At 70.2% G+C, this 55683-nt stretch carries 57 protein-coding genes and 2 tRNA genes (2 of these 59 only partly in view); 17 read left to right on the top strand and 42 right to left on the bottom strand.

Annotated features, from left to right (window positions below):
- The 7 genes in view from BLS25_RS14690 to paaA are tightly spaced (at most 37 nt apart) and all read right to left on the bottom strand, a layout consistent with a single transcriptional unit that may run on beyond the window.
- On the bottom strand, positions 1 to 690 hold the 5' portion of the coding sequence (locus tag BLS25_RS14690) for a hypothetical protein (protein WP_074696682.1). Its footprint begins 57 nt before the window's first position; only the first 690 of its 747 coding nucleotides appear in the window; it begins with the start codon at positions 688 to 690; its stop codon lies off the left edge, out of view.
- A gap of 37 nt (positions 691 to 727) precedes the next feature.
- Positions 728 to 1498 (bottom strand): enoyl-CoA hydratase/isomerase family protein, encoded by a 771-nt coding sequence (locus BLS25_RS14685; RefSeq protein ID WP_074696834.1) that lies wholly within the window; start codon positions 1496 to 1498, stop codon positions 728 to 730.
- A 5-nt stretch (positions 1499 to 1503) separates the two neighbouring features.
- On the bottom strand, positions 1504 to 2640 hold the full coding sequence (gene paaE, locus BLS25_RS14680) for a 1,2-phenylacetyl-CoA epoxidase subunit PaaE (RefSeq protein ID WP_074696680.1): 1137 nt from the start codon (positions 2638 to 2640) through the stop codon (positions 1504 to 1506).
- The gene (gene paaD, locus BLS25_RS14675) at positions 2640 to 3125 is read right to left on the bottom strand and encodes a 1,2-phenylacetyl-CoA epoxidase subunit PaaD (RefSeq protein WP_056229107.1); all 486 of its coding nucleotides are present in this window, start codon (positions 3123 to 3125) and stop codon (positions 2640 to 2642) included. Before paaD ends, paaE begins: the two co-directional genes overlap by 1 nt.
- Positions 3119 to 4006 (bottom strand): 1,2-phenylacetyl-CoA epoxidase subunit PaaC, encoded by an 888-nt coding sequence (paaC, locus tag BLS25_RS14670; RefSeq protein ID WP_056229110.1) that lies wholly within the window; start codon positions 4004 to 4006, stop codon positions 3119 to 3121. Before paaC ends, paaD begins: the two co-directional genes overlap by 7 nt.
- Complete coding sequence (gene paaB, locus BLS25_RS14665) at positions 4003 to 4308, bottom strand: 1,2-phenylacetyl-CoA epoxidase subunit PaaB (protein ID WP_055838158.1); 306 nt, start codon at positions 4306 to 4308, stop codon at positions 4003 to 4005. Before paaB ends, paaC begins: the two co-directional genes overlap by 4 nt.
- Positions 4308 to 5279, bottom strand: a complete 972-nt coding sequence (paaA, locus tag BLS25_RS14660) for a 1,2-phenylacetyl-CoA epoxidase subunit PaaA (protein WP_074696678.1) — start codon at positions 5277 to 5279, stop codon at positions 4308 to 4310. The genes paaB and paaA overlap by 1 nt, the downstream gene beginning before the upstream one ends.
- A gap of 105 nt (positions 5280 to 5384) precedes the next feature.
- Between paaA and BLS25_RS14655 the strand changes: the two genes are divergently transcribed.
- Positions 5385 to 6047, top strand: a complete 663-nt coding sequence (locus BLS25_RS14655; RefSeq protein ID WP_074696677.1) for an HAD family hydrolase — start codon at positions 5385 to 5387, stop codon at positions 6045 to 6047.
- Positions 6048 to 6189: 142 nt separating this feature from the next.
- Here BLS25_RS14655 and BLS25_RS14650 read toward each other — a convergent pair whose 3' ends face one another.
- The 8 genes from BLS25_RS14650 to BLS25_RS14615 form a co-directional block, all read right to left on the bottom strand.
- Positions 6190 to 7500, bottom strand: a complete 1311-nt coding sequence (locus BLS25_RS14650; RefSeq protein ID WP_074696675.1) for an AMP-binding protein — start codon at positions 7498 to 7500, stop codon at positions 6190 to 6192.
- Positions 7497 to 7985, bottom strand: coding sequence for a hydroxyphenylacetyl-CoA thioesterase PaaI (gene paaI / locus BLS25_RS14645; protein ID WP_081349885.1), 489 nt, complete (start codon positions 7983 to 7985; stop codon positions 7497 to 7499). The genes BLS25_RS14650 and paaI overlap by 4 nt, the downstream gene beginning before the upstream one ends.
- A complete protein-coding gene (gene paaZ, locus BLS25_RS14640; RefSeq protein ID WP_176786386.1) occupies positions 7982 to 10039 on the bottom strand; it encodes a phenylacetic acid degradation bifunctional protein PaaZ in 2058 nt (685 codons plus the stop codon). Before paaZ ends, paaI begins: the two co-directional genes overlap by 4 nt.
- Complete coding sequence (locus BLS25_RS14635; RefSeq protein ID WP_081349876.1) at positions 10036 to 10962, bottom strand: 3-hydroxyacyl-CoA dehydrogenase family protein; 927 nt, start codon at positions 10960 to 10962, stop codon at positions 10036 to 10038. Before BLS25_RS14635 ends, paaZ begins: the two co-directional genes overlap by 4 nt.
- Positions 10959 to 11696, bottom strand: a complete 738-nt coding sequence (locus tag BLS25_RS14630) for an enoyl-CoA hydratase/isomerase family protein (RefSeq protein WP_074696671.1) — start codon at positions 11694 to 11696, stop codon at positions 10959 to 10961. The genes BLS25_RS14635 and BLS25_RS14630 overlap by 4 nt, the downstream gene beginning before the upstream one ends.
- Positions 11689 to 12879, bottom strand: a complete 1191-nt coding sequence (locus BLS25_RS14625; RefSeq protein ID WP_074696670.1) for a thiolase family protein — start codon at positions 12877 to 12879, stop codon at positions 11689 to 11691. Before BLS25_RS14625 ends, BLS25_RS14630 begins: the two co-directional genes overlap by 8 nt.
- Positions 12880 to 13101: 222 nt before the next feature.
- Positions 13102 to 13174: transfer RNA gene (locus tag BLS25_RS14620), tRNA-Arg, on the bottom strand.
- A 14-nt stretch (positions 13175 to 13188) separates the two neighbouring features.
- Entirely contained in the window at positions 13189 to 13953 is a 765-nt protein-coding gene (locus BLS25_RS14615; protein WP_081349875.1) for an NRDE family protein, read from the bottom strand.
- Positions 13954 to 14146: 193 nt separating this feature from the next.
- On the opposite strand from BLS25_RS14615, the gene coaBC reads away from it, so the two are divergent.
- Positions 14147 to 15358 carry a bifunctional phosphopantothenoylcysteine decarboxylase/phosphopantothenate--cysteine ligase CoaBC gene (coaBC, locus tag BLS25_RS14610; protein WP_074696668.1) on the top strand — a complete coding sequence of 404 codons (1212 nt, stop codon included), beginning with the start codon at positions 14147 to 14149 and terminating at the stop codon, positions 15356 to 15358.
- 101 nt (positions 15359 to 15459) lie between these two features.
- Here the strand turns inward: coaBC and BLS25_RS14605 are convergent, their stop codons facing one another.
- The 8 genes from BLS25_RS14605 to BLS25_RS14570 form a co-directional block, all read right to left on the bottom strand.
- The gene (locus BLS25_RS14605) at positions 15460 to 16824 is read right to left on the bottom strand and encodes a DUF2510 domain-containing protein (RefSeq protein ID WP_074696666.1); all 1365 of its coding nucleotides are present in this window, start codon (positions 16822 to 16824) and stop codon (positions 15460 to 15462) included.
- Positions 16825 to 16888: 64 nt separating this feature from the next.
- Positions 16889 to 20398 carry an error-prone DNA polymerase gene (locus BLS25_RS14600; RefSeq protein ID WP_056229134.1) on the bottom strand — a complete coding sequence of 1170 codons (3510 nt, stop codon included), beginning with the start codon at positions 20396 to 20398 and terminating at the stop codon, positions 16889 to 16891.
- A 39-nt stretch (positions 20399 to 20437) separates the two neighbouring features.
- A complete protein-coding gene (locus BLS25_RS14595) occupies positions 20438 to 21982 on the bottom strand; it encodes a DNA polymerase Y family protein (protein ID WP_074696664.1) in 1545 nt (514 codons plus the stop codon).
- The gene (locus BLS25_RS14590; RefSeq protein WP_371129343.1) at positions 21982 to 22710 is read right to left on the bottom strand and encodes a hypothetical protein; all 729 of its coding nucleotides are present in this window, start codon (positions 22708 to 22710) and stop codon (positions 21982 to 21984) included. Before BLS25_RS14590 ends, BLS25_RS14595 begins: the two co-directional genes overlap by 1 nt.
- Before the next feature lie 144 nt (positions 22711 to 22854).
- The gene (locus BLS25_RS14585) at positions 22855 to 23412 is read right to left on the bottom strand and encodes a cysteine hydrolase family protein (RefSeq protein ID WP_074696663.1); all 558 of its coding nucleotides are present in this window, start codon (positions 23410 to 23412) and stop codon (positions 22855 to 22857) included.
- 67 nt (positions 23413 to 23479) lie between these two features.
- A complete protein-coding gene (locus BLS25_RS14580) occupies positions 23480 to 23977 on the bottom strand; it encodes an HNH endonuclease (RefSeq protein ID WP_056229154.1) in 498 nt (165 codons plus the stop codon).
- A gap of 338 nt (positions 23978 to 24315) precedes the next feature.
- The gene (locus BLS25_RS14575) at positions 24316 to 25236 is read right to left on the bottom strand and encodes a M23 family metallopeptidase (protein ID WP_074696661.1); all 921 of its coding nucleotides are present in this window, start codon (positions 25234 to 25236) and stop codon (positions 24316 to 24318) included.
- A 239-nt stretch (positions 25237 to 25475) separates the two neighbouring features.
- The gene (locus BLS25_RS14570) at positions 25476 to 26174 is read right to left on the bottom strand and encodes an iron-dependent transcriptional repressor DtxR (protein ID WP_074696659.1); all 699 of its coding nucleotides are present in this window, start codon (positions 26172 to 26174) and stop codon (positions 25476 to 25478) included.
- A 99-nt stretch (positions 26175 to 26273) separates the two neighbouring features.
- On the opposite strand from BLS25_RS14570, the gene serC reads away from it, so the two are divergent.
- Positions 26274 to 27395, top strand: coding sequence for a phosphoserine transaminase (serC, locus tag BLS25_RS14565; RefSeq protein WP_074696657.1), 1122 nt, complete (start codon positions 26274 to 26276; stop codon positions 27393 to 27395).
- A 59-nt stretch (positions 27396 to 27454) separates the two neighbouring features.
- Here the strand turns inward: serC and BLS25_RS14560 are convergent, their stop codons facing one another.
- Positions 27455 to 28045 carry a DUF3027 domain-containing protein gene (locus BLS25_RS14560; protein ID WP_074696655.1) on the bottom strand — a complete coding sequence of 197 codons (591 nt, stop codon included), beginning with the start codon at positions 28043 to 28045 and terminating at the stop codon, positions 27455 to 27457.
- Positions 28029 to 28412 (bottom strand): cold-shock protein, encoded by a 384-nt coding sequence (locus BLS25_RS14555; RefSeq protein WP_056229171.1) that lies wholly within the window; start codon positions 28410 to 28412, stop codon positions 28029 to 28031. The genes BLS25_RS14560 and BLS25_RS14555 overlap by 17 nt, the downstream gene beginning before the upstream one ends.
- Before the next feature lie 106 nt (positions 28413 to 28518).
- On the opposite strand from BLS25_RS14555, the gene BLS25_RS14550 reads away from it, so the two are divergent.
- The 5 genes from BLS25_RS14550 (at position 28519) to BLS25_RS14530 (ending at position 34796) form a co-directional block, all read left to right on the top strand.
- Positions 28519 to 28797 (top strand): hypothetical protein, encoded by a 279-nt coding sequence (locus tag BLS25_RS14550; protein ID WP_056229175.1) that lies wholly within the window; start codon positions 28519 to 28521, stop codon positions 28795 to 28797.
- Positions 28798 to 28801: 4 nt separating this feature from the next.
- Positions 28802 to 30523: a helicase-associated domain-containing protein gene (locus tag BLS25_RS14545; protein WP_074696653.1), complete on the top strand. Its 1722-nt coding sequence runs from the start codon at positions 28802 to 28804 to the stop codon at positions 30521 to 30523.
- Between the two features lie 47 nt (positions 30524 to 30570).
- On the top strand, positions 30571 to 32220 hold the full coding sequence (locus BLS25_RS14540; protein WP_074696651.1) for a DNA repair helicase XPB: 1650 nt from the start codon (positions 30571 to 30573) through the stop codon (positions 32218 to 32220).
- A 69-nt stretch (positions 32221 to 32289) separates the two neighbouring features.
- Positions 32290 to 32982: a response regulator transcription factor gene (locus BLS25_RS14535; protein WP_055838218.1), complete on the top strand. Its 693-nt coding sequence runs from the start codon at positions 32290 to 32292 to the stop codon at positions 32980 to 32982.
- Between the two features lie 134 nt (positions 32983 to 33116).
- Positions 33117 to 34796, top strand: coding sequence for a sensor histidine kinase (locus BLS25_RS14530; RefSeq protein WP_056229852.1), 1680 nt, complete (start codon positions 33117 to 33119; stop codon positions 34794 to 34796).
- Between the two features lie 149 nt (positions 34797 to 34945).
- Here the strand turns inward: BLS25_RS14530 and BLS25_RS14525 are convergent, their stop codons facing one another.
- The 6 genes from BLS25_RS14525 to BLS25_RS14500 form a co-directional block, all read right to left on the bottom strand.
- On the bottom strand, positions 34946 to 35254 hold the full coding sequence (locus tag BLS25_RS14525; RefSeq protein WP_074696649.1) for a hypothetical protein: 309 nt from the start codon (positions 35252 to 35254) through the stop codon (positions 34946 to 34948).
- A gap of 237 nt (positions 35255 to 35491) precedes the next feature.
- The gene (gene groL / locus BLS25_RS14520; protein WP_074696647.1) at positions 35492 to 37111 is read right to left on the bottom strand and encodes a chaperonin GroEL; all 1620 of its coding nucleotides are present in this window, start codon (positions 37109 to 37111) and stop codon (positions 35492 to 35494) included.
- A 170-nt stretch (positions 37112 to 37281) separates the two neighbouring features.
- Positions 37282 to 37482, bottom strand: a complete 201-nt coding sequence (locus tag BLS25_RS14515) for a cold-shock protein (RefSeq protein WP_056229192.1) — start codon at positions 37480 to 37482, stop codon at positions 37282 to 37284.
- A gap of 131 nt (positions 37483 to 37613) precedes the next feature.
- A complete protein-coding gene (locus BLS25_RS14510) occupies positions 37614 to 38216 on the bottom strand; it encodes a LytR C-terminal domain-containing protein (RefSeq protein ID WP_056229195.1) in 603 nt (200 codons plus the stop codon).
- 35 nt (positions 38217 to 38251) lie between these two features.
- Positions 38252 to 38506 carry a DUF3263 domain-containing protein gene (locus tag BLS25_RS14505; protein WP_056229201.1) on the bottom strand — a complete coding sequence of 85 codons (255 nt, stop codon included), beginning with the start codon at positions 38504 to 38506 and terminating at the stop codon, positions 38252 to 38254.
- 9 nt (positions 38507 to 38515) lie between these two features.
- Entirely contained in the window at positions 38516 to 39505 is a 990-nt protein-coding gene (locus BLS25_RS14500) for a DUF2332 family protein (protein ID WP_056229204.1), read from the bottom strand.
- Positions 39506 to 39577: 72 nt separating this feature from the next.
- Here BLS25_RS14500 and msrB point away from each other — a divergent pair, with 72 nt between their 5' ends.
- Positions 39578 to 39997, top strand: coding sequence for a peptide-methionine (R)-S-oxide reductase MsrB (gene msrB / locus BLS25_RS14495; protein WP_056229208.1), 420 nt, complete (start codon positions 39578 to 39580; stop codon positions 39995 to 39997).
- A complete protein-coding gene (locus BLS25_RS14490; protein ID WP_256335601.1) occupies positions 39994 to 40563 on the top strand; it encodes a nitroreductase family protein in 570 nt (189 codons plus the stop codon). The genes msrB and BLS25_RS14490 overlap by 4 nt, the downstream gene beginning before the upstream one ends.
- A 60-nt stretch (positions 40564 to 40623) precedes the next feature.
- On the opposite strand, the gene BLS25_RS14485 is transcribed toward BLS25_RS14490, so the two are convergent.
- A complete protein-coding gene (locus BLS25_RS14485; RefSeq protein ID WP_176786385.1) occupies positions 40624 to 41565 on the bottom strand; it encodes a DMT family transporter in 942 nt (313 codons plus the stop codon).
- Between the two features lie 138 nt (positions 41566 to 41703).
- Here BLS25_RS14485 and BLS25_RS14480 point away from each other — a divergent pair, with 138 nt between their 5' ends.
- Together BLS25_RS14480 and BLS25_RS14475 are read left to right on the top strand one after the other, a co-directional pair.
- The gene (locus BLS25_RS14480) at positions 41704 to 43590 is read left to right on the top strand and encodes an amylosucrase (RefSeq protein WP_081349874.1); all 1887 of its coding nucleotides are present in this window, start codon (positions 41704 to 41706) and stop codon (positions 43588 to 43590) included.
- Positions 43591 to 43593: 3 nt separating this feature from the next.
- Entirely contained in the window at positions 43594 to 43875 is a 282-nt protein-coding gene (locus BLS25_RS14475; RefSeq protein WP_074696645.1) for a hypothetical protein, read from the top strand.
- Positions 43876 to 44161: 286 nt separating this feature from the next.
- On the opposite strand, the gene BLS25_RS14470 is transcribed toward BLS25_RS14475, so the two are convergent.
- Positions 44162 to 44572, bottom strand: a complete 411-nt coding sequence (locus BLS25_RS14470) for a hypothetical protein (protein ID WP_074696643.1) — start codon at positions 44570 to 44572, stop codon at positions 44162 to 44164.
- 133 nt (positions 44573 to 44705) lie between these two features.
- Between BLS25_RS14470 and BLS25_RS14465 the strand changes: the two genes are divergently transcribed.
- The gene (locus BLS25_RS14465; RefSeq protein WP_056229218.1) at positions 44706 to 45011 is read left to right on the top strand and encodes a hypothetical protein; all 306 of its coding nucleotides are present in this window, start codon (positions 44706 to 44708) and stop codon (positions 45009 to 45011) included.
- A gap of 27 nt (positions 45012 to 45038) precedes the next feature.
- On the opposite strand, the gene BLS25_RS14460 is transcribed toward BLS25_RS14465, so the two are convergent.
- The 3 genes from BLS25_RS14460 to BLS25_RS14450 all read right to left on the bottom strand — a co-directional run bounded on the left by BLS25_RS14460 (position 45039) and on the right by BLS25_RS14450 (position 46549).
- Positions 45039 to 45111, bottom strand: a tRNA-Thr gene (locus BLS25_RS14460).
- Between the two features lie 61 nt (positions 45112 to 45172).
- Positions 45173 to 45550 (bottom strand): hypothetical protein, encoded by a 378-nt coding sequence (locus BLS25_RS14455; protein WP_056229222.1) that lies wholly within the window; start codon positions 45548 to 45550, stop codon positions 45173 to 45175.
- A gap of 42 nt (positions 45551 to 45592) precedes the next feature.
- Positions 45593 to 46549, bottom strand: a complete 957-nt coding sequence (locus tag BLS25_RS14450) for a DsbA family protein (protein ID WP_326493368.1) — start codon at positions 46547 to 46549, stop codon at positions 45593 to 45595.
- Positions 46550 to 46785: 236 nt separating this feature from the next.
- Here BLS25_RS14450 and BLS25_RS14445 point away from each other — a divergent pair, with 236 nt between their 5' ends.
- Together BLS25_RS14445 and BLS25_RS14440 are read left to right on the top strand one after the other, a co-directional pair.
- Entirely contained in the window at positions 46786 to 47889 is a 1104-nt protein-coding gene (locus BLS25_RS14445; protein ID WP_056229229.1) for an ABC transporter ATP-binding protein, read from the top strand.
- 80 nt (positions 47890 to 47969) lie between these two features.
- Complete coding sequence (locus BLS25_RS14440; RefSeq protein ID WP_074696639.1) at positions 47970 to 49292, top strand: DUF4032 domain-containing protein; 1323 nt, start codon at positions 47970 to 47972, stop codon at positions 49290 to 49292.
- 94 nt (positions 49293 to 49386) lie between these two features.
- Here the strand turns inward: BLS25_RS14440 and BLS25_RS14435 are convergent, their stop codons facing one another.
- The 3 genes from BLS25_RS14435 to cysS all read right to left on the bottom strand — a co-directional run bounded on the left by BLS25_RS14435 (position 49387) and on the right by cysS (position 52541).
- The gene (locus BLS25_RS14435) at positions 49387 to 50028 is read right to left on the bottom strand and encodes an NAD(P)-dependent oxidoreductase (protein WP_056229236.1); all 642 of its coding nucleotides are present in this window, start codon (positions 50026 to 50028) and stop codon (positions 49387 to 49389) included.
- 121 nt (positions 50029 to 50149) lie between these two features.
- Positions 50150 to 51148, bottom strand: coding sequence for a 23S rRNA (guanosine(2251)-2'-O)-methyltransferase RlmB (gene rlmB, locus BLS25_RS14430; protein WP_056229240.1), 999 nt, complete (start codon positions 51146 to 51148; stop codon positions 50150 to 50152).
- Positions 51141 to 52541: a cysteine--tRNA ligase gene (gene cysS, locus BLS25_RS14425; protein ID WP_074696637.1), complete on the bottom strand. Its 1401-nt coding sequence runs from the start codon at positions 52539 to 52541 to the stop codon at positions 51141 to 51143. The genes rlmB and cysS overlap by 8 nt, the downstream gene beginning before the upstream one ends.
- 77 nt (positions 52542 to 52618) lie before the next feature.
- Here cysS and BLS25_RS14420 point away from each other — a divergent pair, with 77 nt between their 5' ends.
- Positions 52619 to 53071 (top strand): GNAT family N-acetyltransferase, encoded by a 453-nt coding sequence (locus BLS25_RS14420; RefSeq protein ID WP_056229869.1) that lies wholly within the window; start codon positions 52619 to 52621, stop codon positions 53069 to 53071.
- Here BLS25_RS14420 and BLS25_RS14415 read toward each other — a convergent pair.
- Together BLS25_RS14415 and BLS25_RS14410 are read right to left on the bottom strand one after the other, a co-directional pair.
- The gene (locus BLS25_RS14415; protein ID WP_056229246.1) at positions 53068 to 54270 is read right to left on the bottom strand and encodes a bifunctional 2-C-methyl-D-erythritol 4-phosphate cytidylyltransferase/2-C-methyl-D-erythritol 2,4-cyclodiphosphate synthase; all 1203 of its coding nucleotides are present in this window, start codon (positions 54268 to 54270) and stop codon (positions 53068 to 53070) included. The two genes, BLS25_RS14420 and BLS25_RS14415, sit on opposite strands and share 4 nt — an antisense overlap.
- 115 nt (positions 54271 to 54385) lie before the next feature.
- Positions 54386 to 54868 carry a CarD family transcriptional regulator gene (locus BLS25_RS14410; RefSeq protein WP_056229249.1) on the bottom strand — a complete coding sequence of 161 codons (483 nt, stop codon included), beginning with the start codon at positions 54866 to 54868 and terminating at the stop codon, positions 54386 to 54388.
- Positions 54869 to 55028: 160 nt separating this feature from the next.
- On the opposite strand from BLS25_RS14410, the gene BLS25_RS14405 reads away from it, so the two are divergent.
- Positions 55029 to 55589 carry a DNA modification methylase gene (locus BLS25_RS14405; RefSeq protein WP_074696635.1) on the top strand — a complete coding sequence of 187 codons (561 nt, stop codon included), beginning with the start codon at positions 55029 to 55031 and terminating at the stop codon, positions 55587 to 55589.
- Positions 55590 to 55645: 56 nt separating this feature from the next.
- On the opposite strand, the gene BLS25_RS14400 is transcribed toward BLS25_RS14405, so the two are convergent.
- On the bottom strand, positions 55646 to 55683 hold the 3' portion of the coding sequence (locus BLS25_RS14400) for a response regulator transcription factor (protein WP_056229258.1). It continues 646 nt past the right edge of the window; the window shows 38 of its 684 coding nt (coding positions 647–684); its start codon lies off the right edge, out of view; it ends in the stop codon at positions 55646 to 55648.

Genomic DNA, 55683 nt, shown 5'->3' with positions numbered 1-55683 from the left:
GGTGCCGGCGGGCAGGTCGCCGTTGCGCAATTCGGGGGTGCCGTCGCTCAGGAGCATCGTCGCGGTGGGCGGGAACAGCCCGGCCCCACAGGAGGGCATGAGGTACTGGCCGTCATAGGACGTGCCGTCACCCAGCTCCTGCAGCAGCGCGGGTTGCCAGACGGTCATGCACTTCGACCCTCCTTCCCCGGCGTCGAACGAGGCGTACACGGCGACGCGGAAGCCCTCGAACTCCGCGTACGACGTGACGCCGCTCGACACTCCCCGCGTGAACGAGCTCGGCGGGCGGAAGCCCGGATCCGGCGCGAGTCGGGCGACCTGGGTCGCGCCCACCTGCAGAGGGTCGGTCTGCACGCGCTGCACGAGGACGAGCGCGGTCCCCGCGCAGACGACGACCAGGGCCGCCGCGGTCAGCAGGATCGTCGTGGAACGCCGCAGGCGCGGCATCCGGAACCTCCGTCGCGGCGGGTCGGGTACCGGGTCCGGCCCCTCATCCGCGCTGTCCTCGATCGGCGCCCCCTCCACATCCGGCGGCGCCGACCCGGAAGCGGAGGTCGAGGAGGAGCCGTCGCGGCTCTCGAGCTCGATCAAGCGCCCGAGGGCCTCGGGATCGTCGGCGATGTCGCCGCCCGGCGCGTACGCCCGGCGGCGGAGGGCGGACAATTCGTCATCATCGTCGATGCGCGGCATCTCCCGATTCAAGCAGGGTCTGCCCCGCGGCCGCGGTTCACCGCCCCGTGAACTCCGGACGGCGCTTGGCCTGGAAGGCGGCGAACCCCTCGCGGTAGTCGTCCGTGGCGGCCAGGGCCGCCTGGGCGCGGTTCTCGAGCGCCATCGCGTCCCACAGGCCCAGGCGCTCGTCGCGGATCGCGCTCACGATGCGCTTGCTCACGCCGAAGGCCTGCGTCGGACCGGCCGCGGCCGAGAGGGCCGCCGAGGACGCGGCATCCGGAAGCTCATCCGCCGGGAAAGCGCGCGAGAAGAGTCCGGCACGAACGGCCTCGGCACCCGACATCAGCCGCCCCGTGTAGATGAGGTCGAGCGTGGCGTGAGCGCCGAGGCGCTCGACGAACAGCGCGTGACCGCCGGAATCGAGGGTCGCTCCGAGGGCGCCGAAGGGTGAGCCGATCTTCGCGGTGTCGGCGACGTAGACGACGTCGGTGGCGATCAGCAGACCGAGTCCCACGCCGAGGCAGGCGCCGTGCGCGACGCCGAACGTGGGTGCGGGGAACATCGCCATGCGGCGCAGCAGCGGGGTCAGCATGTCATCGAGGTAGCCGCCGACGTCGTCGGTCGCGGGATCGACGCCCGAGATGTCGCGGCCGGCGCAGAACGAGGGCCCCTCTCCGCGCAGCAGCACGGCGCGGGCGCCGTCGGCCTCGGCGCGGTCGTACGCGGCGGCGAGCTCGTGCAGGTCGTTGAGGCCGAGGGCGTTGCGGCGGGAGGGCGCGTTCAGCACGATCTCGGCGACGCTCTCGTCGAAGCGGTAGTCGATCATCGCGCTCACCCGTCGTAGTCGACGCGGACGGCGTCGGTGCTCGGGTGCGACTGACAGGTGAGGACGTATCCGCGCTCGATCTCGTCGGGCTCGAGGGCGTAGTTCTCGGTCATCGTCACGGCGCCCTCGATCACGCGGGCGCGGCAGGTTCCGCACACCCCACCCGCGCACGCGAACGGCACATCGGGGCGCACGCGGAGCGCGGCCGCGAGAATCGTCTCGTTCGCCGCGACCGGGCTGTCGACCGACGCCGACTGTCCGTCGAGGGTGAAGTCGATGCGGCGCACGGGTTCGTCCTGGCGCAGGCGCACCGGGCGCGCTCCCCCGGCCTGCGCGGGGGCGTCGCCGTCTCCCGCGGTGAACAGCTCGAACCGCACGCGCTCGCGCGGTACGCCGACCTCGGCGAGCACCTCGCGGCACAGCTCGACGAGGGCGAACGGACCGCACAGGAACCACTCGTCGACGGATGCCGGATCGATGAGCCGCGAGAGGATCAGCCGCAGCCGCTCGTCGTCGATGCGCCCCGAGAACACGGGCGCAGCGCGCTGCTCGCGCGACAGCACGTGATGGAGCGTCAGGCGCGACGGATACCGGTCCTTCAGGTCGGCGAGCTCGTCGACGAACATCACGTCGGTCGACGACCGGTTGGCGTACACGATGGTCATCCGGCTGTCGACGGAGCGCTCGAGCACGTCGGCGGCGAGCGCCATGATCGGGGTGATGCCCGAGCCCGCGGCGATCGCGACGACATGGCCCGTGGCCGTCGAGGCCTTCGAGACGAAGGTTCCCTGGGGGCTCATCACGTCGACCTCGTCGCCGGGACGCAGGCCCTCGTGCGCCCAGGTCGAGAAGCGCCCGTCGGGGTCGCGCTTGATGCCGACGCTGACCGAGCCGGGCGCCGGCGGCCGGCAGATCGAGTACGAGCGGCGCAGCTCCTCGCCGTCGATACGGGCGCGCAGCGCGACGTACTGCCCGGGCGCGTAGTCGAACGCGTCCGCGAGGTCGTCGGGGACCGCGAAGGTCACCTCGATCGCGGTCGGGGTGAGCGGGCGCACGTCGGCGACGCGGAGGGTGTGGAAGCGGGCGCGGGCGCGCGGGGTTCCCGGTGTGGCGACCGGGTTCACGGCATCCGTCATCGTCATCAGAGGGCCTTGAAGTGGTCGAAGGGTTCGAGGCACGCGCGGCACTCCCAGTGCGACTTGCACGAGGTGGAGCCGAAGCGCGAGACCTCGCGGGTGTCGAGGGATCCGCAGCGGGGGCACGCGACGCTGAGCTTCACGCGGATGGGTCCCGCGGGCGCGCGGCCGGTCGGCGGGGCGATGCCGTACTCGGTGAGCTTGCGCTTGCCGTCGTCGCTCATCCAGTCGGTCGTCCACGCGGGGGTCAGCGTCGTCTTGACCACCGCGTTGTCGAAGCCGGCCGAGGTCAGCGCGAGCACGATGTCGTCGCGGATCGCGTCGACCGCGGGGCAGCCCGAGTAGGTCGGGGTGATCGTGACGGTCACGGTGTCGCCGTCGAGGCGCACGTCGCGGAGCACCCCGAGGTCGTCGATCGTGAGCACGGGCACCTCGGGGTCGACGACGGCCGCGACGACCTCGCGCGCGTGCGCGAGTGTCGCGGTCACCATGTCGCCCCCGGATGCCGGCGGGCCAGCACCTGCATCTCGGCGAGCAACGGCCCGAACGAGGGATGGTGGGCACCCCGGCGACCCCCCGCGGAGGAGCCGGGGATCGAGGGCACGGGAACGTCCTCTTCGGCCAGAACGGCGGCGAGCACGTCGTCGACGCGACCGCGCAGCGACGATGGGCGCACGGCGATTCCGTCGAGCCGCTCGTGCAGCGGCTCGTCGCGGAACAGTTCGTCGAGGTAGGGCCATACGTCGTCGAGGGCGACGAGGAAGCGTCGGCGCGACTCGTCGGTGCCGCCGGCGAGACGCAGCGTCCACTGCACGGCGTGGTCGCGGTGGTAGTCGACCTCTTTCTCGGCCTTCGCCGCGACCGCCGAGATCACCGGGTCGGCGGATGCCGTGAGGTCGCGGTACAGCTCGAGCAGATATGCGGATGCCAGGAGCTGTCGGGCGATCGTGTGGGCGAAGTCGCCGTTCGGGAGCTCGAACAGCCAGGCGCTGCGGAACTCCGGCTCGTCGCGCCAGTACGCGAGGTCGTCCTCGCTGCGGCCGTCGTACGACCCCGCGTAGCGCAGGAGCGAGCGGGCGTGGCCGAGCAGGTCGAGGGCGATGTTGCCGAGCGCGACGTCTTCTTCGAGCTCGGGGGCACGGGCGATCCAGCCGCAGAGGTTCTGCGACAGGATCAGGGCGTCGTCGCCGAGGCGCAGGGCGTACGCGGCGACGTCGGGGTCGGTCGCGCGGTCCTCTCCCCCGGCGAGCTCGGCCGACAGCTCGCGCGCGTCGAGCGAGACGTCGCCGTGCGGATCGTCGCCGTGCGGGGGATCAGGGGCTTCGACGGGCTCAGCCGCCGGCGCTGCACCGTGGTCGGTCCAGGTGCTCACAGGTGCGGCACCCCCTCGGAGGCGGTGTAGTACACCGCGTGCCGGTAGTTCTTTCCCGCGGGCGACTCGAAGAAGGCGCCCTTGGCTCCCGGGTCGCTCGTCGTCACGGCATCCGAGGGCACGACCCACACCGACACTCCCTCGCCGCGACGGGTGTAGAGGTCGCGGGCGTTGCGCACCGCGAGCTCGGCATCGGGGGCGTGGAGCGAGCCCACGTGCACGTGACTCAGACCGCGGTTCGCGCGCACGAAGACCTCCCACAGCGGCCAGGTCTCGGCGGGGCTGCCGCCGGGGGTGGCCATCAGGCCGCCGCCGTCTCGGTACGGGCGACGCTCTTCTTCGCGGCATAGGCCGCCGCGGCCTCGCGCACCCAGGCGCCCTCTTCGTGCGCGGCGCGACGGTTCTGCAGACGCTGGCGATTGAGCGGCCCTCGACCGGCGAGCACCTCGTGGAACTCGGTCCAGTCGATCTCGCCCATGTCGTACTGGCCGGTCTCGTCGTTGAAACGCAGCTCGGGGTCGGGCAGGGTCACGCCCAACACCGCGGCCTGCGGCACGAGCATCGAGACGAACCGCTGGCGCAGATCGTCGTTGCTGAAACGCTTGATGTTCCACGCCATCGACTGCGCCGAGTTGGGCGAGTCGTCGTCAGGGGGTCCGAACATCATGAGGCTCGGCCAGTACCACCGGTCCACGGCATCCTGAGCCATCTGCCGCTGCTCGTCGGTGCCCTGCATGAGCGTCAGCAGGATCTCGAATCCCTGGCGCTGGTGGAACGACTCCTCCTTGCAGACGCGCACCATCGCGCGTCCGTACGGTCCGTACGAGGCGCGGCACAGGGGCACCTGGTTGCAGATCGCGGCGCCGTCGACGAGCCAGCCGATCGCCCCCATGTCGGCCCACGTCGGGGTCGGGTAGTTGAAGATCGACGAGTACCGCGCCTTGCCGTCGACCAGTTGCTGCGTCATCTCGTCGCGCGTGATGCCGAGGGTCTGCGCGGCGGAGTACAGGTAGAGCCCGTGACCGGCCTCGTCCTGCACCTTGGCGAGCAGGATCGACTTGCGCTTGAGGCTCGGGGCGCGCGTGATCCACGCCCCCTCGGGCTGCATGCCGATGATCTCCGAGTGCGCGTGCTGCGAGATCTGGCGGATGAGCGTGCGTCGGTAGCCGTCGGGCATCCAGTCGCGCGGCTCGATGCGTCCGTCGGCCTCGATGAGGGCGTCGAACATCGCCTCGCCGTCGAGGGCCTCCGTCGTGGGGGCGGTCATCGTCATCGTCGACTCCTTTTACAGACCGATCGTTCAGTAAAACTGTAGCGGAGGGCGCGAGGGACTGCAACGGGCGTGCACCTGCGCCGCCGGACGTGTGTCGTGGAGGACATGGCAGACACCGCGATCTTCGACGTCGACGGCACCCTCGTCGACACCAACTACCAGCACGCCCTCGCGTGGTACCGCTCGTTCCTGCGGCACGACATCGTGCTGCCGATCTGGCGGATCCACCGCGCCATCGGCATGGGCGGGGATCAGCTCGTCGCGTCCCTCACCAGCGACGACGTCGAGCGCAAGCACGGCGAGGCCTTGCGGACGGCGTGGACCGAGGAGTTCGACCCCCTCATCGACGAGGTGAAACCCTTCGAGGGAGCGCACGACCTTCTCGCGGAGGTGAAGAGGCGTGGGTTCCAGATCGTCCTCGCCAGCTCCGGCAAAGGCGATCATGTCGAGCACTTCCTCGACCTCGTCGAAGCTCGCGAACTCGCCGACGCCTGGACCACCTCCGACGACGTCGAGGCGAGCAAGCCCGCGCCCGACCTCGTTCAGACGGCACTCGATCGCGTGCCGGGTTCGCGCGGCATCATGATCGGGGACTCCCCCTGGGACGCGATCGCCGCTCGGAAGGCCGGCATCTCCACGATCGCCGTGCGCACGGGTGGCTTCTCTCCGGAAGAGCTTCGGGACGCCGGAGCCGTTCGCGTGTTCGACAGCCTCCGCGATCTCATCGACGGACTCGACGACACCACGCTCGCCCGCCCGGAGGCCTGAGACGCCCCGCGGCCGCGCCGCGTCGGCGAGACCGCACGCGTTTGTCGAAGACGCACCAGATGGCCACCGAACGAGTGCGTCCTCGACGAAGCGGTGCGTCCTCAGCGCGCGGGCGGGGCGGCCGCTCTCGATCGCCGGGACGTCAGCGCAGGTCGTACACGCGCTTGTACTTGCCCTCGCTGCGCGGCAGCACGCCGGGCTCCTCGACGCGCACGTCGACGGTCGTGCCGATCAGCACCTTGATGCGCTGCTGCAGCACGACGCCCGCGGCCTCGCACACCTCGCGGTCGAGGGCCGGATGCCGCTCGATGCGCACGGTCATGGCATCCATTCGTCCTTCTCGACGCAGCTCGAGCACGAAGTGCGGGGTGAGCTTCTCGATGCCCAGCACAATCTCCTCGATCTGCGTGGGGAAGAGGTTCACCCCGCGCAGGATGATCATGTCGTCGTTGCGGCCGGTGATCTTCTCGATGCGCCGCATCGCCGGGAACGCCGAGCCGGGCTGCAGCCGGGTGAGGTCGCGAGTGCGGTAGCGGATGACCGGGAACGCCTCCTTCGTGAGCGAGGTGAACACCAGCTCGCCGAGCTCGCCGTCGCCGACGGGCTCTCCGCTGTCGCCGTCGATCGTCTCGGGGAGGAAGTGGTCTTCCCAGATGTGCGGACCGTCCTTCGTCAGGGCACTCTCGGATGCCACGCCCGGACCCATCACCTCGCTCAGGCCGTAGATGTCGACCGCGACGAGGTCGAGGCGACGCTCGATCTCGTGGCGCATCTCGTTGGTCCACGGCTCGGCACCGAGCACCGCGACCCTCAGCGAGGTCGACCGCGGGTCGACGCCGGCGGACTCGAGCGCGTCGGCGATCGTCAGGAGGTAGCTGGGCGTGCAGAGAATGGCATCCGGCTCGAAGTCCTGGATGAGCTGCGCCTGCCGCGCGGTCTGCCCACCCGACATGGGGATGACGGTCGCGTCGAGGCGCTCGATCCCCGCGTGGGCTCCGAGACCGCCGGTGAACAGGCCGTAGCCGTAGGCGTTGTGCACGCGATCCCCGGCGCGGATGCCGGCAGCACTCAGCGACCGCGCGACGAGATCGGCCCACCGGTCGAGGTCGCCCGCGGTGTAGCCGACGACGGTGGGGCGCCCGGTCGTACCCGACGACGCGTGGATGCGGCGGACGTCGGCCATCGGCACCGCGAACATGCCGAAGGGGTAGGTCTCGCGCAGATCGGCCTTGGTCGTGAAGGGCAGCAGGCGGATGTCGTCGAGGCTGCGGATGTCGTCGGGGTGAACGCCGGCCTCGTCGAATTTGCGTCGGTAGAGCGCGACGTTGTCGTAGGCGTGGCGGACGGTCCACTGCAGCCGTTCGAGCTGCAGCGCGCGCAGGCTCTCGAGCGGGATCGCGGTCGGATCGACGGATGCCAGGAAGTCGGGGCGCGATGCGGCGGTCAGGGTCATCGGGACACCTCCGTGGTCGTGAGCGCCTCGTCGCGCTCGGGGGCGGGGTCGTGGGGTGCGCGGCGGCTGGCGGCTTCGACGGGCTCAGCCTCCGGCGGCCGCCGGTCGGTCGTGATGCTGCGGCCGCGCACCTCGGCGACGAGGTCGCCCGTCTCATCGGTCACGCGGATGTCGTACAGGCCCATCCGCCCGCTCCGCGCGCGACGGGCGGCCGTCGCGGTGAGCGTCTGCCCCGCCGTCGTCGACTTCAAGAACGTGATGTCGGCGCCCCCGGCGACCGTGACCCGCGCGTCTTCGTTGCACGCGATCGCGAAGGCCGTGTCGGCGAGGGTGAACACGAGCCCGCCGTGGGTGATGGCGAAGCCGTTGAGCATGTCGTCGCGCACGGTCATCGACACGCGGGACTCCCCCGGCGCGTCGTGCTCGACGACCATGCCGAGCATGCGCGAGGCGTTGTCGTTGCGCATCATCGGCCGCAGGCTCATGCGAGCACCCCCTCCGACCGAGGAGCGGGCGCCCACGTCTTGGCCACGAGCGTGAGCACGTCGTACTGCGCGACGATCTCGTCGTTCTGGTTGCGGATCACGGCATCCCACCGCACCTCGCCGTAGGCGTCGGTCTCGCGCGGGGTGATCTGCTTCGCCGTCAGGGCGACGCGGATCCGGTCGCCGGGTGAGACGGGAGTGACGAAGCGCAGGTTCTCGAGCCCCGAGTTCGCCAGCACCGGGCCGGGCGCGGGGTCGACGAAGAGGCCGGCCGCCCACGACACGAGCAGGTATCCGTGCGCGACGCGGCCCGGGAAGAAGGGGTTCGCCGCCGCCGACTCCTCGTCCATGTGCGCGTAGAACCTGTCGCCGGTGAATCTCGCGAACACCTCGATGTCGTCGAGGGTGACCTCGCGTTCGGCCGATTCCACGGCATCCCCGATTCGGAGGTCCAAGAGGGGCTTGCGGAACGGATGCGTCCCGGCGGAGTCGGTCTCGGCTCCCGGATGCCACACCCCGGTCAACGCGGTGAGCATTCGGGGCGAGCCCTGGATCGCGGTGCGCTGCATGGAGTGGAGCACTGAGCGGATGCCGCCGAGCTCCTCACCGCCGCCGGCGCGGCCGGGTCCGCCGTGCACGAGGTGCGGCACGGGGGCACCGTGTCCGGTCGAGGTGCGGGCGTCGTCACGGTCGAGGAAGAGCACGCGGCCGTTCATCGCGCCCATGCGGGTGAGCAGCTCGGTCGCGATGTCGGGGTCGTGGGTGGCGACGCTGGTGACCAGCGATCCCCCGCCGCGGCCCACGATGGTCGCGGCCTCGGCGACGTCGGCGTACTCGACGATGCTCGCGACCGGTCCGAACGCCTCGATGTCGTTGACGGCCGGGGTCGCGGCATCCGCGAAGGCGAGCAGCATCGGCTGCAGGAACGCGCCATCGGTAGGAGCACCCTCGGGCGTCTCCGCGGATCCCACCACGAAGCGCCCACCCGCATCGGTGAGGGCGCGCACCTGGCGTAGCACCTCGTCGCGCTGCTCGAGGGAGACGACCGGCCCCATCGTCACGCCCTCGGCGCGTGGGTCGCCGAGGACCACGCGCTCGGCGATCTTGTCGCGCAGCGCCTGGGCCACGGCATCCGTCATGCCCGTCGGCACGATCGCGCGGCGGATCGCCGTGCACTTCTGACCCGCCTTGGTCGTGAGTTCGACCAGCAGTTGCTTGACGTAGGCGTCGAACTCGGGGGTGCCGGGGGTGGCGTCGGGGCCGAGGATCGAGGCGTTGATCGAGTCGGTCTCGCTCATGAACCGCACGCCGGGCTTCGCCTGGGCGCGCAGGCGCTCGGCGGTCGAGGCACTGCCGGTGAACCCGACGGTGTCGCCGAGGTCGAGCAGGTCGAACAGGCCCGGGACGCTTCCGCTCACCAGCTGCAGCGAGCCCTCGGGCAGCAGGCCGGTCTCGACGACCATGCGCACCCACGCCTCGGCGACATAGGCCGTCGGGGTTGCGGGCTTGACGATCGTGGGGAGCCCGGCGAGGAAGGCCGGAGCGAACTTCTCGAGCGCGCCCCACATCGGGAAGTTGAAGGCGTTGATCTGCACCGCGACGCCCGGCAGGCGCGTGTAGACGTGCCGGCCGAGGAACGAGCCGTCCTTCGACAGGGGCTCGATCGGTCCGTCGAGCACGACCTTTCCGGCGGGCAGCTCGCGCCGCGCCTTCGACGAGAAGGTGAACAACACGCCGATGCCGCCATCGATGTCGCTGAGCGAGTCGCGGCGGGTCGAGCCGGAGCGCGCCGAGAGGGCGTAGAGCTCTTCGCGACGCTCGTTCAGCGCGATCGCGAGGTTCTTCAGCACCATCGCGCGCTGGTGGAAGGTGAGGGCACCGAGGCTCTTCTGGCCGGTGGTGCGCGCGTAGGCGACCGCGCCCGCGAGATCGAGTCCGCGCGTGCTGATGCGAACGATCTCCTCCCCCGTCGAGGCGTCACGCACGATCGCCGCGTCGGAGTCGCTTTCGGGTGCCCACCAGGCGCCGTTCACGTAGCTGGGGAGGAAGGTCATGAGGCGCTCCATTCGTAGAATCCGCGGCCGGTCTTGCGGCCCAGGTGCCCCTCGGCGACGAGGTCGCGCAGCAAAGCGGGCGGGGTGAAACGCGCGCCGAAAGCGCGCTCGAGTTCTTCGGCGATGCCGAGGCGCACGTCGAGCCCGACGATGTCGGTGGTGCGCAGGGGTCCCATCGGATGCCGGTAGCCCAGCTCCATCGCCGTGTCGATGTCGTGCGCGGTGGCGACACCCTCCTCGAGCATGCGGATCGCCTCGAGCCCGAGCGCGACCCCCAGCCGGCTTGACGCGAAGCCCGGCGCATCGCGCACGACGACCGCGGCCTTGCCGATCGCCTCGACCCAGTGCGTCGCCCGCGTGACGACCGCGGCGGCGGTGCGCTCGCCGGTCACCACCTCGACGAGGGCCGAGGCGGGCACGGGGTTGAAGAAGTGCAGCCCGAGAAATCTGTCGGGCCGGGCGAGCGAGGCGGCGAGCGCGTCGATCGAGATGGAGGAGGTGTTGGATGCCACGACCGCGTCGTCCTGCACAGCCCCCTCGATCCGCGCGAGGGCGTCGCGCTTGAGGTCGCGATCCTCGGGCACGGCCTCGATCACGAGGCCCGCCTCGGCGAATGCGTCCGCGTCGACTCCGGTGGTGAGGGTGTCGGCATCCGGAATCTGCGTTCCGCGCTCGGCCGAGCGGGCCAGGGCGGTCTCGACGCGCTCCCGTGCCTGGGCAGCGGCGGCCTCGTCGCGCTCGACGACGTGCACGCGGGAGCCGGCGAGCAGGAACGCGTGCGCGATCCCCGCACCCATGCGGCCTCCGCCGAGCACGCCGACGACGGCGGGGACGGATGCCGTGGCTCCGGCGGGAGCGGCGGCTGTGTCGGTCGCGTCCGTGGCGGCGGCGCGGGTGCGAGACGTGGTCTCGGGAAGGGTCACTTCTTCTTCCTCTCGAGGAACGCGGTCATGCGGGCGCGCTTGTCGGCGCTGTCGAAAAGCTCGGCCTGCAGCTCACCGTCGATCGCGGGGTGCTCGGCGCGAGGCGCGAGCAGCGCGCGCTTGGTGAGGATCGTCGCGCGCGCCGAGTTCGCGGCGATGCGGTCGGCGATCGCGTGCGCGGCGGCGAGCAGGTCGTCGGGCTCGTGCACGCTCGACAGCAGCCCCCAGGCGAGGGCCTCGTCGGCGTCGATCACGCGCGCGGTGAGCAGCAGCTCGCTCGCGCGGGCGTGGCCGACGATCTCGGGCAGACGCCATGACGCACCCGCGGCGGCGATGATGCCCAGGCCCGGCTCGGGATTGCCGAAGCGCACGCGGGGGGTGCCGAGGCGGATGTCGGCCGCGTACGCGAGTTCGGCTCCCCCGCCGAGGGCGAAGCCGTCGACCGCGGCGATCACGGGCATCGGGAGGTGCCGGATGCGATCGAACACCGTCGCGTTGATGCCGCGTCGCGCGTCGTCTCCCGTGCGCTCGCGCAGCTGGGAGATGTCGGCTCCCGCGGCGAAGACACCGCCCGCGCCGGTGAGGATGAGGGTGCGCGGGTTCGCCTCGAGCTCGGCGCACAGGACGTGCAGTTCGTCGACCATGGCCTGATCGATCGCGTTGCGCACCTCGGGGCGGTCGAGGGTGGCGACGACGCGGTCGGCGGTGGCGTCGATGCGGATGGTTTCAGCCATCGACCCGCTCCACGATCATCGCCGTGCCCTGGCCGACGCCGACGCACATCGTCGCGAGGCCGTACCGCGCGCCCTCGCGCTCGAGCCGGCCGAGCAGCGTCACGATGAGCCGCGAGCCGCTCGAGCCCAGCGGATGCCCCAGCGCGATCGCCCCGCCGTCGGCGTTGACGATCTCGGGGTCGAGCCCGAGGCGCCGCACGCACGCGAGCGACTGCGAGGCGAAGGCCTCGTTGAGTTCGACGGCGCCGAGGTCGGATGCCGAGAGCCCGGCCTTCGCGAGGGCTTTCTCGGTTGCGGGCACGGGGCCGAGGCCCATGATCTCGGGGGCGAGAGCCGCGGAGGCGTGCGCCACGATCCTCGCGCGCGGCCGGAGTCCGTAACGCTCGACGGCCTCGGCGCTCGCGACGACGAGGGCCGAGGCCCCGTCGTTGAGCGAGCTGGAGTTGCCCGCGGTGACGACCTCGCCGTCCCTCACGACCGGCTTGAGCTTCGCGAGCACGTCGAGCGAGGTGTCGCGGCGCGGTCCCTCGTCGCTGTCGACGATGCCCCGGCCGGTGTCGACGGCGACGATCTCGCTCGCGAAGCGACCAGCATCCTGGGCCGCGATCGCGCGCTCGTGGCTGCGCAGGGCGAAGGCATCGGCATCCGCCCGCGAGATCCCGTCGAGGCGCGCGACCTCTTCGGCCGTCTCGGGCATCGAGAACGTGGCCTTCTCGCGCGCGGCGAGGCGTGGATTGGTGAAGCGCCAGCCGATCGAGGTGTCGAATGCCGCCCCGGGCTTCGCCCAGGCCTTCTCGGGCTTCGCCTGCACCCAGGGCGCGCGGGTCATCGACTCGACGCCGCCGGCCACGACGAGGTCGGCGTCCCCCGCGCGCACGGCCTGCGCGGCGAGCGCGATCGCGGTCATTCCCGAGGCGCAGAGGCGGTTGACGGTCAGACCGGGGATGCTGTCGGGCAGCCCCGCGAGCAGCACGGCCATGCGGGCGACGTTGCGGTTGTCCTCCCCCGCCTGGTTCGCAGCACCGAGGATCACCTCGTCGATCGCCTCGCCGGGGACGCCCGCGCGGGCCACCGCCTCGGCCACGACGAGGGCCGCGAGATCGTCGGGACGAACGGATGCCAGCGCCCCGCCGTACCGCCCGACCGGGGTGCGCGCACCGCCGATGAGAAACGCGTCCGCCATCGTCTTCCTCTCCCCCGCCGACTCTGGCGGGGCCCGTCCACCTCGCCTGCGAGGTTTTCCGACCGATCGTTCAGTAATCATGCCACGGCGGTACGCGGGGAGGCAACGCCGAGACGGACGTCGTCGGAATCACGGCACGTCGGACGCTGCCGGAGCGACGTCGCGCGCGGGGCGCGTCGCGCCGAGCGCAGAAGGAGGCGCGACGAAGTCATCGCGATGGAGTGCCCCCGACAGGATTCGAACCTGCGACGCCCGCGTTAGGAGTGCGGCGCTCTATCCCCTGAGCTACGGAGGCGGGATCGTCCCAGCCTACTGCGGCGCTTCGACCCGGGCGGTTCGGTCGGCGCCCGTCAGCGGCGTGCGCTCCCGCAGCGCCGCGACCAGACCGTCGTCCCATCGCCCCGGCTCGGCGAGGGTCGCTTCGCGCACGTCCACGCCGTCGGGCCCGATGCTCACCGCACAGACCAGGAGCGACTCGAGGACGAGCCCGTCGTGGGCATCCCGCCGCAGGATCGACGACTCGGGCTCGCGCGTCGCCTTCTCGATCACGCCGAGCCACGGCATCCACCAGTCCGAGCCGGCCGCCGGGCCGGCCGCGCGGAACGCCTCGAGCCACCGCGCGATGCGCGGGGTTCCCGGGTCGTCGACCGCGTGGTGGGCGACCATGTGCGTGCCCGGGGCGAGTGCGGTGCGACGCGAGACCACGCCGTCCCACTCCACGAGGTGCGCACCCGCGGCATCCACCTCGACAAGGTTGAACCCCCGCGTGGAGGGACGATCCGGGATGCCGGCCCCCACCGCATCGAGGGGAACACCGCCCCGGCTGACGAGGCCGTCGTCCGGACGATCGGACAGGTCTTGGCGATTGAGCAGAACCGCGAGCCGGTGAGCGGCTGGGTCGAGGGCCAGCCACGCTCCTCCGGCGCGGTCATCGCGCACGCCCAGGACGCCGTCGCGCTCGGGCCACCAGGCACCGATGCCCCGCCAGGGGCGGTCGCGGTCCTCATCGCGGACGGCGAGCACCCGCACGGGCTCACCGGGACTCGCGGGAACGTCGATCACGACCGTGCACATTCCGACAACGCTACCCGCGCGAGGCCCGGACGGGGCGGGCCGCGGACGCCCCGTGCGGCGGCCCGGGTCCGTGACGAGAACAGGCCGCGCGACGGGAACAGGCCGTTCGGCGTCGGAACCGCCTGTTCTCGTCGCTCCCCCTGTTCTCATCGCACCACCCCCGTCTCGGACGCCGACCTGGAAGACTGGGACGATGTTCGTCGTCGTGGGAGTGACCGGGGGCATCGCCGCCTACAAGACCGTGAGCCTCGTGCGCCTGCTCGTGAAGGCGGGGCACGACGTGCACGTGATCCCGACCGCGGACGCCCTGCGTTTCGTGGGCCTGCCCACGTGGGAGGCCCTCAGCCGCAACCCCGTGACGACCTCGGTGCACGATGACGTCGCGCGTGTCCGGCACGTCGCGCTGGGCCAGTCAGCCGACCTGGTGATCGTCGCCCCCGCCACCGCGAACACTCTCGCCGCGATGACGGCGGGGCTGGCGTCCGACCTGCTCGGCACGACTCTCCTCGCGACGACGGCTCCGGTCGTCGTCGCCCCGGCCATGCACACAGAGATGTGGCGGCACCCGGCCACCGCGCACAACATGGACGTCCTGCGCTCCCGCGGCGTGCACGTGGTCGGACCGGCCGACGGCGTGCTCACGGGCGGCGACTCGGGCCCCGGGCGCATGTCGGAGCCCGAAGAGATCGTGGCCGCGGCCCTGGCGCTCGTCGGACGCCCGCGCGACCTTGAGGGGCTTTCGATCGTCGTGAGCGCCGGGGGGACGCGCGAGCCCATCGACCCCGTGCGGTTCCTCGGGAACCGCTCGAGCGGTCGGCAGGGCGTGGCGATCGCACGGGCCGCCGCGGACCGGGGCGCGCGCGTGACGCTCGTCGCCGCGCACCTCGACGCGGACGTGCGCCCCGACCCTCGCGTCGAAGTGATCGCCGCCGGGACCGCTGACGAGTTGGGACGGGCGATGGATGCCGTAGCCCCCGACGCCGACGTGATCGTCATGGCCGCGGCTGTCGCCGACTACTCCGTCGCCGCGGTGTCGGAACACAAGCTCCGGAAGCAGGACTCCCCCGGCGGCCTTACGCTCGAGTTGCGCGAGAACCGCGACATCCTCGCGGGACTCGCGACCGCCCGCCGCCCCGGGCAGACGATCGTCGGGTTCGCGGCCGAGACCGTGGCCGACGAAGCGGAGCTGCGGGAACGCGCTCGCGCGAAGGCGGCGCGAAAGGGCGTCGATCTGCTGGCGGCCAATGCCGTGGGCTGGACGCGCGGGTTCGAATCGTCTGAGAACGCCCTCACCATCGTGGATGCCACGGGTGACGTGCTCGCGACGGTCGCGGGATCCAAGGATGACGCGGCTCACGCGCTCCTCGACGCGGTCCTGACCGTGCGCGCGTCGATGCGCCACTGACGACGCGTGACTGTCGCCGCGCGGCTGACAACGCGGGGCGCAAGACGCACGACGGACTTCGAACGTGGCCGGGCGGGCACCAGGGGCGCCCGCCCGACGATTCAGTAGCCGAAACTGGTGGAGAAGTCGTTGATGAGAGCTGACATCTGCGCGATGAGCACGACGATCCAGACGATGAAGCCGATCACCACGGCGAGCTTGACAGCGACAGCGGCCCAGATCGGACCGAGGCCCGAGCCGGTGCGGCGACGCAGGATCACACCGCGACCGATGATGTACACAAGGCCCGAGCCGATGACCAGCACGAAGAAGCTAAAGGCCCAGTGGAACGGACGATCGACACCGCGTGCGCGCAACTGACGCCAGTCGAGGAAGGCGAACAGAACCGTGAGCGCCGAGACGACGATGCTCACCACCGACGTCACGACGGTGATCAGCGCGGTCGCGGCGTTCGTGCCGGCCATCGACGCCGGGCCGGAGTCGTAGGAGTACACGCCGGCGTAGAAGGCGTCACGGAAGTACGACGACCAGTCGAAGATCACCACTCCGAGCAGGCTGAGCACCGGCAGGAAGACCATGAGCCACACCCACACGGTGTTGGTCTTGATGTCGCGGCGAGGGGCTGCGGTGTCGTACGACACCGGGGGTGCGCTCGGGTAGCCCGGGCCTGCGGCGTAGCCGGCCCCGGCCGCGCCGGCGACGTACGCCGGAGCGGAGGAGGAAGCCGGCGCGCCCGGGAAAGCCGGGGCGGACGTGTAGGCCGGGGCTGCGGGCGGAGCCACGGGGGCTGCGGGCGGAGCCACGGGGGCTGCGGGCGGAGCCACGGGCGGCACGCCCGCGGCGGCGGCTGCCCCGGCGGCGGAGTACGCCGAATCCGGAACCGCCGAGGGCGCGGAGCCGGACGACGCCGAGCCGTGCGATGCCGAGCCGTGCGACGCCGAGCCGTGCGAGGCGGACTCGGACGCTGCGGAGTCATGCGACGGGGACTCGTGCGCGACAGAGTCGTGCGCGGCTGAGTTGTGCGCGGCAGAGTCGTACGGAGCCGGCTCGTGTGGAGCAGGGGCCGCCGGCTCGGAGGCGGTGAGCGGAGCGGCCGCATCGTGCGCGCCGTCCTGGCCGTGCGTGTCGTGGCTGTCCGCACCGCCCGCAGCGTACGCCGACGGGGTGTCGAGCGACGGAGTGCCCTCGTGCGCCGAAGCGTCGGCCGACGCTCCCTCGTGCGCCGCGCCTGCGGGGTGCTCCTGCGGGTCGAGGCTCGACGAGATGTCGTACGACGACCCTTCGGTGGCCGCGGAGCCCTGGTCCGCCGAGCTGTCGCCGGGTCGCGGCGCGGCGTCGTGCGCCGACGCGGATTCCGTGGCGGAGCGCACCTCGTCGGTCCAGCCGGTGCCGTTCCAGCGGCGCAGACCGCCGCCTCCGGCGGGGTCGGGATACCAGCCGTCGGGCGGAGTGGGAGTGTCGGTCATGTCGTTTCCCCTGTCAGGTGCGGAACCGGGCGAGATGGCCCGAGTCTAGTGATGGCATCCGACGTCATCGGAAGTCTCGCGACGCGTGGGACACTCCCACGCGCAGATCGGTGAATCCGTCGGCGACCACGTTGGTCACTCCCTCGACCGAGCGCTCGAGCATCCCGCGCACGATGAGAGCGGGTGATTCGCGCGCGACGCGGCGGTATCTGTTCCACACGCCGACCGAGCAGATGATGTTCATCAGGCCGTGTTCGTCTTCGAGGTTGAGGAACGTGATCCCGGATGCCGTGGCCGGCCGCTGTCGGTGCGTCACGAGCCCCGCCACCTCGATGCGCCGGTCGGTCTCGAAGGTGCGGAGCTCACGCGAGGTCAGCACCCCGCGGGCATCGAGCGCGGCCCGGAAATGGGTGAGCGGATGGTCGTCCGCCGACAGGCCCGTGGCCCACAGGTCGGATGCGAGGATCTCGTAGCTCGACGGGTCGGTGAATAGAGGAGGCTGGACGGCCACCAGGGAGTCGGGGAGGAACTCCGGACGGTCGAGGGCGGCCGACCCCGACAACCAGATCGCCTCGCGCCTCGTGTGCCCGAGGCAGTCGAACGCTCCCGCCGTGGCGAGGGCTTCGAGCTGAGCCGTGACCAATCCCGTCCGCCGAACGAGGTCGCGCAGGTCGCGGTAGTCTCCGCCGTTCTCTCGCTCGTCGACGATGCGCGCGGCGACCTTGGCTCCGATTCCGGTGACGCCGGCCAGCCCGAGACGCACGGCGAAACCCCCGTCGCGGCGATGGGCGAGCGTCTCATCGGCCTCCGCGGGGTCGAACTCCCCCGTCGGCGGCTGGATCGCGTGAGCACACGCCTCGAGCCCGGTCGCCGGCCTCCTCGCCCGCCGCGGCGCCGAACCCGGTGATGCGGACCCCGCGGCATCCGCCCCTCTCGCCGTCCCCGCGGCATTCGTCCGCTCCGATCCCCTCTCGCTGTCCGTGTCGTCCACGGGTTCGAGGGTCGCCTCGACCCCCGAGCGCAGCAGATCGGGCCGACGTACCTGCACCCCGTGCCGGCGGGCATCGGCGGTGAGTGTGGCGGGCGAGTAGAACCCCATGGGCTGTGCGCGCAGGAGCCCGGCGAGGAAGGCGGCCGGGTAGTGCAGCTTGATCCATGAGCTGGCGTAGACCAGAAGAGCGAACGACAGCGAATGCGACTCCGCGAAACCGAAGTTCGCGAAGGCCTGGATCTTGGCGTAGAGCTCGTCGGCGACCTGCCCCACCAGGCCGTTCTCGGCCATGCCCGCGTAGAGCGTCTCCCGCAAGGAGTCGATCCGCTCCAGTCCACGCTTGGATCCCATGGCGCGACGCAGCAGATCGGCGTCTTCGGCGGAGCAGTTGCCGATGGCCACGGCCATCTGCATGAGTTGTTCTTGGAACACCGGTACTCCCATCGTGCGTGAGAGCACCGGCTCGAGCTTGGGGTGCACGTAGGTGATCGGCTCCTGGCCGAGCTTGCGGCGCACGAACGGGTGGACGGCCCCGCCCTGGATCGGGCCGGGGCGGATGAGGGCGATCTGCACCACGAGGTCGTAGAACTTGCGGGGCTGCAACCGGGGCAGAAGACCCATCTGCGCGCGCGACTCCACCTGGAACACCCCGATCGAATCCGCACGGCAGAGCATGTCGTACACCGCCTTCTCTTCCTTCGGCAGAGTCGACAGTTCCCACTCCTCCCCCGTGGCGTCGCGGATCAGGTCGAAGCAGTACTGCAGGGCCGCGAGCATGCCGAGGCCCAGGAGGTCGAACTTGACCAGCCCCATCCACGCGGCATCGTCCTTGTCCCACTGGATCACCGTGCGGTTCTCCATCCGCGCGTGCTCGATGGGGACGACCTCGCCCACCGGGCGGTCGGTGAGCACCATTCCCCCGGAGTGGATGCCGAGGTGTCGCGGCGCCTTCAACAGCTCCGACGCGAACTCGATGACCTGGTCGGGGATGTCGTGATCGGCTCCGCTCTCGAGGGTGGCTCCCCACCGCTCGACCTGCTTCGACCAGGCATCCTGCTGGCCCGGGGAGTGCCCGAGCGCACGGGCCATGTCGCGCACGGCGTTCTTCGGGCGGTACTGGATCACGTTCGCGACCTGCGCCGCTCGTTCACGCCCGTATTCGCCGTAGACCCACTGGATGATCTCTTCGCGACGGTCGGAGTCGAAGTCGACGTCGATGTCGGGCTCTTCGTCGCGCAGGCTCGAGAGGAACCGCTCGAACGGCAGCTTGTAGAAGATCGAGTCGACGGCGGTGATGTCGAGCAGGTAGCAGACGGCGCTGTTGGCCGCCGACCCCCGCCCCTGACACAGGATGCCGCGCCGCCGCGCCTCGGCCACGATGCCGTAGACGATGAGGAAGTAGCCCGGGAAGTCCTTCATCTCGATGACCTCGAGCTCGCGTTCGATGCGCCGCCGGTCGTCGTCGGACAGATTTGGGTACTTGCGAGGTACGGCCGCCCAGACCAGGTGCCGCAGCCACGACATGGGCGTGTGCCCCTCGGGCACCTTCTGCTTCGGCAGGGCGGGCTTGGCCCGCCGTAACGGAAAAGCGATCTCATCGGCGAGCTCGACCGTGCGCGCCACCGCTCCCGGGTAGCGCCGGAACCGCGCCGCCATCTCGACGCCCGAACGCAGATGCGCCCCGGCGTGGGAGGGGAGCCAGCCGTCGAGCTCATCGAGGCCGCGGTTCGCCCGCACCGCGGCGACGGCGGCGGCCAACAGCTCCTTCTGCGGAGCGGCGTAGTGCACGTTGTTGGTGGCGAGGATCGGCAACCCTCGCTCGGCGGCGAGCGCGGCCAGGACGTCGTTGCGGCGCGAGTCGAGCGGATCGCCGTGATCCATCAGCTCGACATAGATCGCCTCGGCGCCGAACAGGTCGACGAGGGTGTCGAGTTCACGCGCGGCTCCGGCCGGCCCCTCGAAGGCGAGGGCCTGGCGTACCGCCCCCTTGCGGCATCCGGTGAGCACCGCCCACTGCGGGTCGCCCGGTCCCCCGGCTCGTTCGGCGAGGTCTTCGAGGTCGTAGACCGGCCGGCCCTTCTCTGCACCGGTCAGCTGGGCGTGGGTGATGGCGGCGGCGAGGCGGTGATAACCCTCTTCCTGGCGGGCGAGGACGAGCAGGTGCGAGCCGGTCGGGTCCGCCTCCCCGTTCTGGGGGCCGGGGAGCCCGAGCGACAACTCCGCGCCGAAGACGGTGTTCACGGCCCGCTGTTCGGCCGCCTCGGCGAATCGTACGATGCCGTAGAAGCCGTCGTGGTCGGTGAGGGCGAGGGCGTGCAACCCCAAGCGCTCGGCCTCTTCGACGAGTTCTTCGGGTGAGGACGCGCCGTCGAGGAACGAGTAGGACGAGTGCGCGTGGAGCTCGGCGTAGGGCACCGTATCGGTGGGCCGCTCGATCGAGGGCGGTACGTAGGCTCCGCGTTTGTGCGACCAGGCGGGGCTGTCACCGCCGTCGCCGTTCGGCGGTGCGCCGGTGGGTCTGCGGGCGTCGCTGAGCACGCGCTCGAGCTCGGACCACTTCACGGGAGGGTTGGTCCATCCCATCAGCGCGACCCCTTCTGCGGACCGGGGGTGCGCGGAGCCTCAGTCATAGCGTCCCTCTGCTCTCCACTCGCCCTCTTCGACCACCAGCAACCAGGCACCCCCATCGGTGTCGACCACCTGGAACCGGTGAGCCTTGCGCGCCCGCAGGGCATCCCACCCCCGCTCGCTGATCGGCCACGGACCCGCCCACTCGCTGATGCGGCGTCGCTGCCCGGCGGTCTCGAGGACGGCCGGCGGAGCGCTCAGCACGTCGCGTTCGCCTACTGTGACCGGCGCACCGGCGATGTCGGTGACCCCCACCAGACGCGGCTCCGGATAGACGGTGGCGGGCAGAGGGTCGGGGAGGCTGCCCGGCCACGGCCGCGTCCGCACCTTCTCGGCGATCGCCCGATCACCCCACGGCACGAGCACCTGACGCTCGGTGAGCCAGCGTCCGCCACCGATCGTGGGGGTCACAACGCCGCGGTGGCCGAGCATCGCCTGGACGCGAGAGAGAGCGTGATGCACCCGCTCGTCGGGTCCGGCCCCGAACAGCCCCTTGGCATGGTGCGCTGCGGCGTCGACGGCCTCCGGCTCGATGTGCACCCCCGCGACCCCGCTACCGAAGATGCCCTGCGCGTCTTCGGCGAGCTGCCAGCGCACGCGGTCGACCACCCCGGCGGCGTCGAACGAACCGGGGTGCAGCCACACGCGCTCGCTGCGTTCGCCCCGTTCACCCGTGAGCACGACGCGCAGCTCGGTGCACACCAGATCGTGCACGCCGAGCTGGGCGATGAACTCCTCGGCGGCGACACGCATGCCGAAAGCGACCTGGTCGGCGAGCTCGAGAGGCGGTTCGAACGCGACGTCGCGGTGCAACTCGGGAGGGGGTGTCCGCGGCTGGACCGGCTGCGAATCGAGTCCCCCGGCGAGGGCGTGCAGGCGAACCCCCCTCTCGCCGAACCGTTCCCGCACCCGCTCGACCTGGAGTCCCGCCAGCTCGCCCAGGGTGTGCACTCCCAGTCGAGACAGCAGGCTGCCGAACTCGGCGTCGTCGAGAGTCGCGATCGACAGGGGCGCGAGGAAGGCCCCGGCCCCACCGGGCTCGACGATGCGGACGGGGTCGTCATCAGGTGCCGTCCGAGCCGCCTGCTCCGCGGTGAACACCCCGTCGGCGACACTCGCGCGCACGCCCCCGAACCCGTCGTCGTCGAGCTGCCGGATCAGCATGCGCGCAGCCTCGACCTCACCGCCGTAATAGCGCGCCGGTCCTCGTGCGCGGAGGGCGCAGAGACCGGGCCGGACGACCTGAACGCCGGGAGCGCGCTCCTCGATCCGGGCGACGACCGGGGCGAATGCTCGTGCATCTCGCACGGGATCGGCCGGCACCATCTGCAGTCCCGGGCACAGCGCCTGCGCATCGCGGCGCTTCTGTCCGCGGCGCACGCCCTGCGCCCGGGCGGCCCACGAGCAGGCGACGACGACATTGTGGGAGAACACCGCCACCGCGGCATCCGGCCGAGGAGGGCTCACCGCCTCGTTCGAGAACGCCGTGATGGGCCAGTCGGGGAACCACAGCACGAGGCTGCGCGTGGGGGCCTGCATCATCCCACCGCCCGCACCGGGAAGGCATCGCGCTCGCGCGGAACCAGTCGCTCCGCCGGAGCACCCAGCAGCTCGATCGTCCCGTCTGCGGCGGGCAGCAGCATGCGCGCGCGTCGGGCGTTCGGCGAGCGTCGGCTGGTCACGGACACGGTCAGCTCACGCCCGGCGAGGTACCCGTGTCCGTGGCCGAGCCCCGACCACCGCGGATCGGCGACATCGATCACCGCCTCGGCCTGGGGCCAGGCTCCCTGTACGAGCAGGACCGAACCGCGATCGCGTAACCGCGCGGCCAGTCTCGTGGTCTCGGCGCCTCCGCGGGCGGCCGTCGACCCCGAGGGAGGGCGCACCGCCACCACGGGCAGCACTTCGGTGATCGTCGCCGTCACGGCGAGCCATCGGGGACCCGGGTCGGGGATGAACACGAGTCGATCGAGGTCGAGACCGTACTTCTCGGCGGCCTCGGCTCCGAGCTCGGGCATGCCGATCACCCCGCACCACGCGCCGTCCTGCGAGGGTCGCGCCATGAGCGCCAGCAGAAGAGACGCCGAGCGGGCCAGCGCGTATGCCGACCCCGACCGCAATCCCCCACCGGGCAGCAGCGAAGAGAAAGCCGGATGCGTCGGCAGGACCGGTGCGTCCATGCGCCGCCCCTGCATGCGCTCGAGGCGATCGCGCAGCGCATGGATGTCGGGTACGGCCTGTACCTGGTCTCTCACGATCGCCCTCACTCCCACAGGTTAGAACATCTGTTCGATGACCTCAATCCCTGTGGGTCGAAGATACGATCGACCTCCGACATTGGGCGGACAGCCCCGATCGCGCGCCCGGCAGAGCGCACCGGCTCCCCCGCGTCCCGCCGGTGACAGCCCCGCTCAGACCAGATCGGCCGTCGCCGCGATCCGCGCGAATCCCCCCTGCTGCAGCACGATGGCGGTGTTCGCCATGAGCTCCGCCGCCGTGCGGGTGACGGTACCGAGCCCCGCGACCTCCCCGGTCAGGTCGAAGGTGCGCGTGGCATCCAGGACGACCGTCACGTCGTAGCCGAGGTTGCCCGCCATCCGTGCCGTCGTCTCGACGCACATGTTCGTCTGGATGCCGCAGATCACCAGTTCCCGGATGCCGCGCTCGTGCAACCACGCGTACAGATCGGGGTCTCCGTAGAACGCCGAGTTGACGCTCTTCGAGACGACGAGAGCGGCGGGAGCAGCGGCGACCGCGTCGACGAGCCCGTTGCCCTCAGCATCCGGGTGAAGGGGGGAACCGACGGACGCCGACTCATGGCGCACCACGACGATCGGCTCGTCGTCACGACGCCACGCATTGATCAGCGCCGCGACATGCGCCTCGCACTCCGGATTCGCGGTCGGACCCCAGAACGAGAGGTCGTCGAAACCCCGCTGCATGTCGATGACGAGAAGAGCACGAGTCATGCCCCCATCCCATCACCCGGAACGCCTCACCCACCACACGCGCGCAGAAGGATCCCGGATGCCGGTCTCACGCGGCCAACGCCAGGTACGGCTCCCACCGCGGATCGCTCTTGTCCACACCGCGCACCGTCCACGACGACCCCCTCGGAGGCGCCGGGACGAGCCGCAGCTCCCACCGCATCTCCTGAGGAGTGCGATCGCCCTTGACGTTGTTACACAGCAGGCAGCACGCCACGAGGTTCTCCCACGTGTCCTTGCCGCCGCGCGAACGGGGCAGCACGTGATCGATCGTCGACGCGGCCTTGCCGCAGTATCCGCAACGGTGGGCGTCGCGGCGCAGGACCCCTCGACGGGTGACCGGCACCTGGCGGGCCCCCGGAACCCGCACGTAACGGGTCAGGATGATCACCGCCGGGCGATCGTAGGTTCCGTGGGCGGCCCAGACCGGGTCTTCGTCGATGCTCTCGACGACGGTGGCCTTGTCGTTCATCACGAGCACGAGGGCTCGCTTGAACGACACGACCGCGAGGGGCTCGTAGCCCGCGTTCAGCACCAGTGTGCGCATTTCTCGTCCTCTCGAATGGCCGAGACGGCTTCTCGGATGTTCGACTCGCGACGACGGAAGGTGCGAAAGGGTATGAAAAAGGCGCTGTCTAGGCAGACAGCGCCTGGGAGGTCACGGTGAAACCGCGGCATCCGAACACACGATGCCGAAGAACGAGCAGCCCGAGCGCATCCATGGTGCGGATGCGCGGACTGGTGTTCATCGGTATGTCCCTTCGGTTCTTCCGACGTCGCTGACAGGCTAACCCACTGCGACACGCCCGGGGTCGGCCGCGGAGGGAAACAAGAAGCGGCGTGTCGGAGAACGATGTCCTCCGGCACGCCGCCTCGTGTGGAATATCAGCCGGCGTTCTGCTGCAGCCACGCGTAGGGATCGACGACCGAGCCGTTGATGTGCACCTCGAAGTGGAGGTGGTTGGCGGTCGAGCTGCCCGTCGAGCCGACCAGGCCGATGAGCTGGCCCGGGGCGACGGTCTGTCCGGCCTGCACCTGGCGGCTGCCGTACGTCATGTGACCGTACGTGGTCGAGACCTTCTGACCGTTGATGACGTGCTCGATCACGATGGCGACACCGTAGCCGCCGTAGCTCTCCTGCGAGACGCTGACGACTCCGCCGGCCGCGGCGAAGATGGGCTGTCCGCCGGGGGCGAGGAGGTCGACTCCCTGGTGGTAGCCGGAATCCCACAGGCCACGGCCGAGCGTGTAGCTCGTCAGCGGCCAGCGCACCTCACCCGATCCGGGCGCGGTCATGTTGAGGTCGATCGAGCTCACCGACGTCGACGCCTTCGTGGCGTTGGCGGCCAGCTGACGCGCGCGCTCCGCGGCGGCGGCCGCGGCGGCTTCTTGATCCTTTTTCTTCTGGATCTCGTCGGCGGTGGTGGCGGAGTAGCTGCTGCGGTCGAGGGTCTCGGCGGTGGCGTCCGAGGCCACGACGAGCGACTGGTTGTCGGCGGCCGACATCTGCTGGAGCGTCATGGTCTCGGCGGCCGGCATGGTCGCCGCATACGCGGGGATGGCGACCGTGGCGACGAGCCCGGCGACCATCGAGAGGATGACGGCGCTGCGCAACGGCTTGCCGACGCGACGCGGCGACGAGGCGCTTCGAGCAGGAGCGGTGCGTGCGACGGGTGCGGTCGCGGGGGCCGTGGTCTGCAGGGCGCGACCGGTCGGGCGGGTCACCGCGGCGCGCGCGCTCTTGCGGGTGGGTCCCGTCGCGGCGCCTTCGGGTAGGTCCGCTGCGGGCTCGTTGTGTTCAGCCAAAGTTCCTCCGGCGCCTCTGCGTCTTCGGGGACGCTGGCTCGTCAGCACTCGAATGTGGGGCACGATGTGCGGGCTGGGCCCTGCGCGGACGACGAGCCGATGAGGCAAACCGCGAGGGGTCCGACGGCGGGCTTCTCGCCTGTGGACTTTCTGAGGCTACCCGAAGATAACGAACATGTCACGCTTCAGTAACCGCTCCCAGGCGATGCTCGGCCCGGCACCGTCGAACGCGGCCGCGCTCAGTCCTCGGCGACGAGGAAGATGTGCGAGGCGACCTCGACGGGCAGCTCGAGTCCCTCATCGACGCCGTCCATCTGCACGAGCACGTAGCCCTCGTTGAAGCGGTAGTCGCCGCGGGCACCGGGGAGCACTCCCGCGGCCTTGAGCTGCTGCAGCAGTTCGGGGTCGACCTGCGCGGGCTCGGCGAGGCGGCGGACCGTCCCCGAGATGGGGCCGCCCGCATCGGTGAGCTTGCGGACGAGGCCGACGACACCGTCGTCGAAGGTGACGCTGTTGGCGTCGCCGAGCTGGTCGAGACCCGGGATCGGATTGCCGTACGGCGACTCGGTGGGGTGGCCGAGCAGTTCGACGAGGCGACGCTCCACCTGCTCGCTCATGACGTGCTCCCAGCGGCAGGCCTCATCGTGCACGTACGCCCAGTCGAGACCGATGACGTCGCTCAGCAGGCGCTCGGCGAGCCGGTGCTTGCGCATCACGTCGACGGCCTTCTGCCGACCGTCGTCGGTCAGCTCGAGGCGACGATCTTCGGAGACCACGACGAGACCGTCGCGCTCCATTCGTCCCACGGTCTGCGAGACGGTCGGACCCGAGTGGCCCAGGCGCTCGGAGATCCGCGCGCGCAGCGGCACGATCTTCTCTTCTTCGAGCTCGAGGATCGTGCGCAGGTACATCTCGGTGGTGTCGATCAGATCGGTCATTCAGGTGTCCTCGATGTCGCGCGGCAAGTCATCCCAGCCTACCGACCCCCTCCGACATGAGCGCGGGGCCCACCCGGGGGTGACCCTAGAATCGGTCCCATGTCGCACGTGGAACTGCCCACCGATCTCCTGCCCGCCGACGGTCGCTTCGGGTGCGGCCCTTCGAAGGTGCGCGGCGCGCAGCTCGAGGCCCTCGTCACCCGCGGAGCCTCGATCCTCGGAACCTCGCACCGTCAGGCGCCCGTGAAGAACCTCGTCGCCAGCACGCGCGAGCGTCTGTCGCAGCTGTTCCGTCTGCCCGAGGGCTACGAGATCATCCTCGGCAACGGCGGATCGACCGCCTTCTGGGATGCCGCCGCCTTCGGCCTGATCGAGAAGCGCAGCCAGAACCTCGTCTTCGGCGAGTTCGGCGGCAAGTTCGCGTCGGCCGCCGCGGCTCCCTGGTTGCAGGCACCCGACGTGCGCAAGGCCGCACCCGGCACCCGCTCGATCGCCGAGGCCGTCGACGGCGTCGACGTCTACGCCTGGCCGCACAACGAGACCTCGACGGGGGTGTCCGCTCCCGTCCAGCGCGTGAACGCCGACGCCGGCGCACTCACCGTCATCGATGCCACCAGCGCCGCCGGCGGCATCGACCTCGACGTCACGCAGGCTGACGTCTACTACTTCGCGCCCCAGAAGAACCTCGGTTCCGACGGCGGCCTCTGGTACGCGGCCGTGTCGCCCGCCGCGATCGAGCGAATCGAGCGGATCGCGGCATCCGACCGCTACATCCCCGAGTTCCTCAGCCTGAAGAACGCGCTCGACAACTCGCGCCTGCAGCAGACGCTCAACACCCCGGCCCTCGCGACGCTCCTCCTGCTCGACGAGCAGCTCGGGTGGATCCTCGACAACGGCGGCCTGTCGTGGGCGGGCGCCCGGACCGCGGAGTCGTCGACGGCCCTGTACGAGTGGGCCGACGCGAGCGAGGTGGCCACCCCCTTTGTGAGCGACCCCGCCGACCGCTCCCCCGTGGTCGTCACCGTCGACTTCGACGACAGCATCGACGCGGCGGCGATCGCGAAGAGCCTCCGCGCGAACGGGATCGTCGACACCGAGCCGTATCGCAAGCTCGGACGCAACCAGCTTCGCGTGGCGACCTTCGTGTCGATCGAGCCCGACGACGTGCGTCGCCTCATCGGTGCGATCGACTACACGATCGAGCACCTGCCACGGGCCTGAGCCCCGGAACGACGAAGGCCGCCCCGCATCAGCGGGGCGGCCTTCGTCGTGAAAGACGTTCAGTAACTGCGTTCGCGCTCGTCGTCGTCGTCGGACTCGTCGTCGTCGGATTCGTCGTCCTCCGCCTCGTCGTCGTCGGCCGGATCGTCCGTGTGCGTCGCGTCCAACTCGTCGATGTCGACGCCGTCGAGGTCTCCCGCGTGGAAGCGCGCCTTCGGCTCCTCGTCGTCGGAGTCGTCCTCGTCATCCGAGTCCTCGTCGTCCGAGTCGTCGTCCGCATCCTCGTCGTCGTCATCGTCGGAATCATCGTCGACGGCGGCCGCCGCCTGTGCCGCCTGGTACTCCGCGAGTCGCGTCGCCCACGGCACCCAGTCGGGAGCGAGCAGCGCGCCGTCACCGGGCAGCAGTTCGACCTCGAGCACGGTCGGTTCGGAATCGTCGACGACGGCGACGCTGACTGTCCAGAACCATCCCGGGTACCCGGCGAGGCGCGTGTGGAACCGCAGCGAAACCGCCCCCTCGTCCTCGGCGGTGTACCCGGCCGCGGGTCCGACGGTGCTTGCGGGGGTGATCTCGTGAAGGGCGGCGAGAGCCAGGTCGTGGGCGCCGATCAGACGCTCATCGACGGGCTGTTCAGGCTTCGAAGTCATCGGCGACCTTGCGCAGGACCGCGGCGATCTTCTGGGCGTGCGGGCCGTTGGGGTAGCGACCGCGTCGCAGGTCGCCGCCGATGCCGTCGAGCAGCTTGACGAGATCCTCGACGATGATCGCCATGTCGTCCGCGGGCTTGCGCGATCGCTTCGACAGGCTCACGGGGGCGTCGAGAACGCGCACCGAGAGGGCCTGGAGGCCCCGCTTGCCGTCGGCCACGCCGAACTCGAGGCGCGTCCCGGCCTTGGGTCCGGGGGCTCCGGCGGGCAGGGCGGTGGCGTGCAGGAACACGTCCTGGCCGTCATCGGTGACGATGAAGCCGAAGCCCTTCTCGTCGTCGTAGAACCTGACCTTGCCGGTGGGCATGGACACCTCGCTGGATGAGTGCGCGCAAGCGCGGCGGAACGCGGGAGCCGATCGGATCCCGGTCTTCCAGCCTACGGCACCTCCGCCAGGCAGTAGGCTGAGCCCGATGAGCACCCGCACCTCCGGTGGCAGCACACCGGGCGACGACGTCCCCGTCCGCCGCATCGACCGCATTCTCGCGTTCATGTCGCTGGGCCTGCTCGCGCTGTCGATCGTGTGCTTCTTCGCCATCATCATCGGCTCGAGTTCCGGAGCCGACATGGGTTCGGGGGTGTGGCCCGTCATCGGCCTGCTCGTCTACATCGCCCCGCCCGTGGCCTTCGCGTGCCTGCTGGCCGTGCTGATCATGAGCTTCGTCCGAAGGGCCCGGGCCAACAAGGCCTGACGACGTGCCCGAGACCTCCGCACAACGCGCACTGGCGGTCTCGTTGAGCGCGCGCAGCGACGCCGACCTCGCCCGCCTCTTCGCCGAACGCAGCATCTCCCCCTCGAGCACCTGGCGGGACATGTTCGACGCCGCCGAGGCGCTCCTCGACACGGCCTCGATCGCCCGCGGCCTGCCCGCTCTCAACCGCGACGAAGCCGCGGCTCTGCTCGATGCGGAGCACCCCGCACCCGCCGGAGTCCGCGAGCAGTTGGCATCCCATGCCCTCGTCGGAGAGGACGGACTCCCCTTCCCGTCCGTGTTCGAGACGGCGCGCGAGATCCTGCCCTCGGGGATCCCGGATGCCGTTGCCCCGCGCCGCGCGACGTCGACGCCCGAGAGCACGGGGGCCGCCTCCGAGGCGGTGTTCACCAACGCGGCATCCGTCGCCGACATCCTCATGCAGACCCTCGATGCCCCGCTCGGGCGCATCGGCTCCGGATCGCTCGGAGCCACCGAGAGACGTCGCCTCGTCGATGCCGGTGCCGTCACGACCGCGGCCGAGGCGGACCTCCTCGTGGGGCTCGCCGCCGACGTGGGCCTGCTCGGCACGAACGACCGCGCGTGGCTCGTGTCTCCGGCCGGGCGCGAATGGCTGCGACTGCCGACCCTCGAGCGCTGGCAGCGCACCGCCGAGGCTTTGCGCGACGCCCTTCCGCGGGCCTACCGCTCGTCCGACGGCGGCTGGATCCCCACCGAGCAGTGGGCCCAGGCGACGCCCTTCGACCTCGAGGGACCCGACCGTGCCGCCCTCTGGATCAAACGTCTCGTGCGGTGGGGTCTTCTCGACGCCGCCGGTCACGCGACGCCGTGGGCACGCCCCCTGGCGGAGGGCGGTGACGTCGACACCTCGGCGCTGCGCGAGCTCCTGCCTCCCGAGGTCGATCGCGTGTACCTGCAGAACGACCTCACGGCGATCGCGCCCGGGCCGCTGGCCCCTCACCTGGACGTGCGGCTGCGGTCGATGGCCGCCCGCGAATCGCGCGCCCAGGCCTCGAGCTATCGCTTCAGCGCCGCCACCATCGGCGCGGCGATCACGGCGGGAGAGACCGCCGACTCGCTGCGCGAGTTCCTCACCGGGATCTCGCTCACCGGTCTCCCCCAGCCTCTGGCGTACGTCATCGAGCGCACCGCCGCCGAGCACGGACGCGTGCGGGTGACCACCGATGCCGCCTCGCATCTCACCCGTGTCATGACCGACGACGAGACGCTCCTGCGGTCGATGGAGGTCGATCAGTCGCTCCGCTCGATCGCCCTCACGCGCACGGACGACGAGCTGGTCTCCCATGTCTCGGCCGACGTCGTGTTCTGGGCGCTGACCGACGCGCACTACCCGGCGGTCGCCGTCGACGCCGACGGACGTCCCCGCGCACTCGAACGTGCGAAGCTAGCGGCCCCCGCCTCACCCGAAACCGCCCCCGCCGACACCTACGCCGACCTCATCGAGCGCCTGCGGACGGGAGCGGAGGACTCGGATGCCGCGTGGCTCGAGCGCGAGCTCGACCAGGCGGTGCGCGCTCGCTCGGTCATCGACGTCACGGTGCGCCTGCCCGACGGTTCGGCGCGCGTCTTCCGGCTCGAAGCGACGGGTCTCGGCGGAGGTCGACTGCGCGGTCGCGATCGCGGCGCCGACGTCGAACGCACCCTGCCCCTGTCGCACATCGACGGGGTCGCACCCGTCGAGTGACGGCCGCGCACGCCCCGCCCTCCCCGACCCCGGTAGACTCGAACGCTATGGCTGACGGCCCCCTCATCGTGCAGAGCGACCGCACCGTACTCCTCGAGGTCGCGCACCCCCAGGCAGAGACGGCGCGGCATGAGCTCGCGGTCTTCGCCGAGCTCGAGCGCGCACCCGAGCACATCCACACGTACCGCATCACCCGCCTGGGCCTCTGGAACGCTCGAGCGGCCGGTCACGACGCCGAGTCCATGCTCGACACCCTCGACCGGTGGTCGCGCTTCCCCGTGCCCGCCTCGGTCAGCACCGACATCCGCGAATCCGTCAACCGTTACGGGCGTCTCGTCATCGAGCGCAACGACGACGGGGAGCTCGTCCTGCGCTCCTCCGATGCCGCCGTCCTCAGCGAGGTCTCGCGCAACAAGCGCATCGCCCCGCTGCTGATCGGTCGTCCGAGCGACGACAGCTTCCTGGTCGACGCGTGGGCACGCGGCCACATCAAGCAGGAGCTGCTGAAGATCGGCTGGCCCGCCGAAGACCTCGCCGGGTACACCCCCGGCACCCCGCACCCGATCGATCTGGCCGAAGACGGGTGGAGCCTGCGCCCCTACCAGCGTCAGGCGGTCGAATCCTTCTCGGAGGGCGGCTCCGGTGTCGTGGTGCTCCCCTGCGGGGCGGGCAAGACGCTGGTGGGTGCGGGAGCCATGGCGGACACCCGGACCACCACCCTGATCCTCGTCACCAACACCGTCAGCGCCCGTCAGTGGCGCGACGAGCTGCTGCGCCGCACGAGTCTGACCCCCGACGAGATCGGCGAGTACTCCGGCCAGGTCAAGGAGATCAAGCCGGTCACCATCGCGACGTACCAGATCCTCACCGCCAAGCGGAAAGGCCAGTACGCCCACCTCGCCCTCCTCGATGCCCTCGACTGGGGCCTGGTGCTGTACGACGAGGTGCACCTGCTCCCGGCTCCCGTGTTCAAGCTCACGGCCGACCTGCAGGCCCGCCGCCGCCTCGGCCTCACGGCGACACTCGTGCGCGAGGACGGTCGCGAGGGCGATGTCTTCAGCCTCATCGGTCCGAAGCGCTTCGACGCCCCGTGGAAGGAGATCGAGGCTCAGGGCTTCATCTCTCCCGCGGCCTGCTACGAGGTGCGCATCGACCTCCCCGCCGACGAGCGGCTCGAATACGCCGCCGCCGCCGACGAGGACCGGTACCGTCTCGCGGCCACCGCCCCCGCCAAGATCGAGGTCGCGCGCCGGCTCGTCGAACGGCATCCGGGCGAGAGGATCCTCGTGATCGGACAGTACCTCGATCAGATCGACGAGTTGGCGGAAGCGTTGAACGCCCCGCAGATCACCGGCGCCACGCCGATCCCCGAGCGCGAAGAGCTCTTCCAGGGGTTCCGCGACGGATCGATCCCGTTGCTGGTGGTGTCCAAGGTCGCCAATTTCTCGGTCGACCTTCCCGAGGCGTCGGTCGCCATCCAGGTGTCGGGGTCGTTCGGCTCGCGCCAAGAAGAGGCCCAGCGGCTCGGTCGCCTGCTCCGTCCGAAGCAGTCGAACCACACCGCGAGCTTCTACACCCTCATCGCCCGCGACACCGTGGACCAGGATTTCGCCCAGAATCGCCAGCGATTCCTGGCCGAGCAAGGGTACGCCTACACGATTCTGGATGCCGACGGAATCGACGCAGAAGCGGCCTGACGCATACCAGCACGCGGCTTTCCGTTCCATATCCAGCACATTGCTGGGTCAGATCACGATAATGAGGGCATGACAGCTCCTCGCATCCTCGTCGTGGACGACGAACCGAACATCCGCGACCTGCTCATCACGAGCCTGCGTTTCGCCGGGTTCCAGGTGCGAGCCGTGGCCAACGGCGCGCAGACGATCTCGGCCGTGCTCGAAGAGGAACCCGACCTCATCGTGCTCGACGTGATGCTCCCCGACATGAACGGGTTCAGCGTCACCAAGCGTCTGCGCGGCGCCGGCTACACCGCTCCGATCCTGTTCCTCACCGCCAAGGACGAGACCGAGGACAAGATCATGGGCCTGAACGCGGGAGGCGACGACTACGTCACCAAGCCGTTCAGCCTCGACGAGATCGTCGCTCGCATCCAGGCGATCCTGCGTCGCACGATGCAGGCCGACGAGGAGTCGATCATCCGCACCGGTGAGCTGACGATGGACCAGGACACGCACGACGTCAGTGTCGGCGACGTCTCGATCGACCTCAGCCCCACCGAGTTCAAGCTCCTGCGCTACCTCATGCTCAACCCGAACCGCGTGCTGTCGAAGGCGCAGATCCTCGACCACGTCTGGGAGTACGACTTCAACGGCGACGCGGGCATCGTCGAGAGCTACATCTCGTACCTGCGGCGCAAGATCGACCCGCACTCCTCCGAGCCGCTCATCCAGACCAAGCGCGGCTTCGGCTACATGCTGAAGTCGGGCAAGACCGCCTGAGAGAAGGCGTCCTCCTGTCGCATTCCGACGATTCGCTCACGCGCTGGTGGCGCGGGCTGAGCCTGCGTACCAAGGTCACCGGCGTCACCGTCGCGCTCCTCGCCATCGGGTTGTTCACCGCGGGCATCGGAACCATGGTGTTCCTACGCACCACCCTGGTGAACAACCTCGACGAGCAGCTCGCTCAGCAGGCCGCCGGAAGCATCGCGAACAGCATCTTCACCACCGCGCCCGTCGACGGCCGCGTCGTCTTCTCGCAGGTCGACAACGCACCGCAGATCGGGTCGATGGTGGTCGTCTACGGTCCCGACGGTCAGCGCGAGGCGTTCTACAACGGCACGTCGACGACCGCCCTCCCCGACATCCCGTCGACCTTCACGGTCGAGCAGACCTACAGCCAGATCGATCGACGCATCGACCTCGAGTCGCCCGAGTCGGGGCAGCACTTCCTCGCCCGCGTCGGGGTGCTGCAGGTGCCGGGAAATCCCGGCGTCTACACCCAGATGGTGATCCAGCCGCTGGCCCCGACGGATCGGATCGTCGCGGCCTACATCGGCATATACGCCTTCGTGGCCTTGCTCATCCTCATCGCGACGGCTCTGCTCACGCGCTGGCTCGTCACCCTCGCCTTCCGCAACCTGCGGCAGGTCGAGACGACAGCCATGGACATCGCGGCGGGAGACTTCAGTCAGCGCTTGACCGACATCGTCCCCGACACCGAGGTGGGTCGGCTCAAGACGGCCATCAACGCGATGCTCGCTCGGATCGATGGAGCCCTCGGGCAACGGGATGCCACCGTGCGGCAGATGCGTCGATTCATCGGCGACGCCAGCCACGAACTCCGCACTCCCCTCGTGACCATGCGCGGCTACGCGGAGCTGTACCGCATGGGTGCGATCCGTTCCGACGAGGACGTCGCTCAGTCGATGGAGCGCATCGAGAAGGAGGCGATCCGGATGGGCGCCCTGGTCGAGGATCTTCTGGCCCTCGCCCGCCTCGACGAGCGTCGTGACGTCACGATCATCGCCCTCGATCTGCGCCCGATCGCCCGCGATGCCGCCCTCGACCTGCGCGTGACCTCCCCTCAGCGCGAGGTGACCGTCGACGACACCACCTCGCGCGACGAGCTGGTGCTTCCCACGATCACCCTCGACCCGCTGCTGGACTCCGGTGGACGACCTGCGAGCGGCACCGGTCGACGCCGCACCGCCCCCACCACGTCGGCGATGGCGATCGCGGGCGCGACCCTGTCCCGGTTGCGGCGTCGGTCGAAGGACGGCGCAGAGCCCACGGCATCCTCCTCTTCCGAAGGCGAGCCCGCGCAGGGCACGCCCCCCCTCGGTGTCGTCCGGCCCGTTCCGCGTCTCGCCCCCATCGTCATGGGCGACGAGAACAAGGTGCGTCAGGTCGTCGCGAACCTGCTCGGCAATGCCCGCCGCTTCACCGCCGAGGACTCCCCCATCGGTCTGCGCGTCGGCGTCGACGCCGAGAGCGACATGGGCTGGATCGAGATCATCGACCACGGCGAGGGAGTGCCCGAGCAGATCCGCGAGCAGATCTTCCAGCGCTTCTGGCGCGCCGACACCTCGCGCACCCGAGAGACCGGCGGCTCGGGTCTGGGCCTGTCGATCGTGGCATCCATCGTCGACCTCCTGCACGGCACGGTCGATGTGCGCGACACCCCCGGGGGCGGAGCGACCTTCCGTGTCTCCCTTCCCCTCGCTGATCGTCGCGACGCCCAGGAGCACGCACTCATCGAGACGCAGCCCCTCGAACGCCTCCCCGAGAACTACCGACCCGAGAACGACGCTTGATCAAGCGGGGTTCGCCCCGGAGGCCGGATCGCGATCACGGTTGCTCGCGCCCTTCTGCTCCTCAGACTCCCGGAACCGGCGCTCCACCCCGTGGCTGTCGATAACGGCTTGAGCGGTCTCTTGCGCGTCAGCGCGTGGTCTTTCCACCCTCACCTGAGGTTGAGGAACCCCCACCTCCACGCGATGGCGCGCACTGCCTGCTCGGACAGGCCCGGGAATAGCGCCCTGAGCTTTTCATAAAGCCGTTCCCTCAACCCGTCATCGGAAGGCGCCACCTCTCCCGGTGTGATCGCCTCCGATCGTACGAGGGTCTGAACGATCATCGAGGTGAGTTCGAGCCCCTCGTTCGCATGCGCTTTCCTGACCGCGGATATCTCATCGAGAGGGAAGGGTGAGCGGTCTTCGCCGATGTAGCGCACGATCGCGTCGCTGACGAGGGAGTCATCGAGGGAAGACATGACCAACCTCCTGCGTCACGGCGCCGTGACCCGCGATGGCTCGATCCGAGCGATGGCCGCCTCGGCTTCACGAGAGGAGAAGAGGTCTGTCACTCGGGTGAAAGTAGTCCCCGAGTCCATGGCCCGCGTCAAAGATGTGAGAAATCTCACCCTCCCTCCGGTGTCACCCCGCCCCTGCCCCGAAACGAAGAACGCCCCCTCCCGGAGGAAGGGGGCGTTCTCAGGCGTCAGCGTGGATCAGAAGTCCATGCCACCCGTCGGGTCGCCCGCGGGAGCGGCGGCCTTCTCGGGCTTGTCGGCGACGACGACCTCGGTGGTGAGGAAGAGGCCGGCGATCGACGCGGCGTTCTGCAGAGCGGAGCGGGTGACCTTGGCCGGGTCGATGATGCCCTGTGCGAACAGGTCGCCGTACTCGCCGGTCGCGGCGTTGAGGCCGTGGCCCACGGGGAGCTCGGCGACCTTGTTCGCAACAACACCGGGCTCGAGACCGGCGTTGAGCGCGATCTGCTTGAGCGGGGCCTCGATGGCGACGCGCACGATGTTCGCGCCCGTGGCCTCGTCACCCGTGAGCTCGAGGTTGGCGAGAGCGTTCTTGCCGGCCTGGATGAGCGCGACGCCACCACCGGCGACGACACCCTCTTCCACAGCGGCCTTGGCGTTGCGCACGGCGTCTTCGATGCGGTGCTTGCGCTCCTTGAGCTCGACCTCGGTCGCGGCTCCGGCCTTGATGACGGCGACGCCACCGGCGAGCTTCGCGAGGCGCTCCTGGAGCTTCTCGCGGTCGTAGTCGCTGTCGGTGTTCTCGATCTCGCGGCGGATCTGGGTCACGCGACCCTCGATCAGCTCCGACTCACCGGCACCCTCGACGATCGTGGTCTCGTCCTTGGTGATGATGACCTTGCGGGCACGGCCGAGCAGGTCGACGGTCGCGTTCTCGAGCTTGAGGCCCACCTCTTCGGTGATGACCTGGCCACCGGTGAGGATCGCGATGTCCTGCAGCTGAGCCTTGCGGCGGTCGCCGAAGCCGGGAGCCTTGACGGCGACCGACTTGAAGATGCCGCGGATCTTGTTGAGCACGAGCGTCGCGAGGGCTTCGCCCTCGACGTCCTCGGCGATGATGAGGAGCTCCTTGCCCTCCTGGATCACCTTGTCGACGATCGGCAGAAGGTCCTTGATGTTGGAGATCTTCTGGTTGGCGATCAGGATGTACGGGTCTTCGAAGACCGCTTCCTGACGCTCGGGGTCGGTGACGAAGTAGGGGTTGATGTACCCCTTGTCGAAGCGCATGCCCTCGGTGAGCTCGAGCTCGGTGCCGAAGGTGTTGCTCTCTTCGACGGTGACGACGCCTTCCTTGCCCACCTTGTCGATGGCCTCGGCGATGAGCTCGCCGATCGCGGGGTCGGCGGCGGAGATCGACGCGGTGGCGGCGATCTGCTCCTTGGACTCGACCTCCTTGGCGGAGGCGAGCAGCTCGTCGGTGACGGCCTTGACGGCCTTCTCGATGCCCTTCTTGAGCGAGATGGGGTCGGCGCCGGCGGCGACGTTGCGCAGGCCCTCGCGCACGAGCGCCTGGGCGAGAACGGTGGCGGTGGTGGTGCCGTCACCCGCGACATCGTCGGTCTTCTTGGCGACCTCCTTGACCAGCTCTGCGCCGATCTTCTCGTAGGGGTCGTCGAGCTCGATCTCCTTGGCGATCGAGACACCGTCGTTCGTGATCGTGGGGGCGCCCCACTTCTTCTCGAGCACGACGTTGCGACCGCGGGGGCCCAGGGTCACCTTGACGGCGTCGGCGAGAGTGTTGAGGCCGCGCTCGAGACCGCGCCGGGCCTCTTCGTCGAAAGCGATGATCTTTGCCATAAGTGTGTCGTCCCTCCCGGACGGGTGACTTGCAGATTTTGGCACTCGACGAAAGCGAGTGCTAACTCATTCTGGCACTCGCCCCTGGGGAGTGCAAGCCGCGCACCGTCCCGGAAACACCGAACGCCGCGGCATCCGGAACTCGGATGCCGCGGCGTTCTGATCAGCGCTCAGGCCAGTCGCACGGACTCCGCCTGGGGGCCCTTCTGACCGGTGCCGACGGTGAATTCGACGGCCTGCCCCTCCTCGAGGACGCGGAAGCCCGACATCTCGATGCTCGAGTAGTGGACGAAAACGTCCTGCCCGTCATCGACCGTGATGAAGCCGAAGCCCTTCTCGGCGTTGAACCATTTGACAGTGCCCTGCGTCATGCGAATCTCCTGTTGCTGAACGACGAGGTCATCGTAAGCACGGGGGGCGCCACCGAATCGGGGTTCGGGAGCATTGTTGACGCGCGTGCATCCAAGTTGTTACTCCGCGGAAACACGCGGCCCGCGACCTGTCAGGATGAGGGCGAGGCGGACGGCTGACCGGATGCCCGGTCGAGGCCGATCACGACGATCAGACGCTTGACGTTGCTCTCGTCGTCGGGGGTGTTCGGGTCATCGGTGGGCTGCAGGAAGTCGCTCTGCGCGACCTGCGCGCCACCGATCGTCTGAGCCAGCCCCTCGGCCGCCGCCTCATCGCTGTCGAGACGGTAGTAGATGGTCGTGTCAGCGAAGTCGGTGCTGTCGGAGTTGCCGGTCTCGACGGTGTCGCCGCTCCACCCCGCCGCCACGATCTGGTCGCGGACGGAGGCGGCGAGACCGCTGTCGGGCGTGCCGTTGAGCACCACCACCGAGTACGACGTGTCGACCACGGCCGGGGTCGTCGGCTCCGCCGAGGCGATCGGGGTGGGAGCGTCGGCGGGGCCCAGCGAGATACGGCCCGAGACCACGAGCGTCGCGAAGATGCCGGCGATGATCAGCACCAGGGTGGCGATGGCCGCCCACAGGAAGACGATCCACCCGCGCAGACGCGGGTTCTCGGCCCGGTGAGCGCCGACGCGACCGGAGTCGGCCGGGAGGTCGTCGAAGCGATCCCGAGGGAAGGTCGATCTGGCCATTGGACGATGCTATCGGTCGCGTCCGAGCGAACCCGTCAGCGTTCCGCCGTCCGCCCCAGGCGCGCCCGGTGCTGGGCAGCCGCGTCGTCGCGCCGACGGCGCAGTCGACGCACGAGCATGGGGTCGTGCGCGAGGGCCTCGGGGGTGTCGATCAGCCGACCGAGCAGCTGGTAGTACCGGGCGGGCGTCAGTGCGAACTCCGCGCGGATGGCTTCTTCTTTCGCACCCGCGTGGCGGCGCCACTCCCCCTCGAAAGCGAGGAAGGCGAGGTCACGGTCCGACAGGGTCACGCCGTCACGCTACTGCGCCGCCGCCCGCGATTCCGGATGCCACGCCACCCACGCCCCGAGCGGATCGACCTCCGCGAGCACCTCGCCGTCGAGGGCGAGGGCGAACCCGCCGCGCGCGGGCTCCGGACGTCTCGTCCACCCGTCGTGCAGCCCGGGCGCGTCGAGGGTGATCCACCTGCCCGCCGTCCGCGCGGCGTCGATCACCGCGGCGCGATGGACGCGGGGGACGTGCGCGAGCACTCCGGGGGTCGTCACGACGAGCGTCGCCCCGGCCGGAGCGGTCGCGGCGAGCGCGGGAAGCGCCCCGGCCCCATCACCGGCGACGAGGACGGGCGGAGCGGCCGCGGCGATGTCGAGGGCTCGCTCGATGCGCTCGAGGCGCCCCTGTTCGCCCGGCCACACGAGACCCGTGAGCCACGAGCGGTCCTGCTCGCTTCGAGCGTCGAGGGGGCTCAGGTCGATCCCGGCCCGCCAGACGATCTCGGGCATGCGCAGGTCGGGGTGTCCCTCGAGGTCGCTATCGAGCACGACGGAGCTCGGCCCGTCGGCGGGATCGAGCGTGACGAGCTCGCCGCCGCGGCGATACCGGTACGAGTACCGGTCGGGGAAGAGGCATAGCCCCGCGCTCGCTCCCACCTCGAGCAGGGCGATCGGCCCCTCGATCAGCGAAAGCGCCGGCAGCAGGGCGGCGCAGCGCAGAGGCTCGTTGGTCTGAACGCTCCGGCGCCCGCACTCGGCGACGATCGCGTCGGCGTGGTCGAGGGCCCACGAGCTCCACGCGTCGACGTCGTCGAGCGGCGCTCCGAGCAAGCGCATGACCGCGAACACGAGGGGAGGCTGCCGCCGTGTCTCGGGGATGCGCGCGAGCGCCGCGGCCACCGCGGCGTCGTCCGCGACGCGGCGGGCCCACGCCTCGTACACCGCCGAACGGCCGGGGGCTTCGTCTCGCGCGAACCGCCGGTAGCGGTCGACGACGGCGGTCACGGCGTCCTGAGTCACCCGGGAGATTATGCCGTCACGACCTGACCGTCTTCGGGCACGAGAGAATGGAAGCGAAGAAGGAGAGTGAACATGACCTACGCCGTCGACAAGTCCGACGACCAGTGGCGCGCCGAGCTCAGCCCCGAGCAGTACGCGGTGCTCCGCCAGGCGGGAACCGAGCGCGCCTGGACCGGTGAGCTGCTCGATGAGAGCCGTGCCGGCTTCTACACCTGCGCCGCCTGCGGGAACGAGCTGTTCCAGAGCGGCACCAAGTTCGACTCGCACTGCGGGTGGCCGAGCTTCTACGAGTCGGTCCGTCCCGAGGCCGTCGAGCTGCTCGAGGACAACAGCCACGGTATGCAGCGCACCGAGGTCCGCTGCGCGAACTGCGGCTCGCACCTGGGTCACGTCTTCCCCGACGGATTCGGCACGCCCACCGGCGACCGCTACTGCATGAACTCGCTGTCGCTGAACTTCACCCCCGCCGACTCCCCCGTCGACGAGGCATGAGCGCGCTCGAGGCGATGCGCGACCGCCGGTCGTGGTCGAAGGTCACCGACCTCGCCCCCACCGGCCCCGAGCTCGAGACGTTCGTCGCCGCGGCCGGTCGCGTCGCCGATCACAAGAGCCTGCGTCCGTGGCGGCTCATCGAGATCCGCGGCGCCGATCGCGACGTGCTCGCGCGAGCTCTGAACAAGGCCGACGGCAAGAAGGGGCACTCGTCGAAGCCCCGCCGCGCTCCGCTGATCATCGCGGTCGTCGCCGACCTCAGCTCGAAGAAGATCCCCGCGTGGGAGCAGGAGGCCGTGGCATCCGGGGTCGCCCACATGCTCAGCCTCGTGCTCGACGAGGCGGGCTTCGGCGTGTTCTGGCGCACGGACGACAACACCCGCAGCAAGGTGCTCGCGAAGGCCCACGGGCTCGCTAAAGGCGAGGTCCTGCTCGGCTGGCTGTACGTCGGCGGGAAGCCCCCGCGGACCCGCGCCGCTCGACGAAAGACCGTGGATGCCGCGAAGCACCTGTCGCGCATGCCCGGAGGCTCGAAGAAGCGCACGGTCGACGAGACGCGTCTCTGACCTTCCTCCGATCGACGCCGCCGTGGGACAGCCGTCCCCGGCGGCGTCGTCGTTTCGCGGTCAGCGGCGGCGGCGCCTCCACGGCACGGCGGCGACGGCCACCCCGGCGATGGCCACGGCTGCGGCGAGCAGCGCCACCGGAGTGGAGGGGGCGGCCGGGGCCGGCCAGAGCGCGTCGAGTAGCACCGAGGTCGTGAGAAGACCGACCACCGACCCGAGGCCGAGGAGCAACACCCCCGTCCGGCGTACGACGACGGACGACAAGAAGATGTAGATCACGCCCACCGCCCCGCCGAGGTAGAGCCACGGCTCGGTCGGGATGGTGCGCGGAGCCCCCACGAGGCCGACGTGCACACCCGCGGCGATCACGAGGACCACCGTCCCGCCGATGAAGTTCACCAGCGTCGCGGTGAGCGGGCTCTCGACGCGCACGCGCAGGCGCCCGTTGGTGCCCTGCTGCCAGGCCACACCCGCGCCCGCGATCGCGGGGACGACCAGCATCCACAGCGGAACCCCGCCGAGCGCGTCGCCAGAGAGGCACACGACGACTCCGGCGATGGCGAGCAGAGCGCCGACCAGACGGCGGACCGTCACCGGTACGACCCCGGCGGGCCCGTAGCCGATGCGGTCGAGCACCATTCCCCCGGTGGTCTGACCCGCGACGAAACCGACCGTGAAGAGTGCCACGCCGATCGTCGCGACCGTCAGCCCCTGGCTCGCGACGGTGAACGCCCCGACCAGACCCCCGAGCAGCATCCAGGGCGGGATGGTTCGGGTCCGGATGCCGGCGACCAGGCGACCGAACCCGCGTCGGCCCCCGGGAATCAGGGCGGACAGGACGACGAGGATCACGAGTCCGGAGCTGAACGAGACCGCTGCCGCGACGAAGCCGTCGCCGATCTCCGCCCCGAGGGTGCCGTTGATACGCGCCTGCAGCGCGGTGAGGGCGCCGATGAGCACCGCTCCCCCGACGGCCACGCCGACCGTTCCCCGCTCCGCCACGGCTCTCCCCTCGCGCCCCCACGCGGGAGCCACCGTCGATCGTACGACGCGGGGTCGGGCCACCCTGCCCTCGCCTCCGGGCCGGCGGCGGCACGTCGCTGTCGACCGCTGACCCCCGGATGCGTCAGGCTGTGATCCGTGACCCAGCTCCACCCCGGCTCCGACGACGTCTCGCGCCTGATCGACGACCTCCGCGCGGCCGACACCGACCGCGAGTTCCTCACACATGCCGAGCAGCACCTTCCGCGCCTGCACGATCTGTTCACGCGGCTGTACGGCGAGCGTCCCGACGGCCTCGAGCGTCTGGCATCCGTCGTTGATCTCGCACGCACGTCGTGGCTGGCGCGTCCCCGGACGCTGAAGGCCCTGGACCGCGAACGCGAGAGCGCACCCGGCTGGTTCGAGAGCGAGGGCATGCTCGGGGGCGTCTGCTACGTCGACCGGTACGCGGGCGGACTCCACGGCATCCGGGAATCGATCCCGTACTTCCGCGAGCTGGGTCTCACCTACCTGCACCTCATGCCGCTGTTCGAAAGCCCCGAGGGCAACAGTGACGGGGGCTACGCGGTGTCCAGCTATCGGCGCGTGAACCCCGCGCTGGGAACGATGGACGAGCTGGCCGCCCTCGCGACCGAGCTGCGCCGGGCGGGGATCTCGCTCGTGGTCGACTTCATCTTCAACCACACGAGCAACGAGCACGAGTGGGCGCAGAAGGCCCTCGCGGGCGAGGCGGGGTACGAGGACTTCTACCTGATCTTCCCCGACCGCGAGATGCCCGACGCCTACGAGCGGACCACGCGCGAGATCTTCCCCGACGATCACCCGGGTTCCTTCGTCCAGCTCGACGACGGCCGCTGGATCTGGGCGACGTTCTACCACTTCCAGTGGGACCTCAACTACGCCAACCCCGCTGTCTTCGAGGCGATGGCGGGCGAGATGCTCTTCCTCGCCAACCAGGGCGTCGAGATCCTCCGCATGGATGCCGTGGCCTTCATCTGGAAACAGCTCGGCACCACCTGCGAGTCCCTCCCCGAGGCGCACCTGCTGCTGCAGGCTTTCAACGCGGTCCTGCGCATGGCGGCCCCGGGCCTGCTGTTCAAGTCGGAGGCCATCGTGCACCCCGACGAGGTGATCTCGTACATCTCGCCGGACGAGTGCCAGATCTCGTACAACCCGCTGCAGATGGCCCTCACCTGGGAGGCTCTCGCCACCCGCGACGGCCGCCTCCTGCAGCAGGCGCTCGAGCGCCGCCACGCCCTCCCCGCCGGCACCGCGTGGGTCAACTACGTGCGCAGTCACGACGACATCGGGTGGACCTTCGCCGACGAGGATGCCGCCGAGCTGGGCATCGACGCGTCCCCGCACCGCCGCTTCCTCAACGACTTCTACGTCGGCCGGGCGGAGGGTTCGTTCGCGCGCGGCGTGCCGTTCCAAGAGAACCCGCGCACGGGAGACGCTCGCGTCACGGGAACCACCGCCTCGCTGGCCGGGGTCGAAGCGGGAGACGCCGGGGGCGAAGACCGGGTCGTGCTCGCCCACGCCCTCGCGCTCTCGACAGGGGGCATCCCCCTGCTTTACCTCGGTGACGAGGTCGCCCAGCTGAACGAATACACCTACACCGAACGAGCGGACGAGGCCGACGACAGCCGGTGGGTCAACCGCCCCTTCCGTCCCGCGCAGAACTACGAGGATCGAACGGATGCCGGCACCCCGGCCGGTCGCGTCTTCTCTCGGCTCTCGCGCCTCACCGAGGTCCGCCGGTCGACGCCGGAATTCGCGGGCAACGAACTGATCGCGTTCGGTGCGAACGTGGCATCCGTCGTCTCGTTCCTCCGCCCGGGACGCGAATTCTCGGTCCTGGTGCTGGCGAACGTCGCCGACTCGGCGGTCGAGGTCGACGCCCTGACCCTGTCGGGACTGGTACCGGAGGCGCTCGACCTGGTGTCGTCGCAGCCCGTGTGGCTGGGTGCCGGAATCACCCTCGCGCCTCACGGTGTGCGGTGGCTGCGCGTGCGGATGCGCTGAGTCGTGCCCGAGGACTCCCGTCCCGCACGCAACCACGCGTGGCACCTCGCCGCGCTGGGCGCGGGGGTCGTCGCGATGGCGACCTCGGTCTGGGCACCGCCCGGGCTGATCGGCGATCTTCTCGTCCTGGTGGTCTCGGTCTGCACCCTCCTATTCGCCCTGGACGGAAGCCGCCGCAGGGGGCCCCTTCGCGCCCTCGCCATCGCCGGGGCTCTGCTGGCGGGCCTGGCCATGATCGTCGCGGCGGCGGTGTTCCTCGTCGCTCTGGCGCGGGCCCTGTCGTGAACGCCTCGCACGCCGACCGTGGGAAGGGCAAGGGCCGATCCGCGTCGGGCTGAACGCCTACGGTGAGGCCATGAACGACGCCGAGCTCTCCGCCCTGACCGTCTCCCGCGCCAGGGAGAACGTCCGGAACGGGGGAAAGCCCTTCGCCTGCCTCATCGTGAAAGACGGCGAGATCATCGTCGAGGCGAGGAACGCGCCCTGCCCTCGGAGCAGATCCCGGTCGACGATTCGACCTCGCCGTTCCGCGAGTGGACCGCCACGCACGGAGGCTGAGTCCGCGTGGACGTCAGCGGGGGCTCGAGGGCGCCGCGCCTGCGGAGGCTCCTCGCTGGCCGCTCTCGCGATCCCACTCGAGCGACTTCCACTGGAGAAACGTGCAGAGGTTGCTCGCCACGACGAGTTCGGCGGCGAGACTGGCGATCTCGTGCACGGACAACCCGAGTTCCCGGGGCTGCGGAGTGATCGTCATCTCCCACAGCGGGTCGTCCCAGCCGCGCGGCTTCATGTAGACCGAGGACGATGCATACCGAAGGCGCAGGATCACCAGCCCGGTGTCCTCTCCCCCGTCGTCCTCCTGGGGCGCCACGGAGATGCTGCCCGCGATGCAGTGCTCGTTCTCTTCGAACTCGTCCACCCAAACCTGCAGTTGCTCGCGCGAGCGCCGCGGCGGGGAGTCTTCGATGTCGGCGTCGGTCACGGGCCGAGCTTACGTTTCCGGCGTTCGTTATGACGAAACTCCGTCAGGGGTTGACGCCCCGCAGTGTGCCTCGCGCTCCCCCGTTCCGGCAACCCCCGTCCGGCATCGATGGAACACGCCTACCGTGCGTGTCATGGGACAGAGCATCGAACGATTGCGGATCGCCGTCGACGGCGTCTCGCACGCGCTCGCGCCCCTCGAGCACGCGGACGACCTGCGCCGTCAGGTCCTCGCCGCCGTCCACGCGGGTGGAGGCTTTTTGACGGTGACCACCGACGACGGCAGCAAGCTGAGCATTCTCGTCACCCCCGCCACCTCGGCCACCATCTCCGTCGTGACGGTTCATCTGCAGGAGGACACGGCGGATGCGCAACAGGCCGCCTGGGCGCCGCCGTCGATCAACTACGACGACGACGACACGCCCTTCGACGTCATCTGAGCGATCCCGCGCAGGGGATGGATGGGGTGCCGGCTACAGGACTTGAACCTGCAACCCCCGTATTACAAGTACGGTGCGCTACCAATTGCGCCAAGCCGGCGTGAGACGGGGAGCGTCTCGATGGACGAGTCTAGAGCGGCGGGCGGGCCGCTCTCGACGCGTCAGACGGCGTGGGTTCCGCTCTCGCGGTCCCACTCGAGGGACTTCCACTGCAGAAAAGAGCAGAGGTTGCCCGCGACGACGAGTTCGGCGGCCAGGCTCGCCATCTCGTGCGGCGTGAGGGTGAGATCGTCGGGACGCGACGTCAACGTCGCCTCCCACAGCGGCTCGTCGTAGCCCTTGGGCTGCATATAGATCGACGCGCGCGCGTTCATCAGGTTCATCACCACGAGACCGGTGTCCTGACTGTCGGCGTCCTCTTGCTCGACGACCTTCAGCTGGCCGGCGAACAGATGCCCCTGCTCACGGAACTCCTGCACCCAAACCTTCAGCTGCGCCAGGGACCGCCGCGGCGGGGAGTCCTCAAGCTTCTCGTTCATACGACCAGAATCGCACACCACAGGCCTCTTCGAGGGATCGAATCAGCCCGCGGGCGTCGTCGACGGGGTGGTCGACGGCGTCGGGGTGGCGGTCGAGTAGTACGCGTTGCTGTCGACCGTGAGTACGAACTGGGCGAACTCCTTCGCGTCGTCCATATTCCCGACGTACTCGGTGCCGTTGACGAGCACGGTCGGGGTCGCCGTCAGCGCCTGCCCCTTCGTGCCGGGCAGCCCCTTGATGGCGCGATCGGTCGCCGCCTTCGCCCAGGCCGTGTAGGTCTCGTCTTCGATGCAGTCGCGCACCGTGCCGATGTCGCTCACGCCCGCGCCCTGCGCCATGTCGGCGAGCTGCTGGTCGCTGTAGCCGTCGGAATCGACAGCGGGCTGGTTGGTGAGCAGCTCGTGGTTGAACGCGAAGAACCGGTCGGACGAGTGGGTCGCGACGCAGGCGGCGGCACCGGCCGCACGCAGGCTGTACTTCGTGCCGTTGGACTTGGACGTCAACATCGCCACGGGGTAATAGGTGAGGGTCGCGGCCTTGTCTCCGACCCACTTCGACAGCTGGCTGGCGTTCGCGGACTGGAACTCGCGGGCCTCGGCCGACATGTAGTCGACGTACACGCGGATGTCGACGGGAGCGGCCGTGCCCGTGGGCTCCGGCGTCGCCTCGGCGGTGGGCGCGGGCGCGTCTCCGGGAGGAGTGGCCTGGGCCGACGTGGTGGCGGCGCTGCCGTCGACGGTCTGGTCGGCAAGGGGGTCGGCCACCTGCGAGGCGTTGGTGATCACGAAGCCGTCGTCGGTCGCCGCGTCGGGGAGAGCCTGCGAGCGGGCCTCGCGGGAGTTCAGGGCGAACGAGACTCCCACCGCGGCGACCGCGATCACGGCGACGGCGCCCACGCCCAGCAGCGAGCGGCGCACGATACGCCACCGCGTCTGCTTCGCCTTGACCTGCTGCGCCTTCTCGCGCACCGCCTCGCGGCGGTCGCGTTCTGCTGGCACATTCGGTGACTGGTCGTTGGACATGAAACCTTCCGGGCACGGACGATGCCGCATGAAATCAGGGGGGCCGCGCGGGTGGGGCGACCGAGCATCGATGGTAGCCAGGCTGGCTGAGAAATGACCAGACACGTGCGATACTGACCCTGCGTCCAACGTCGGGCGCACGGGGTCGCCCCCGTTCATTCCATTCACTACGGATCGTCCGGCACGTACCTGCCGGTGAAGGAGAAGAAAACATGGCGTCCGTCACCTTCGACAACGCAACCCGTCTGTACCCGGGCGGAACCCGCCCCGCGGTGGACAAGCTGAACCTCGACGTCGCAGACGGCGAGTTCCTCGTTCTCGTCGGCCCCTCGGGCTGCGGAAAGTCCACGTCGCTGCGCATGCTCGCCGGCCTCGAAGAGGTCAACTCGGGCCGTATCCTCATCGGCGACCGCGACGTCACCGACGTCCCGCCGAAGGACCGCGACATCGCGATGGTGTTCCAGAACTACGCGCTGTACCCGCACATGACCGTCGCCGAGAACATGGGCTTCGCGCTCAAGATCGCCGGTGTCGGCAAAGAAGAGCGCGCAGCCCGCGTGCTCGAGGCCGCCAAACTGCTCGACCTCGAGCAGTACCTGACCCGCAAGCCCAAGGCCCTCTCGGGTGGTCAGCGTCAGCGCGTCGCCATGGGTCGCGCCATCGTGCGTCAGCCCCAGGTCTTCCTCATGGACGAGCCGCTGTCGAACCTCGACGCCAAGCTCCGCGTGCAGACGCGCACCCAGATCGCATCGCTCCAGCGTCGCCTCGGCGTCACCACGGTCTACGTCACGCACGACCAGACCGAGGCGCTCACCATGGGCGACCGCATCGCCGTGCTGAAGGACGGCCTGCTCCAGCAGGTGGGCACCCCGCGCGACCTGTACGAGACCCCGAAGAACGTCTTCGTGGCCGGCTTCATCGGCTCGCCCGCGATGAACCTCTTCACCGCCGACCTGGCCGAGGGTGGCGTGCAGTTCGGCAACCTGGTCGTTCCCGTCGAAGCCGACACCATCGGCAAGGCCAACGGCTCCGAGGTCACCATCGGCGTGCGTCCCGAGGACATCCAGGTCGCTCCCGCCGACGGCCGCGGCCTCTCGGTCGTCGTCGACCTCGTCGAGGAGCTCGGCGCCGACGGCTACCTCTACGGTCACACCGACATCAACGGCAAGCGCACCGACCTGGTCGCGCGCGTCGACGGCCGCCGTCACCCCAACGCGGGCGAGACGGTCGTGCTGGCGCCGGTCCCCGGCCACGTGCACGTGTTCGACGTCGAGACGGGCGAGCGCCTGACCGACCGGGCCATCGCTTCGGCCTGACCCACGCTTCGACGCGGCGCGTCCTCGATCCCGATCCGTCGGGTCGGGGGCGCGCCGCACCGTTTCCCCCGGAGGTACCCGTGTCCGAATCCCTCAGCATCACGGCCAGCACCGTCGACCCGGGCCTCCTGCAGCTGCCCTGGTCGACCGGCCTCGCCGACTGGCCCAGCAGCCACATCGTGGCGCTTCCGAAGGGCATCTCGCGGCACCTCGTGCGCTTCGCCAACCTGTCGGGTCGGGTCGTCGCCATCAAGGAGACGACCGAAGAGATGGCACGGCGCGAGTACGACATGCTCGGCAACCTCGACCGTCTCGACGCCCCCTGCGTCGACCGCGTCGCGGTGATCGCCGGTCGCACCGACGCCTCGGGTCGCCCGCTCCCCGCCGCGCTCGTGACGGCGCACCTGCGCTTCTCGCTCCCCTACCGTGCCCTGTTCACGCAGGTGCTCCGCCCGCACACCGCGACGCGCCTCGTCGACGCCCTGGCCGTGCTGCTGGTGCGTCTGCACAACGTGGGCTTCTACTGGGGCGACGTCTCGCTGTCGAACACCCTTTTCCGCCGCGACGCCGGCGCGTTCGCCGCGTACCTGGTCGACGCCGAGACGGGTGAGCTGCACGGCAACCGCCTGACGCCGGGTCAGCGTGCGCACGATCTCGACATCGCCCGCATCAACATCGCCGGCGAGATCATGGATCTCGAAGCCGGGGGCCGCCTCGAGGGCGGAGTGGATGCCGTGGCCATCGCCGACGGTCTCGTCTCGTCGTATCACTCGCTGTGGGGGGCTCTCACCGACAAGGAGTCCTTCGCCGTCGACGAGTCGTGGCGCATCACCGAGCGCGTGCATCGGTTGAACGCCCTCGGCTTCGACATCGGCGAGATGTCGATCCGCACGGCCAGCGACGGCACGAAGGTGTCGATCCAACCCAAGGTGGTGGATGCCGGACACCACCAGCGCCGCCTGCTCCGTCTGACCGGCCTCGATGTCGAAGAGAACCAGGCCCGTCGACTGCTCAACGACCTGGACGAGTTCCGGGCCCGCGTGTCACGCCTCGGCGCCGATGAAGAGATGGTCGCGCACGAGTGGCTCACCCGCGTGTTCGAGCCGATCGTCATGGCGATCCCGTGGGACCTGCGCGCCAAGCTCGAGCCCGCCGAGGTGTTCCACCAGGTACTCGAACACCGCTGGTACATGTCGCAGGCGCGCGGTCGTTCGGTGCCCCTGGCCGAGGTCGTGAGTTCGTACATCGACGACGTCCTGCGTCACCGTCGCGACGAGGCCACCGTGATGGGCCCGCCCACCGACACGATGTCGCTGCCGACGGTCTCCGACGCCGACGCTCCCGAAACCGGTGAGGTCCCCACGACCGACACCGACGCGGTGGACTGGCGCGACCTGGTCTGACCGCTCCTCGGGCCGGGCACCGCGCGCCCGGAACGACGGAGGCCGTGGCATCCGGATTCGATCCCGGATGCCACGGCCTCGGTGTCTCGCGGGCTCAGTACCCCACGGTGAAGCGCTCGCGCGTGTGCTTCGGGTTCTCGATCTCGTCGAGGACCGCGATCGCGAAGTCGGCACCGCCGATGAACGAGTTGCCTTCGTCGTCGACGACGAGCACGTCGCCGCCGTCGCGGTACGACCCGGTGCGCTCCCCCGGAGCCCACGCGCCGAAGCCGCCGGCGGGGTGGATGTAGAACCAGTCGCGACCGGTGTCGTCGGCCTGGAGGTCCTCGAGGATGCCGTACGCCTCGAGGGCCTCGGGCTTGAACTCCTCGGTGAACTCGGCGGTGTCGACCAGGCGCGGGCCGCCCTCGGCGACCAGCGATCCACCCGCGCCACCCACGACGCCGATGCGGACGCCGTCGGGGAGCGCGGCCACGAGCTCGGCGATCGCGGGGCGCAGCTTGCCCTCCATGTCGCCGCGGGGGGCCACGGCCGACACGACCACGTCGACCCCCTCGAGCTCGGCGACGAGCCCGGGGACGTCGAGCACGGTGCCTTCGACGTAGGTCGCTCCCTCGATGCGCTCGGCCGGAACCGAGCGGGCGACCGAGACCACGGTGTGGCCGCGGCGCACGGCTTCGGTCACGATGTGGCTGCCGGCGTAGCCGGTGCCTCCGATGACGGCGATGCGGGGCATGGGCGTTCCTTTCGTCAGTCTGCTGGACGGAACCACGTCCTCCTCCAGCGTGCCGTGATCGGGGCGCCCGGGCAATGCGACCCGGCGTGTTCGTCGGGCTTTCAGAGCAGGATCGTGGAGCTCACCGAGCCGCGCGCAGCGTCGACACCTGGTAGAGGGCGACGGATGCCGCGATGCCGGCGTTGAGCGACTCGGTCACGGCCGAGATCGGGATCGACACGACCTGGTCGCAGGTCTCGGTGACCAGGCGCGACAGGCCCTTGCCCTCCGAGCCGACGACGATCACGACGGGACGATCCGCGAGCTCGAGGGCAGGCAGCGAGACGTCGCCGTCGCCGTCGAGGCCGAGCACGAAGACACCCTGCTTCTTGAACTCCTTCAGCGTGGCCGTCAGGTTGGCCGCCAGGGCGACGGGGATGCGGGCGGCGGCCCCGGCGCTGGTCTTCCACGCGGCGGAGTTGACGCTCGCCGAGCGACGCTGCGGGATGATCAGCCCCTGACCGCCGAACGCGCCCGTCGAGCGGATGATCGCGCCGAGGTTGCGGGGGTCGGTGACGCCGTCGAGCGCGACGAGCAGGGGCACCTGGCCCTTGTCGATGATCTGCTCGAGCAGGTCCTGCGGGTGGGCGTAGGCGTACGGGGGCACCTTGAGGGCGACGCCCTGGTGCACGCCGTCGAAGCCGGCCATGCGGTCCAGCTCGGGGCGGGTGACCTCGAGCACGGGGATGCCGCGGTTGGTCGCCATCGACAGCATCTCTTTGACGCGGTCGTCCATCTCGATGCGCTGGGCGACGTACATCGCCGTGGCGGGGATCTTCGCGCGGAGCGCTTCGAGCACCGAGTTGCGACCGGTGACCGTCTCGGTGTCGTCGGCCGCCTTGGGGCTCTTGCGGTTCGGGTTGCTGCCGACGGCGCGCACGCCCGGCTTCGCCTTGCCGCCGGCGGCGGCGTAGCGCTCCTGGGCGGCCTTGCGCTTGCCCGCGGGGTGCCAGGCGCGGTCCTCGGCCTTGGGGGTCGGTCCGCGACCCTCGAGTCCCTTGCGGACGTGGCCGCCGGTCCCCTTTAGGGGGCCCTTCTTCTTGCCGGGGTTGCGTGCTCCCGGGCGTCCAGGCTTAGCCATCGATTCTCCAATGCGTTCCGGCCGGAGTGTCCTCCAGCGTGATTCCTGCGGCGGCGATCGCGTCTCGAATGCGATCCGCGGCCGCCCAATCCTTGTCCGCGCGTGCCTGCGCACGCTGCGTGATCATCGTCTGGACGAGGGCGTCCAGAGCGGCGGTCTCCGCTCCCCCGCCGGTGCCACCCCACTGAGAAGAGTGAGGGTTGAGACCCAGGACGAGCGTCATCTGCGAGACGTCCGAGACGTCCTGCTTCGCTTCATCGTACTTGCCGGCGTCGAGCAGCGCATTTCCCGAGCGGATGCTCGTGTGGATCGCCGCCAGCGCCCGCGGCACCGAGAGGTCGTCGTTCATCGCTTCGACGAACTCCGTCGGGAGCCCCTCCTTCGCCTCGGTCCATCCCGGCTTCACGAGGCGAGCGGCTCGGTCGAGGAAGGTCCGGATGCGACCGAGAGCCGCCTCGGCCTCGGCCCACGAGGCTTCGGTGAGGTCGAGGTTCGAGCGGTAGTGGGCCGCGGCGAGGGCGTAGCGCACCACCAGCGGGTCGTGAGCGTCGAGCACGTCGGAGGCGAGGGTGAAGTTGCCCAGCGACTTCGACATCTTCTGCCCGTCGACCGTGACGAGACCGTTGTGCACCCAGTACCGGGCGAACGGGTCCCCGGCTGCGGTCGACTGGGCGATCTCGTTCTCGTGGTGGGGGAAGCGCAGGTCGAGACCGCCGCCGTGGATGTCGAACTCGGGCCCCAGGTATCGACGCGACATCGCCGAGCACTCGATGTGCCAGCCCGGGCGCCCCGCGCCCCACGGCGAGGCCCAGGTCGCCGAAGCGGGCTCCCCGGGCTTCGCGCCCTTCCACAGGGCGAAATCGCGCGGGTCTCTCTTGCCCCGGGGGTCGGCGTCGGCGGCCGGCTCCATGGCATCCAGGCTCTGCCGCGTGAGCTCGCCGTAGGCGGGCCACGATCGCACGTCGAAGTACACGTCTCCGGCAGCGGCGTAGGCGTGACCGCGCTCGATGAGCTCCGAGATGAGCTCCTGCATCTGCGTCACCGAAGCGGTCGCGCGGGGCTCGTACGTCGGGGGAAGGATGCCGACGGCCTCGTAGGCCCGCGAGAACTCGAGCTCCATGCGGTAGGCGAGAGCCCACCACGGCTCGGTGTCCCGCGCGTTGGCGAGGACCTTGTCGTCGATGTCGGTGACGTTGCGCACGAAGGTGACGCGACCGTAGCGGTGCGCGAGCCAGCGGCGCAGCAGGTCGAACGCGAGAGCCGCGCGGACGTGACCGATGTGGGGACCCGACTGCACGGTCGGCCCGCAGACGTACACCGTGACGTTCGAGGGGTCGAGGGGGACGAAGTCGCGCAGAGCCTGCGCCTTCGTGTCGTAGAGCCGAACAGTCACCGCCCCAGCCTATCGGCCGCCTCCCCGCGCGACCCGAGCGTGAAACATGGGGTCGTTAGGGTGCGGGAGTGCCCCTCATGATCCGCCCCGATGACCTGTCCGGAGACGCCACGCGCGCTCTCGTCGCCGCGCACCTCGCCGGCATGCTCGAGAACACACCCGTCGAGAGCGTGCACGCGCTCGACGTGGACCGTCTCGCCGCCGACGGCGTCACGGTGTGGTCGGCGTGGGTGGACGACGAGCTCGCCGGTATCGGCGCGTGCAAGGACCTCGACGGGGGCCGGGCCGAGCTGAAGTCGATGCGGGTCGTGGAGGGCTTCCTCGGCCAGGGGATCGGTCGCGCCATCCTGCGGCACATCATGGACGATGCACGGGAGCGCGGCATCCGGAGTCTGTGGCTCGAGACCGGGAGCACCGACGACTTCGTGCCCGCGCGACGCCTCTACGCCAGCGAGGGTTTCGTCGAATGCCCGGCGTTCGCGCCCTACGCGCCCGACCCGCTCTCGACCTTCATGTCGCGCGAGCTCTAGGCCGGCAGGAGCAATGCCGTCGCGAAGGCGGCCACACCCTCGGTGCGTCCCGTGAAACCGAGACCGTCCGTCGTGGTGGCGCTCACCGATACCGCCGCACCGCCGAGGGCGGCCGACAGCACCTGCTCGGCCTCGACGCGACGCGACGCGAAGCGCGGGCGGTTCGCCTGCACCTGCACCGACACGTTGCCGATGCGCCATCCTGCGGCTCCGAGCAGGCCGACGGTGTGCGCGAGGAAGGCGGCGGCGTGCGCTCCGGCGAATTCGGGCCGGTCCGTGCCGAAGTGCGTGCCGATGTCACCGAGACCCGCGGCCGCCAAGAGCGCGTCGACGATCGCGTGGGCGACGGCGTCACCGTCGGAGTGGCCCGAGAGCGCCTGCTCCCCCGGCCATTCGAGCCCCGCGAGCCAGAGCGTCCCCTCGCCGCCGAAACCGTGCACGTCGGTGCCGATCCCCACGCGCGGGGCCGTGTGCACCGGCGCCTGGACGAGGGATGCCGCGGGAATCGCCTGCAGAAGAGCTCGAGCACGGTCGAGGTCGGGGCCGGTCGTGATCTTGAACGCCACGGCGTCCCCCTCGACGGTGACCACGGAATGCCCCGCCGCGGCGACGGCCGCCGCGTCGTCGGTGTGGTCGACATCGACCGACGCGAGCGCCGATCGGAGCACGGTCCGCAGGAAGCCCTGAGGGGTCTGCGCGGCGGCGAGCTCCGAGCGGTCGACGGGTCCGACCACGCGTCCGTCCTCATCGACCCGCTTGATGGTGTCCACCACGGGGAGCGTCGGAATGACCGCCGCGGCTCCGGCGTCGATCGCCGCGACCACACGGTCGAAGACGGCGGCGGGCGTCAGCGCGCGCGCCGCGTCGTGGACCAGGACGATCTCGACGTCGGCCCACAGCGCGTCGAGGCCCGCGACGACCGATTCCTGACGGGTGGCGCCGCCCACCACGACGGTGACGAGATCGGCGCGATCGCCCGCGGCATCCCGCGCATCGGTCAACGCCTCGCCCTCGTACCCCGGGGGCACCACGACGACCACCTGCGCGGTCGTCGCCGCGAACACACCGCGCAGGGCGTGGTGCAGGATCGACCGGTCGTCGATGCCGACGAACGCCTTCGGCGCTCCACCCTTCAGACGGGTGCCGGAGCCGGCGGCGACGACGATGACCGCGAGACGGGGAACGGGGGTGAGAGTCACCCGTTCACGCTAGCGCGACCCGTCATGCGCCGCGGAACGCCGAAAGCCCCGGCCTCGTCATCGGTTCTCGACGACGGGGACGGGGCGTCAGCGCGGGGGTCCCGGCGCCGGGGCGTCAGGACGCGAGGACCTCGTCGAGCACGACGCTCGCACGGTCTTCGTCGGTCTTCTCGGCCAGAGCGAGCTCGGAGACGAGGATCTGACGGGCCTTGGCCAGCATGCGCTTCTCGCCGGCGGACAGACCGCGGTCCTGATCGCGGCGCCACAGGTCGCGGACGACCTCGCTCACCTTGATCACGTCGCCCGACGCGAGCTTCTCGAGGTTCGCCTTGTAGCGACGCGACCAGTTGGTCGGCTCCTCGGTGAAGGGTGCGCGCAGCACCTCGAAGACGCGGTCGAGACCCTCTTTGCCGATCACGTCGCGAACGCCGACGAGGTCGACGTTGTCAGCCGGGACCTCGATGACGAGGTCTCCCTGCGTGACGTTGAGCTTCAGGTATTTCTTCGTCTCACCCTTGATAACGCGTTCCTTGACCTCGATGATCGTGGCCGCGCCATGGTGCGGGTAAACGACGGTCTCGCCAACCTCAAAAAGCATGGAGTTATGTCCTTTCGGCAACATCCAGGATACCACAGGCCCGCATGCGCTAAGGTTCCGCCCACCTCGCAGCCTTCCCCTCCTCGCGTGCGTGGGGGCGGCTCGACACCGCGGACCCCGTAGGATGATCTGGATGCCGTTTGTCGATCTTGGAGGATCCGTGAAAACGCGCCTGATCGCGTCCATCGCCGTGGGTGCCGCTGTCGTGCTCGGCACGACTGGATGCAACATCCTCGCCCCGCAGGCGACCACCATCGATTACTCCGCGTCGGACGGCGTGAACGTGCCGGCCGACTCCGGCCCGCTGCACGTGCGCAACGCGCTGATCGTCGCCAACGACGACGGCACGACCGGCAACTTCGTCGCGGCCATCGTCAACGACACCACCGAGTCGCTCACGCTGCGCCTCGAGGTCGGCGAAGGTTCGACCGCGGTCCGCTCGTCGGTGAACGTCCCCGCCAACCGGACCCTCAGCCTCGGCGACCTGGCCGACGACGTCGAGCCGCTGCGCCTCGACGACATCGACGCCGTGCCCGGTTCGACCGTGCCCGTGTACTTCCAGTCCGGCGACGGACAGGGCGCACTCATCCAGGTCCCCGTGCTCGACGGTGCACTCGAGTACCTCGCTCCCCTGGCACCGACCCCCGAGGCCACGTTCTCGATCCCGGCGACGCCCTCGGCCACGCCGACCCCGACTCCCAGCGCGACTCCCGCGTCCTGAACGAACGACGAAGGCGCCGACGGTCTCCGTCGGCGCCTTCGTCGTTCCCGCGGGGGTCAAGCCTCGAAGCGATACCCCAGACCGCGCACGGTCA

The organism is Microbacterium testaceum StLB037 (assembly GCF_900104345.1).
GTDB lineage: Bacteria > Actinomycetota > Actinomycetes > Actinomycetales > Microbacteriaceae > Microbacterium > Microbacterium testaceum_A.
The sequence above is the reverse complement of the archived record's forward strand: the minus strand, read 5'-3'. Positions and strand labels throughout refer to the sequence as shown.

Bases quoted from the DNA above. Each gene is read 5' to 3' on its own strand.
- BLS25_RS14685 (WP_074696834.1), bottom strand. From the start codon at position 1,498: ATGATCGACTACCGCTTCGACGAGAGCGTCGCCGAGATCGTGCTGAAC.
- paaE (WP_074696680.1), bottom strand. From the start codon at position 2,640: ATGACGATGACGGATGCCGTGAACCCGGTCGCCACACCGGGAACCCCG.
- paaD (WP_056229107.1), bottom strand. From the start codon at position 3,125: ATGGTGACCGCGACACTCGCGCACGCGCGCGAGGTCGTCGCGGCCGTC.
- paaB (WP_055838158.1), bottom strand. From the start codon at position 4,308: ATGGCCACCCCCGGCGGCAGCCCCGCCGAGACCTGGCCGCTGTGGGAG.
- paaA (WP_074696678.1), bottom strand. From the start codon at position 5,279: ATGACGATGACCGCCCCCACGACGGAGGCCCTCGACGGCGAGGCGATG.
- BLS25_RS14655 (WP_074696677.1), top strand. From the start codon at position 5,385: ATGGCAGACACCGCGATCTTCGACGTCGACGGCACCCTCGTCGACACC.
- BLS25_RS14650 (WP_074696675.1), bottom strand. From the start codon at position 7,500: ATGACCCTGACCGCCGCATCGCGCCCCGACTTCCTGGCATCCGTCGAT.
- paaI (WP_081349885.1), bottom strand. From the start codon at position 7,985: ATGAGCCTGCGGCCGATGATGCGCAACGACAACGCCTCGCGCATGCTC.
- paaZ (WP_176786386.1), bottom strand. From the start codon at position 10,039: ATGACCTTCCTCCCCAGCTACGTGAACGGCGCCTGGTGGGCACCCGAA.
- BLS25_RS14630 (WP_074696671.1), bottom strand. From the start codon at position 11,696: ATGGCTGAAACCATCCGCATCGACGCCACCGCCGACCGCGTCGTCGCC.
- BLS25_RS14625 (WP_074696670.1), bottom strand. From the start codon at position 12,879: ATGGCGGACGCGTTTCTCATCGGCGGTGCGCGCACCCCGGTCGGGCGG.
- BLS25_RS14615 (WP_081349875.1), bottom strand. From the start codon at position 13,953: ATGTGCACGGTCGTGATCGACGTTCCCGCGAGTCCCGGTGAGCCCGTG.
- coaBC (WP_074696668.1), top strand. From the start codon at position 14,147: ATGTTCGTCGTCGTGGGAGTGACCGGGGGCATCGCCGCCTACAAGACC.
- BLS25_RS14605 (WP_074696666.1), bottom strand. From the start codon at position 16,824: ATGACCGACACTCCCACTCCGCCCGACGGCTGGTATCCCGACCCCGCC.
- BLS25_RS14600 (WP_056229134.1), bottom strand. From the start codon at position 20,398: ATGGGATGGACCAACCCTCCCGTGAAGTGGTCCGAGCTCGAGCGCGTG.
- BLS25_RS14595 (WP_074696664.1), bottom strand. From the start codon at position 21,982: ATGCAGGCCCCCACGCGCAGCCTCGTGCTGTGGTTCCCCGACTGGCCC.
- BLS25_RS14585 (WP_074696663.1), bottom strand. From the start codon at position 23,412: ATGACTCGTGCTCTTCTCGTCATCGACATGCAGCGGGGTTTCGACGAC.
- BLS25_RS14580 (WP_056229154.1), bottom strand. From the start codon at position 23,977: ATGCGCACACTGGTGCTGAACGCGGGCTACGAGCCCCTCGCGGTCGTG.
- BLS25_RS14570 (WP_074696659.1), bottom strand. From the start codon at position 26,174: ATGACCGATCTGATCGACACCACCGAGATGTACCTGCGCACGATCCTC.
- serC (WP_074696657.1), top strand. From the start codon at position 26,274: ATGTCGCACGTGGAACTGCCCACCGATCTCCTGCCCGCCGACGGTCGC.
- BLS25_RS14560 (WP_074696655.1), bottom strand. From the start codon at position 28,045: ATGACTTCGAAGCCTGAACAGCCCGTCGATGAGCGTCTGATCGGCGCC.
- BLS25_RS14555 (WP_056229171.1), bottom strand. From the start codon at position 28,412: ATGCCCACCGGCAAGGTCAGGTTCTACGACGACGAGAAGGGCTTCGGC.
- BLS25_RS14550 (WP_056229175.1), top strand. From the start codon at position 28,519: ATGAGCACCCGCACCTCCGGTGGCAGCACACCGGGCGACGACGTCCCC.
- BLS25_RS14540 (WP_074696651.1), top strand. From the start codon at position 30,571: ATGGCTGACGGCCCCCTCATCGTGCAGAGCGACCGCACCGTACTCCTC.
- BLS25_RS14535 (WP_055838218.1), top strand. From the start codon at position 32,290: ATGACAGCTCCTCGCATCCTCGTCGTGGACGACGAACCGAACATCCGC.
- BLS25_RS14530 (WP_056229852.1), top strand. From the start codon at position 33,117: ATGGTGTTCCTACGCACCACCCTGGTGAACAACCTCGACGAGCAGCTC.
- BLS25_RS14525 (WP_074696649.1), bottom strand. From the start codon at position 35,254: ATGTCTTCCCTCGATGACTCCCTCGTCAGCGACGCGATCGTGCGCTAC.
- groL (WP_074696647.1), bottom strand. From the start codon at position 37,111: ATGGCAAAGATCATCGCTTTCGACGAAGAGGCCCGGCGCGGTCTCGAG.
- BLS25_RS14515 (WP_056229192.1), bottom strand. From the start codon at position 37,482: ATGACGCAGGGCACTGTCAAATGGTTCAACGCCGAGAAGGGCTTCGGC.
- BLS25_RS14510 (WP_056229195.1), bottom strand. From the start codon at position 38,216: ATGGCCAGATCGACCTTCCCTCGGGATCGCTTCGACGACCTCCCGGCC.
- msrB (WP_056229208.1), top strand. From the start codon at position 39,578: ATGACCTACGCCGTCGACAAGTCCGACGACCAGTGGCGCGCCGAGCTC.
- BLS25_RS14490 (WP_256335601.1), top strand. From the start codon at position 39,994: ATGAGCGCGCTCGAGGCGATGCGCGACCGCCGGTCGTGGTCGAAGGTC.
- BLS25_RS14465 (WP_056229218.1), top strand. From the start codon at position 44,706: ATGGGACAGAGCATCGAACGATTGCGGATCGCCGTCGACGGCGTCTCG.
- BLS25_RS14455 (WP_056229222.1), bottom strand. From the start codon at position 45,550: ATGAACGAGAAGCTTGAGGACTCCCCGCCGCGGCGGTCCCTGGCGCAG.
- BLS25_RS14445 (WP_056229229.1), top strand. From the start codon at position 46,786: ATGGCGTCCGTCACCTTCGACAACGCAACCCGTCTGTACCCGGGCGGA.
- BLS25_RS14435 (WP_056229236.1), bottom strand. From the start codon at position 50,028: ATGCCCCGCATCGCCGTCATCGGAGGCACCGGCTACGCCGGCAGCCAC.
- rlmB (WP_056229240.1), bottom strand. From the start codon at position 51,148: ATGGCTAAGCCTGGACGCCCGGGAGCACGCAACCCCGGCAAGAAGAAG.
- BLS25_RS14420 (WP_056229869.1), top strand. From the start codon at position 52,619: ATGATCCGCCCCGATGACCTGTCCGGAGACGCCACGCGCGCTCTCGTC.
- BLS25_RS14410 (WP_056229249.1), bottom strand. From the start codon at position 54,868: ATGCTTTTTGAGGTTGGCGAGACCGTCGTTTACCCGCACCATGGCGCG.